Raw genomic sequence first — 57671 nt, 5'->3', positions numbered from 1 at the left:
GACCACGCCGAGGACGCCGGACCTGCCGGTGGCCAGCACCCGCGCCGCCGAGTTCGGCCGGTAGTCCAGGGCCCGCACCGCCGCCATCACCCGGGCGCGGGTCTGCGGCCGCACCTTCTCGGGCGAGTTCAGCACCCGCGACACGGTCATCGCCGAGACGCCGGCCATCGCGGCCACGTCCTCCATCACCGCCAGCCGCCGGCCGTCGGCCGTCTCCGGTGATTCGGCGGCCACATCGCCTCCCCGCGCCTTTTGTACCGCTACACGCGAATGTTTGCGCTAACTAACCCGGATGTCAACACCGCCGCGCAGCAACCGCTCCCCGCTCACCAGTAACCTTCGGCTTACCGACGAGCGGAGGAGAGCTTCTATGGGCGAGTTGAGTGCGGCGGAGACCACGCGGGCCGTCGACCAGATCATCCATGACATCGGGGCGAAGTGGATGCTCGACAAGGCGACGTGGGCGCACGGGAAGAAGAACGGGTTCGACAACCCCTTCGCGCACTACTTCGCCGGGCGCTGCGGGGTGCTGGGCGACGTCGACGCCGACGTCGTGACCGCCGCGCTGGGCTGGTTCGCGCCGGGACTCGTCCGGCCCATGTGGGAGGAGGGCGTCGCGGTCGCCGGGGCGCGCGAGGCGGCACGGCGGTACGCGCTCGCGTGCGCGGACTGGGGCCGGGAGCACGTCCCGGACGACCCGCGCCTCTGCGAACTGGCCGAACAGGTGGTGCGGGCGGCCGAGGGGTCGGGACTGCCGCTGTTCTGCGGGTGGCGGGCCGAACCCCTCCCCGAGGACGGGCCGGCGCGCCTGACGCACGTGCTCCACCTCCTGCGGGAATGGCGCGGCGCGCTGCACCTCGTCGCGACGACCGCGGCCGGGCTCGCCCCTCTTGAGGCCGTCCTCGCCGCGAACCCGCCCGAGCGGGCCCAGTTCCTCGGCTGGCAGGGCGACTTCCCGGACTGCGACGCCCTCAAGCCGCAGCGCGCGGAGGCCGAGGAGATGACCGACAGGCTCACCGCCGCCGTGTACGAGCGCGCCCTGTCGCCGTCCGAACGCGCCGAGTTCGCGGAACTGGTCGGCAAAGCGGGGACGGCCGTCCTCGGCTGAGCCGTTCCCCGAGGTACGGCGGCGAGGCCGTGTTTCACGGGCGAGGCGGCGGGTAGGTGGAGGCCGCGCCGAGGTGAGAAGGGCGGTGTGACGTGGGCGTTCACAGATGGATCGGGTCATGGCCCGTCTACCGCCAGTTCGCCGGCGACGATCCGCTGGGCCGGGGGGCGGCCGCCAAGAGCGCGGGCACCGAACGGCTCGAAGCGAGGGTGAGCACCGCCGACAAGGTCGTGAAATCCGTCTGCCCGTACTGCGCGGTCGGCTGCGGGCAGGACGTGTACGTCCAGGACGGCAAGGTCACCCAGATCGAGGGCGACCCGGATTCACCGGTCAGCCGGGGGCGGCTGTGCCCGAAGGGCGCGGCGAGCCTCCAGCTGACCACCGGGTCGGCCCGCGAACACCAGGTCCTCTACCGGCGCCCGCACGGCACGGACTGGGAGCGGCTCGACCTCGGCACGGCGATGGACATGATCGCCGACCGGGTGATCGAGGCGCGCCGGCACGGCTGGCAGTGGGAGAGCGACGACGGGCTGCGGGTGCGGCGGACGCTGGGCATCGCGAGCCTCGGCGGCGCCACGCTCGACAACGAGGAGAACTACCTGATCAAGAAGCTGTTCACCGCGCTCGGCGCGGTACAGATCGAGAATCAGGCGCGTGTTTGACACTCCTCCACCGTTCCCGGTCTGGGAACCTCGTTCGGACGCGGCGGCGCGACCAGCTTCCAGCAGGATCTGCAGAACGCGGACTGCATCGTCATCCAGGGCTCGAACATGGCCGAGTGCCATCCGGTCGGGTTCCAGTGGGTGATGGAGGCGAAGGCGCGCGGCGCCAAGCTGATCCACGTCGACCCGCGGTACACGCGGACGAGCGCTCTCGCGGACGCGCACGTCCCGCTGCGCGCGGGCAGTGACATCGCGTTCCTCGGCGGGATCGTCAACTACGTCCTGCAGAACGAGAAGTACTTCCGCGACTACGTCGTCTCCTACACCAACGCGTCGACGATCCTGACAGAGGACTTCCGCGACACCGAGGACCTGGACGGGGTCTTCTCCGGCCTGGACCGGGAGGGGCGCAGCTACGACCACACGACGTGGCAGTACGAGGGCATGCAGGTCCAGTCGGCCGCCGGGCAGCGCGACCTGCAGTACGAGGACCGCATCCGGGCCGTCGCGGAGGCGGGACGCGGTGAGGCGCACGGGTCCGGCGGCGCGGCGATCGGCGAGGGCCACCCCGAGCGGGACCCGTCGCTGGAGCACCCGAGGTGCGTGTTCCAGGTGCTCAGGCGGCACTACGAGCGGTACACGCCGGAGATGGTCGAGCGGATCTGCGGCGTCCCGCGGGACCAGTTCCTCAAGGTGTGCGAGATGGTCGCCGACAACTCCGGCCGTGACCGGACGACCGCGTTCGCCTACGCGGTCGGGTGGACGCAGCACACGGTCGGCGTCCAGTACATCCGGACGGCGGCCATCCTGCAGAGCCTGCTCGGCAACATCGGGCGTCCGGGCGGCGGCATCATGGCGCTGCGCGGGCACGCGTCCATCCAGGGCTCGACGGACATCCCGACGCTGTTCAACCTGCTTCCCGGGTACATCCCGATGCCGCACGCGCACACGAACCTGGATCTGGAGTCGTTCGTCCAGGGCGAGTCGGCGCGCAAGGGCTTCTGGGGCAACATGCGCGCCTACATGGTCAGCCTGCTGAAGTCGTACTGGGGCAACGCGGCGACGGAGGACAACGAGTACTGCTTCGACTATCTGCCGCGCCTGACCGGGTCGCACAGCACGTACGAGACGGCGATGGCGCAGATCGACGGGGTGTGCAAGGGCTACTTCCTGATGGGCGAGAACCCGGCCGTCGGGTCGGCGAACGCCAAGGTCCAGCGGCTCGGGATGGCGAACCTGGACTGGCTCGTCGTCCGCGACTTCTCGCAGATCGAGTCGGCGACCTGGTGGAAGGACGGCCCGGAGATCGAGACCGGCGAGATGCGCACCGAGGACATCGGCACCGAGGTGTTCTTCCTGCCCGCCGCGACGCACACCGAGAAGGACGGCAGCTTCACCAACACGCAGCGGATGCTGCAGTGGCACCACCAGGCCGTGGAGCCGGCCGGGGACGCGCGCAGCGACCTGTGGTTCATGTACCACCTGGGCCGGATCATCCGGGAGAAGCTCGCCGGCTCGTCCGACGAGATGGACCGCCCGGTTCTCGACCTGACGTGGGACTACCCGACGCATGGCGACCTAGACGAGCCGGACGCCGAGGCGGTTCTCGCGGAGATCAACGGCTACGACGGTGACGGGAACCCGCTGTCGTCCTACACGCAGCTCAAGGGCGACGGGTCCACCTCGTGCGGCTGCTGGATCTACTGCGGCTGCTACGCGGACGGCGTCAACCAGACGGCGCGCCGCAAGCCGGGCCGGGACCAGAGCTGGGTGGCGCCCGAGTGGGGGTGGGCGTGGCCGATGAACCGCCGCATCATCTACAACCGGGCGTCCGCCGACCCGGAGGGCAACCCGTGGAGCGAACGCAAGGCGCTCGTGTGGTGGGACGCCGAGCAGGGCGAGTGGACGGGCCACGACGTGCCCGACTTCGTCGCCGACCGCCCGCCGGACTACGAGCCGCCGGATGACGCGACCGGCCCGGACGCGCTCGCCGGCACCGACCCGTTCATCATGCAGGCGGACGGCAAGGCGTGGCTGTACGTCCCGGCCGGGCTGATGGACGGCCCGCTGCCGACGCACTACGAGCCGCAGGAGTCGCCGTTCACGAATCCGCTGTACAAGCAGCAGCGCAATCCCGTCCGGCATCTGCTGCCGCCGCATCCCGACAACCGGTCGGCGCCGAGCGGCGACGCGCCGGGCGCGGACGTGTACCCGTTCGTGGCGACGACGTACCGGCTCACCGAGCATCACACGGCGGGCGGGATGTCGCGGTGGCAGCCGTACCTGGCCGAGCTCCAGCCGGAGTTCTTCTGCGAGATCTCGCCTGAGCTGGCGGCGAAGCGGGGACTGGAGCACGGCGGCTGGGCGACGATCGTCAGCCCGCGCGCCGTCGTGGAGGCGCGGGTCATGGTGACCGGGCGGATGCAGCCCCTCACCGTGGACGGGCGGACCCTGCACCAGGTCGGCCTGCCCTACCACTGGGGCCCGAACGGCTACACCACGGGCGACGCGGCGAACGAGCTGCTGCATCTCGTCCTCGACCCGAACACGCACATCCAGGAGGCGAAGGCCCTGTCGTGCGACATCCGCCCGGGCCGCCGCCCTCGCGGCCCCGCGGCGGCGGCCCTGGTCCGCGAGTACCGGGACCGGGCCGGCATCACCGGCGACACCGGAACCGAGGTCTGACCGGACGACGGTCACCGCGGCATGCCGCCCCTGTCGGCGGTGCCATGGGGGCGGCACGCCTCAGGTCAGCGGACGATCAGCGGGTGGGCGGCGGCGGGGATCAGTTCGCCGATGACGGGGGCGCCGGGGATCTCGCCGGCGATGAGGAGGCCGCCGGACGTCTGGGCGTCGGCGAGGAGGAGGCGTTCCTCCTCGCCCGCATCGCCGAAGTCGGTGTGCGGGGCGACCCAGTCGAGGTTGCGGCGGGTGCCGCCGCTGACGTATCCGGCGCGGGCGGACTCGCGGGCGCCGTCCAGGTAGGGGACGGCGGCGGCGTCGACCACGGCGGTGACGCCGGACGCGCGGGCCATCTTGTAAAGGTGGCCGAGGAGCCCGAAGCCGGTCACGTCGGTGGCGCAGACGGCCCCGGCGTCCAGTGCGGCGGCGGACGCGGCCGCGTTCAGCCCGACCATGGCGGCGACGGCGTGCTCGAAGACCTCGCCGGTCGCCTTGTGCCGGTTGTTCAGGATCCCGATGCCGAGCGGCTTGGTGAGGGTGAGCGGCACGCCGGGCCTGCCGGCGTCGTTGCGCAGGAGGCGGGCCGGGTCGGCGACTCCGGTGACGGCCATGCCGTACTTGGGTTCCGGGTCGTCCACGCTGTGGCCGCCGCCGACGTGGCAGCCCGCCCGGGACGCGACGTCGAGGCCGCCGCGCAGCACCTCCCGTGCCAGTTCGAACGGCAGGACGGCGCGGGGCCAGGCGAGCAGGTTCACCGCGACGAGGGGACGGCCGCCGACCGCGTACACGTCCGACAGCGCGTTCGCGGCGGCGATCCTGCCCCAGTCGTACGGGTCGTCGACGACGGGGGTGAAGAAGTCCGCGGTGGCGACGGCGGCCAGGCGGCCCGGGGAGCCGGGGACGCGGACGACCGCCGCGTCGTCGCCGGTTTCGAGGCCGACGATCAGCTCTCCGTTCGGGGACGCGGGGACTGCCCCCAGGCCCGCGAGGACGTCTTCCAGTTCACCCGGCGGGATCTTGCAGGCGCAGCCTCCGCCGTGCGCGTACCCGGTCAGCCTCTTCGTCATCTCAGGCTGGGGCGTGGCAGGCTGGTTCGTGGCAGGCTGGGTCGTCTCGGCCTGGGTCATGTCGTCCTTCCTGTGCAGCGCCGGCGGAGGTCGTCCACGCGGACCGTGTAGCCCCGCTCGTCCAGGTGCTCCAGCAGCGGGACGGCGACGCGGCGGGTGGTGCCGAGGGCGCGGCGCGCCTCGCTCAGCGTGAACGTGTCGCCGAGCTCCGCGAGCAGCGCGGCGGCGCGGGCGTCGTCGCCGGGCAGCAGGACGATCCCGTCGCCGATTCTGAGGAGCGCGCCGGCCCCGGCCGCGGCGGCGAGCATCTTCGGGGTGAGGCCCAGTTCGGCGAGGCGGTTCGCGTCGGGGGCCCGGAACGGGGTCTCGGCCAGCTCGCGGCGGACGGCGTCGACGGCCGCCCGGACGGCCGGGGGCAGCTCGGGCACGGTCGCCCGGCCGTAGATCCGCCCGTCGCGCTGCCGCAGCCCGGCCGCGAGCGCGTCCAGGAGCGCGCGGTCGGGCAGGCCGAGGGCCCTTCGGGCGGCTTCGGCGGGCATCCCGGGGTCGGCCGGGTCGGCGGCGGCGTGCTCCTCGACGACCGCGACGAGACGCTTGCGCAGTTCGTCCCAGAGGCCGGGGTCGGCGACCCAGTCACCGGCGACGGGCTCGCTGGAGACGGGGACGCCCATCGCGATCAGGTCCGTCCGCCTGATCAGGCCGCGGCGGCGCAGCTCGGCGGCGCCGTCCGGGCGCCCGGTCAGGGAGGCCAGCTCCCGTGCCCGGGCCGCCGCCGCGCCCCGCCTGGTGAACGGCTCGGGGCGGACGTCCAGCACCGTGACCCCGGCGGGGACGCGGTGGCGTCCGGGGTCGCGCAGCAGGGCGATGTCTCCGACCCGCAGCGGCAGCGGCCGCCGCAGCGAGATCCGGGCGGTGTCGTCGCCGAGCGGGCGGACGTGCACCGGCACCGCCGCCGACCCCACGTGGAGGACCAGCTCGCGCGGCAGGTCCCGGGCCGGGTCGCCGCGCAGCCGCACGTCGATGACGTCGGCGCCGAGCCAGCGTCCCGGCGCCAGCAGGGCGTCGCCCCGGCCGATGTCCCCCGTGCCGCCGTGCACGTTGACGGCGACGCGGGCGACGGCGCCGACCGTCTCCCGGTCCTCCTTGAGACTTTGCAGCCCGCGCACGCGGACGAGCCCGCCGCCGGCGGCGAGCCGGTCCCCGACGCGGATCGTCCCGGCGCCGAGCGTCCCGGTCACGACGGTGCCCCGGCCCCGGATGGTGAAGACCCGGTCGACCCAGAGCCGGACATCGGCCTCGCCGTCGGGGGGCGGCAGCGACCCGGTGAGCCGCTCCAGCGCGTCCCGCAGCCCGTCGACGCCCTCGCCCGTGGCGCCGCTGACCGTGACCGCCTCGACCTTGCCGAGCGAGGTGGCCGCGATGCGGGCGAGCGCGTCGTCCCGCACCCGGTTCGCCGCCGCCTCGCCGGTGAGGTCGCGGCGCGTCACGACGAGGAGGCCGTGCCGGACGCCGAGCGCGTCCAGGACCGCCAGGTGCTCCTCCGACTGCCGCTGCCAGCCCTGATCGGCCGCGACCACGAACATGACGCCGGGGACGGGCCCGACCCCCGCCAGCATCGTCGCGACGAGGCGCTCATGCCCGGGGACGTCCACGAACGCGATCCGCCCGCCGCCGGGGAGCGTCGTCCAGGCGAAGCCGAGGTCGATCGTCAGGCCCCGCCGCCGCTCCTCCTCCAGCCGGTCGGGCTCCATCCCGGTGAGGGCGCGGACGAGCGTGGACTTGCCGTGATCCACGTGGCCCGCGGTGGCGATGACGTGCGTCATCGCGCCGCCGCCCGCACCGCCCCGGCGATCTCGTCGTCCTGACCCGGCGGCACCGAGCGCAGGTCGAGCAGGCAGCGCCCATCCTCGACGCGTCCCATCACCGCCGGTGCCGCCCGCCGCAGCCGCGCCGCGTACCCGCCGGGCAGCGACACCGCCGCGCTCGGCAGGACGACGCCGGGCGCGCCGCCGCCCCCGACCGCCGCCTCGCTCTCGACGTCCATCGCGTCCACGCCCTCGTCCCGCAGTCGTGCGGCGAGCCGCCCGGCCCGCTCCCGCAGCGCCGCCGCGTCCGCGTGCAGGGCCGCGTCCGTCGGGGTGCGCGGGCCGCGGACGGTGGCCTCCAGCGCGGCGAGCGTCAGCTTGCCCACCCGCAGCGCCCGCGCCAGCGAATGGCGGGCCAGCCGCCGCACCAGGTCGTCCCGTCCGAGGACGAGCCCGCACTGCGGCCCGCCGAGCAGCTTGTCGCCGCTGGCCGTGACCAGGTGCGCGCCCGCCTTGAGCATCGAGGCCGCGTCGGGTTCGTCCGGAAGGAGCGGCTCGTGCGCGAGCAGCCCGGAGCCGATGTCGGCGACGACCGGCACACCGAGCCCGGTCAGTTCGGCGACGTCGGCGCCCTGCGTGAAACCCGTCATGCGGAAGTTCGACGGATGCACCTTGAGGATGAAGCCGGTCTCGTCCCCGACCGCCGCCGCGTAGTCGTCCGGCGTGGTCCGGTTGGTCGTGCCGACCTCCCGCAGCCGCGCGCCCGTGGCCGCGAGCAGTTCGGGGATGCGGAACCCGTCCCCGATCTCCACCATCTCGCCGCGGCTGATCACGATCTCCCCGTCCCCCGCGAGGGCGGTCGCGGCGAGCACGAGCGCCGCCGCCCCGTTGTTGACGACGTGCGCCGCCTCCGCCTGCGGCACCCGCTCCAGCAGCGCGGCCAGCACCGACCGTCCCCGCCTCGCCCGCTTGCCGGTCCTTAGGTCCAGCTCGACGTCGGTGGCCCGCGACGCCACGGCCACCGCGTCCCGCGCGGCGTCCGACAGCGGCGCCCGCCCCAGGTTGGTGTGCAGCAGGACGCCGGTCGCGTTGATCACGGGACGCAGCCCGGACGCGGTCGCCGGCAACGCCTCCACCGCCGCATCGGCCACCGCGTCCGGCGGGATCTCCCCCGCCCTCGCCCGCCTCTGGGCCGCGACGAGGGCCGCCTTCACGACCCCGCGGCCGAGCCGTTCCTCCGCCCGCGCGAGCCGCGGATCGCAGAGCAGCACATCCGTCCGCGCGATCCGCCGCCGCCCGTCCCCGGCGGGCACCGCTTCATGATCCATCGCCCGACCTCCGCTGCGCCGGTACCCGTCAGCCCGCACCCGAAACGACCAGCGGACTGAACGCGTCCCTCGGGCCGTGGCCGTTCCGGGGGTGCCGGGTGGGTTTATCACCGAAGTGAGTGTCGCGGGGGGCGGGATGTGCCTAGCCTGGCGGCCCAGGCGTCCACTCCGGAGGTGACTCTTGACCGAGGTGCATGTGAAATCCTCCGGGGACGAGCTGTCGGCCCAGCCGTGGAGGGACGTCCCCCGCGAAGAGGCGGAGTGGATGCGGCCGCACCTTGCGGCATTGGCCGACATCATGGTCGAGGGGGTGCTGCGGCACGTTCCCGAGTACGCCCGGCCCGACGATCCCGTCTACATCGATGCGATGCGGATCGCGGCGGAGCGGGGCATGGGGCACTTCGTCCAGATGATCGCCGATCCGGACGCGTCCTGGCAGGAAGTGCACCAGGTCTTCTTCGACATCGGGTACGGGGAGGCGGTCGAGGGACGCTCGCTGGAGCATCTGCAGAACGCGCTTCGGATCGCGTCCCGGACGGCCTGGCGGTACCTGTCGCGGGAGGCCGATCGGCTGAGGAAGCCGCGCGAGCTGGCGATCTCGCTGACCGAGGTGAACTTCGCGTACCTGGATCTGCTGGCGTCCGCCGCCGCGCAGGGCTACGCGCGTGCCCGGGAGAAGGCGGCGGGCGAGCGGGAGCAGCGCCGCGGCCGGCTGCTGAGCCTGCTGCTGTCCGACCCGCCCGCACCGAAGGACATCGTCGCCGAGCAGGCGAACCTGGCCGGCTGGGCGCTGCCGGAGCGGCTGGCGGTGATCGTGCTGACCCCGCGTCCCGGCAGTGGCGGGGAGGGCCCGGCGGGGCTGCCGCCGGGACTGCTCAGCGGCCTCGACCGGGGGCGGCCGTGCCTGGTGATGCCGGACCCGGACCGCCCGGGCGGGTCCGACCGGCTCACCGCGACCCTCGGCGGGTGGACGGGCGCGGTCGGGCCGTCGGTGCCGGCGGACCAGGCGGGCATCTCCCTGCACTGGGCGCACCGGACGCTCGACCTGATGGCCGCCGGGCGGCTCGGGCACGCACCGGCCCCGGGTCCCCGGGTGAACGGGAGCGCGCGGCGGACCGGCGTCCTCGTCCACGCGGACCGGCACATGCCGGACCTGCTGCTGCAGGAGGGCTGGACGCTCGCCGAGGCGGCGGCGCGGCGCAGGCTGACGCCGCTCACCGCGCTCGGCCCGCACCGCGGCGGCCGGCTGGCGGTCACGATGCTGGAGTGCCTCAAGCACGGCTTCAACGCGACCGACGCCGCGGAGGCGCTGAGCGTGCACCCGCAGACGGTCCGGTACCGGCTCGCGCAGCTCCACGAGATCTTCGACTACGACATCGAGGACCCGGCGCTGCGGCTGGAGCTGATGCTGCTGCTTCCCGTCTGGCTGCGGGACGCCGGCGAGGAGGCGTGAGCCCGGGTCACTCGGTCCTGGCGGGCACCTCCGTGGTCGGCAGCGTCTCGTCGAGGTAGGCGAGACGGCAGGCGGACCGCGCGATCTTCCCGCTGCTGGTGCGGAGCAGGCCGCCGGGCTCGATCAGCACGAAGTCGTGGACGCGCAGGTCATGCTGCTGTTTCACGGCCGTCCGCACCGACTGCGCGACCTCGTCCGGGTCGAGCAGCGCGATCGGCACCCGCCGGTTCCGCTCGGCGATGACGACGAGGCCCTCGGTCTCGCCGGTGTCGGTGGGCACGTCGACGGACACGGCGCAGGTGTACTCGGGGCGGATGGCCTTGTGGGCGCCCGAGACGGTGAACTCGATGTCCTGCGGGTAGTGGTTGCGGCCGTCGATGATGACCAGGTCCTTGATCCGGCCGGTGACGAACAGCTCGCCCCGGTGCAGGACGCCGAGGTCGCCGGTGCGCAGCCACGGCCCGGCGGGCAGGTCGCCCGGGTCGTTGAGCCGTGCCTGGAAGGTCTCCCTGGTGGCCTCCGGGCGCCCCCAGTAGCCGGCGGCGACGTTCGGGCCGTGCACCCAGATCTCGCCGACCTCCCCGTCCGGGAGCCGGTTGCCGGTCTCGGAGTCGACGATGACGGCGTGCTGGCCGTAGGACGTCCCGCAGGCGATCAGCTGGATCGCGCCGGGCGCGTCGGCGGCGCACGGCTCGGCGGCGCCGCGGCGGAGCCGCTCGTGGTCGAACGCCTGGCGCGTCGGTTCCCGGAAACGCGACGACGCCGACACGTAGACGGTCGCCTCGGCCAGGCCGTAGGCGCACACCTGCGCCTCGGGCTTCAGCCCGCAGTCCTTGAACGCCTCGTAGAACCCGCTGAGCGTGCTCTCCCGGATCGGCTCGGCGCCGTTCATGAAGACCTGCACGCCGCTGAGGTCGAGGCCCTTCTTCTCCTCCTCGGTGACCTGCGCGGTGAGGTACTCGTAGGCGAAGTTCGGGCCGCCGGTGAACGCGTGGCTCTGCGCGCTGAGCAGCTCCAGCCAGCGGACGGGACGCATGATGAACGCGACCGGGTCCATGATCACGCCGGGGTTGCCGTACACGAGCGGCAGCGCGACGGTGGTGACCAGGCCCATGTCGTGGAACACCGGCAGCCAGTTCACGCCTGACGACTCGCGCGGGATGCCCTCGAACGTCCGCCACAGCTGCTCGGCGTTCGTCGCGAAGTTGCCGTGCGTGATGATCACCCCGGCGGGGGTGCGGGTCGAACCGGAGGTGTACTGCAGGTAGGCGACGTCGTCCGGGTCGATCGGCTCGGGCGTCCAGTCGAGCGTCCCGTCCACCTGGTCCGCGACGATGATCTCGGCGGGTTCGCCGACGCTGTTGTCCGCCAGGAACGCCCTGACGTGCGGCAGCGACGCGCTCGTGGTGATCACGACGTCGGGTTCGGCGTCCTGGTAGACGGCCAGGAGCCGGTCGCCGTGGCCGGGCAGGTCCGGCGAGAACAGCGGGACGCCGATGACGCGGGCGTACATCGCGCCGAGGAACCCGGTGACGTAGTGGAGGTCCTGCGGGGCGAGCAGCGCCACCCGCCGCCCCGGCTCGGTGGCGCGGCGGATCGCGGCGGCGATGGAGCGGGCGCGCCTGTCCAGTTCGCCCCAGGTGACGTGGAGGGCGACGCCGTCCGGGTCCTTCATGTAGTCCATGAACGTGTAGGCGCGGTCGTCGGGGAAGTCCTTGGCGAACCGGGACAGCCGCTCGATGAGGGGCGTCCGGTCGAGGGCGGGCAGTTCGGTCATGCTTCGTGGCTCCTGTACGGGGAGGCGGGTCAGGAGGAGACGGGGTCCGCGGCGGCGTCCGGGGCGGTCCCGTCGCGGAGGCCGCGCCCGCGGGGGACGCGGCGGGAGGCGAGGCGCTCGTGGTCGGGCCAGCGCACGTCCCAGACCCAGCCGAGCCTCTCGAAGATCCAGATGACGCGGGCGCTGATGTCGATCTGCCCCTTGAGGACGCCGTGCCGGGCGCACGTCGGGTCCGCGTGGTGCAGGTTGTGCCAGGACTCGCCGAACGACGGGATCGCCAGCCACCACACGTTGCGGGCCTTGTCGCGGGTCTTGAAGTCCTCCCTGCCGAACACGTGGCAGATCGAGTTGATCGAGAACGTGACGTGCTCGCCGGCGAACACCCGCATCAGGCCGCCCCAGAACAGCGCGGTGAGGGCGCCGTGCCAGGAGAGGGTGAGCAGCGCGCCGAGCCCCATCGGGACGAGGAACGTGGAGAGGACGATCACGGCGTAGACCGGGTCGAGGGACAGGAACCGGATGTCCTTGTCCCTGAGCAGGTCCGGTGCGTACTTGCTGCGGGACGTCCTGTCCTTGCTGAACAGCCAGCCCATGTGCGCGTGGTACAGCCCCTTGGTGAGACCCCACACGCCCGGCCCGTACGCCCACGGCGAGTGCGGATCGCCCTCCTGGTCGGAGTACTTGTGGTGGCGGCGGTGGTCGGCGACCCACCGGACGACCGATCCCTGCATCGCCTGCCCGCCCAGGATGGCGAACGCGATCCGCAGCCACCGCTTGGCCTTGAAGCCGCCGTGGGTGAAGTGCCGGTGGTAGCCGACCGTGATCCCGATCGCGTTGAGCGGATAGAGGAAGGCGAAGATGGCCACGTCCGTCCAGCCGAGCCCCCAGCCCCAGAGGAAGGGGACGGCCGCCAGTACCCCGATGATCGGCGCGACCACGAACACCACGACCGCGATGCGCTCTGGCAGCGGGACGGTACCGGAGATGTCCGGCTGCGGGGTTCGGCTGCCGGCGTCGGCGACACCCGCTGTCATGTACGGCTCCTTAGATGTTCGGTTGCGGGGAGGCCCCGGCACGGGGTCCGGGCCACCGGTCGTCCCGGCGGCCCGGCCCGCGGGCGGGGGTATCGGTCAGCAGTTGCCCTCGGCGGGCTTGCCTGCGAACCGGTCACCGAGGAAGTTCGTCACGTCCCCGGCCGCACCCCAGTCGGTGCTCAGGTGCTCGGTCGGGTAGTTGTTCTTCCACGTCGTGTTGATGCCGGCGTCGCAGTAGCGCTGCCGCGTGGCGTCCTCGGTCTCGTGCGGGATGATCTCCTCCAGCCAGCCCCGGTACTGGAACACCGGGAAGCCGATCTTGTACTTGGCGTCCGAGGAGGGGGTGCCGATGCCGACGCCGAGGCGCTGCCGGTCGACGAGCTCGCCCCACGTCACGCCGCCGGGGCCCTTCAGCGCGTAGATCTGCTCCAGCGTCAGCCCGTCGTCGGAGAAGTTCTCGACCTTCGCGCCGAGGAACACCGCGAGCGTCCCGAACAGGCAGTGGGATTTCACGTCCCGGATGGCCTTCTCGCCCGTGTCGTTCATCAGCTCGGTGAACGGCATCTCCGGGTAGGCGGCGTTCAGCCCGACGAGCGCGTCGGCGAGGAAGCCCGCGAACAGGCTGCCGTTCAGCTGCTTCGCCGTCACCTTCAGGTCGCCGGGCACGCCGCCCGCCGCCGCGCCGACCACGTTCAGCTCCGGGGCGTAGGACGCGGCGAGCTGCGCGCCCCACAGCGCGGCGGCGCCGCCCTCGGAGTAGCCGGAGATGCCGACGTCGCCGTCCGCCTTGAGCGTCCCGCCCGGGATCCCGCGGGACGCCCGGACGGCGTCCAGCAGCGCGTGCCCGGCGTTGGCGCCCACCATGTACGTGTGGACCTGCCCGTTCAGGTACCCGACGCCGTCGGTCGCGGCGACCGCGTAGCCGGCGTGCAGGAACAGCTGCAGGTTCCCGCCCTCGTACATGTCGACGTACTGTCCGGCGAGCTGCCTGGAGAACGCGCACTGGAGGCCGGAGCCGAGCGTTCCGGGGTTGAACGCGACGGTCGGGCGGGATCCGTCTCCCGTCCAGGGGGCGTCGGGGATCGCGACCGTCCCCGTCACCACGTTCTTTGCGCCCTTGGCGTCCGTCGAGACGTACCGGACCTTCCACGCCTGCATCGGGACGTCGCCCGGGATGTTCGTCAGCTTCACCGGCCGGCAGGCGAGCAGGTCACCCGGGTTTCCCGGCACCGCGGCGGGCGGCGCCGCGTAGATCTCGGCGTCGGTGGCGTCACAGCCCGGCGGTGCCGCGTCCCGGGGTGCGGCGATCGCCTGCGGCGCGGCGACCGCGGGCACGGCGAGCGCCGCGCTCACGACCGCGGTGGTGAACAGGCTACGAAGACGCATTCTCGCTCCGGGGTGGGCCGGGGATCCGAATGCTGACGACTGTGTCCCACCGGCCTGACGCGCGGAATGAAGTCTCCTCACATGCTCGGGCGCCGTTATTAGCAACGAACTCAATAACCGGGCGGTGCGGCCGGTCTCCTAACGTCGTCGGCATGAGCGAGTCATCTCAGCGCGCGAGGGACGCCCGCGGCGCCCGTCCGCCCCTGGTCGGACGGCACCTGGCACTGGTGTTCGCGGCGACCTTCACGAGCCTGGCCGGAGTCTTCCTGCTGCTGTCGGTCGTCCCGATGTACGCGGTGGACGGCGGGGCGGGCCGCGCCGGCGCGGGCGTCGCGACGGGCTCGCTGATGCTGACGACGGTGCTCGCCGAACTGGCCCTCCCCCGCCTGCTCATCCGGTTCGGGTACGTGCCGGTTCTCGCGGCCGGCCTGCTGCTTCTCGGCCTTCCGCCGCTCGCGCTGCTCGCCTCGTCGGACATGGCGACGATCATCGTGGTGAGCCTGGTGCGCGGCGTCGGCTTCGGAGTCGCCGTGGTGGTACCGAACGCGCTGGTGGCCGCGCTCGCCCCCGCGGCGCGCCGGGGCGAGGCACTCGGCGTCTTCGGGCTCACCACCGGGCTGCCGGCGGTGCTCGCGCTCCCGCTCGGGGTGTGGCTCGCCGGACAGGTCGGCTACCCGGCCGTGTTCATCGCGGCCTCGGTGGTCTCGCTCGCCGCCCTGGCCGCGCTGCCCGGCCTGCCGCGCCACCTCGCGTCCACGTCCGGGCGGCGGAGCTTCGGGATCGTGGCGGGGCTGCGGTCGCCGGGGCTGGTGCGTCCGGCGGTCGCGTTCGCCGCGACCGCGATGGCGGCGGGCGTGCTGATCACGTTCCTGCCGGAGGCGGTACCGGCCGGGGGCGTCGCGGCGGCGGCGCTGTTCGTCCAGCCGGCCGCCACGACGTTCACCCGCTGGCGGGCGGGACGCGCCGGGGACCGGCACGGCGCCGCGCGCCTGCTGGCGCCCGCCGTCATCCTCTCGGCGGCCGGGATCGCGCTGCTGGTCCTCGTACCGGCCCCGGCCGCCGTGTTCGCCTCGATGATCCTGTTCGGCGCCGGGTTCGGGGTGACGCAGAACGCGAGCCTGGCGTTGATGTACGAACGGGCGCCCGCCTCCGGTTACGGGACGGTCAGCGCGCTCTGGAACATCGGCTACGACGGCGGCATGGGCATCGGCGGCGTCGCGTTCGGCGTCGCCGCCGCCCACACCGGCTACCCGGCCGCCTTCGCCGTGACCGCCGCCGTGATCTTCCTCACCGTGCCGCTGGCCGTCCGGCGCCGCACCCGCCGGCCACGGCGTCGCGGCCCGGCGCCCTAGCCGTGGGCGGGACGCGGGGGTTCGCCCGACCGGGCCGGGCGGGTCGGGCGGCTGGTGTCCGTGTGGCGCGGGACGGTGTCCGGTGAGCGCGAGATGGTCTCGGCCGCGCGGGCGGGCTCGGCGCGCCGGCCGGGGCCGTCGTCGGCGTCCGCCCCGGCGTCCGCGGGCAGGAGGCCGGACGTCTCCAGGTAGTTGCGGCCCCGGGGCGTGAGGTCCCACGCGTTCTGCCGCCACTCCTTGCGGCGCCACACGACGCCCGCCGACAGCAGCTTGCGGCCCACGCGGCTGATCTCGGTCTCGTCGGTGCCGAGTTCGGCGGCGAGCTGCCGGTTGGACATCCCCTGGCGGCGGGACACGGCGAGCATGAAACGAGCGGCGTGGCCGTCGGGCTGCAGCGCGAGCTGGAGGCCGGACGGGAGCCGCTTCAGCGCCCAGTGGACGACGTCGATCAGACCGAGGATGCGGCCGCGCTGCTCGCGCTGCGGGCCGTCCAGGGCGCCGACGTCCAGGTAGTGGCGGTGCAGCCACTGCAGCCCGTCCTGGCATTCGACCAGGGCGGGCTCGTCCGCGCTCAGCGACGCGTCGGTGATGAGCATGCCGAGCGCGCTGAAGTGGCCGTCGCTGATGATCTTGGCGTGTTCCATCGCGTCGATGAGGCGCCGGACCTCCGTCCGGCGGTCACGGACGGAGTCGGTCGTTGCGCTCATGGTCACACTCCCGGGTCGACGGGCACCGCCGGACAGATCCAGAGTGCGGCTTTGCCAAGTGAATGTCAAGTGATGCGGATCCAGGTTCTGTAGCGGAGGACACTGAATGCGGAGTGCGGGGGAGTTAGCATCGATCCACCACCCGTAACCGTGCGTGTCAATCCCCCGGGGGCGCTTATGACGGATCAGTTGGCTGCAGCCGTGTATCCGGCCGAACCAGCTGATCTCTTCGTCCAGCTCTACGACTCGATGCCGGACGACGCCTTCCGGAGCTGGACGGCCACGCGCTGGTACGCCGAGGAGCGGGTGCGGCGCAAGGCCGGGGAGATCGCCGACGGCGTGCTGGAGCGCGGTGTCCTCGATCCCGCCGAGACCGCGCGGATCGTCGCCATGCGCGGCGACCTCGGGCGGTTCACGATCCTGCTCGGACTCGACATCGCGCTGGCCCACGCGAGCCCGTACGCGCCGTACCACGACGCTCCCGCGCTGGCCGGGGTCCTGGTCAACTACCTGACCGAGGGGAGGCTGAACGGCCCGGCGACGACGGGCGCGCTGCTGCCCAGGTGCGCGTTCCCCGGCCGGCCGCGCGGGATGCGGTCCAAGGAGGAGTTCTTCGGCGTCCACCGCGTCTCCCAGGCGGAGTGGGAGCGGATCGACCACACCGTCCTGCCCGCGGTGAACGACCCGCACTTCAGCCGGGACGAACCTGTCACGGTCGGCTGTGCGCCGGTCCTGGAGACGTTCGACGACCTGGACATCGAGTTCGAGGAACAGAACGGGATGACCGTCTACCGGCTGTGCCCGATGGACTCGTCCGGGATCCGCAGCCGCATCAAGGCGATCGTCCGGCGGCTGGACGAGTCCGGCGCGCAGCTCGCCGTGATGCCGGAGGCGTCGCTGTCGGACGCGCTGCTGGAGCACTGGAAGGAGGTCGCGTTCGACACCGCCGGACGCGACCGGGACCACCGTCCGCTGCGGTTCCTGCTGCTCGGCAGCGGCCCGCTCGGCGGCGAGGACCCGCCGCCGAACCGCGCCGTCCTCCTGGACCGCTGGACGGGCCAGGAGCTCCTCGTCCAGGACAAGCTGGCGGGCTTCACGCTCGACCCGGGGCAGATGAAGCTGTGGCGGCTGCCGGACGCGCCGCCCGGCGGCACGGCCGTGGAGTACGCCCGGCCCGGCACGCGGATCGGCGTGCTCGACTCCTCGCTCGGCCGGCTCGCGGTGCTGATCTGCGAGGACCTCGGCCGGTCGACCGGCTGGGAACGCGAGCTGCAGGCGTGCGGGGTGTCGCATCTGCTCGTCCCGATCTTCTCCAAGCCGATCCTGGAGCACCGCTGGGAGGACCAGGGCGCCGAGCGGCAGGTCGTGGGCCTCGGGAGCTGGGTGGCGGTGTCCAACAGCCTCGCGATCGGCGCCGCCATCCCCGACGAGGACCTGCCCGGCCCCCGCTACACGTGCCTGGTCGCCGGCCCGAAGAGCCTGGACCGCACCGCCTACGTGACCGAGCGGCAGTTCGGCGTCGCGCGCACGGGCGCCGAACTCGGCCGGCTGCCGACGTCCGAGCTGCCCCGCGTGTTCCCCGGCGCCGCCTATGACGCCTGGCATCCCCACTGGCAGGACGCGAAGTAGATCAGAGGCAGGCCGGTGGCGGGGTCATTCGACGGTGAAGGGCTCCGGGGCGGCGACGGGACCGGCCGGGGTGATCACCACCGGCGGGCCCGTGGTGGCGCCCGGCGGGACGGCCGTCCGGATGAGGGTGTCCGCCGCGTCGGAGATGCGCGACTCGGCGGCGCCGAAGCGGACGGCGGTCACGGAGCCGAGGCCGGTGCCGTGGACGGCGACGGTGGTGCCGACCGGGCCGCTCGCGGGCTCGACCACGGTGATCCGGGCCGCGAGCACCTGGTCGCGGCCGGGCGGCGCGTAGGCGAGCAGGGTGGAGAAGACGCTGCGGAGCTTCTCCGACGTCTCGCGGGAGAACAGCCCGACGAGCGCCGCGATGGCGGTGACGCCGTACGGGTTGATGTCGGACGCGCCGCCCGCCGGCGAGGTCAGGCCGCCGCGCAGCACGAGGTAGACGATCAGCCCGAGCAGCGCCCCGACGAACGGCAGCAGCAGGTACATCACCAGCCAGCTCCGGCGCAGCGCGCGGTTGCCGACGTACCAGTAGAACGACCGCAGGACGTGCACGACCGAGCCGAGTGCGCCGGCCGCCATGACGATCACGAACAGGCTCGTCTCGCGGGACAGCGTGGGCGACCACCCGAGCAGCTCGACGGTCGTGGTCCGCGCGGGGATCTCGGTGCGGCCGTCGGGGGAGACCTTCGGGGCGGGCGGCCACACCTGGATGAGGACGATCACCAGCACGGCGGTGAGGACGAGGAGGACGACGGCGGCGGCGACGATGTCGCGGGTGCGGGCGTACTCGGATCCGACCGGCGACTCGGTCACGGCTCTCCTTCTGCGCGATGCCTTCTGCGGAGACTATCGAGGGCGGGCCGGACGGTGTTTCGTCATGGCCCGGCCATGGGACACCCTCGATTCCGACAATCCATTGCAAATTGATGGAGTCTTCATTAACGGTTCGGGGATCGGGAAAGCCGCGGCTCTAGTCTCCGGCCATGCGCCGAACAGCAGCAGCACTCGCGACCGTCCTGACCGCCGGGCTCGCCGGCGGCGTCCAGACGGCCGCGGCGGCGGAGCCGTCCACCTGCGGCACCCCCGCCGACCACCAGATCGCCGAGGTCCAGGGCAGCGGCGGCACCAGCCCCGTCAGCGGGCGGACCGTCCGCGTCGAGGGCGTCGTCACCGCGGACTTCCAGCGGTCCGACCAGCTCAAAGGCTTCTTCATCCAGGACCCCACCCCCGACACGGACCCGAGGACCTCCGACGGTCTGTTCGTCTACTCGGCCGCGGAGGTCGCGGAGGGCGACCGCGTCCTCGTGACCGGCAAGGCCGTCGAGTACAACGGGCTCACCGAACTGTCGCCGGTGTCGGCCGTGGACGTGTGCGGGAAGGGCCGCGTCGCCCCGTCCCGCGTCCGGCTCCCGCTGGCGGACGGAGCGGAACCGGAGCGGTACGAGGGAATGCTGCTGCGGTTCGGGCAGCGGCTCACCGCGACCGAGACCTACACGCTCGGGCGGTACGGCGAGGTGACCGTGGCGGCCGGCGGCCGCCTCTTCCAGCCGACCGACGGGCACGGCTCCACCCAGGCGGAGACCGACGCGCGGAAACTCCTCGTCGATGACGGGTCGAACGTCCAGAACCCGGACACGATCCCGTACACCGACCCGCGCGTCCTGCGGATCGGCGACTCGGCGCACGGGCTGACCGGCGTCCTCGGCTACGGATTCGGCGAATACCGCCTGCAGCCGACCAGGAAGGCACATTTCGCGAACACCAACCGGCGGCCGGGCAGGCCCCGGCACGTCGGCGGCAACGTGCGCGTCGCCGCCTTCAACGCCCTCAACTGGTTCACGACGCTGGGCGAGCGCGGCGCGGACACGGCGGAGGAGCAGGAGCGGCAGCTCACCAAGCTGATCGCCGCGCTCAGGGGGCTGGACGCCGACGCCGTCGGGCTCATGGAGGTCGAGAACAACGGCGACACCGCCGTGAAGGCCCTGGTCGACCGGCTCAACCAGGCCGCCGGCGCCGGGACGTACACGTGGGTGAAGCACCCCCACCCCGGGACGGACGCGATCCAGGTCGCGCTCATCTACAAGCCGGCGAAGGTCGCGCCGGTCGGTGCGCCGCGGTCGTCGCAGGACCCCGTCTTCGACCGCCCGCCGCTCGTGCAGACCTTCAGGCCCGCCTCGGGCAGGACGCCGTTCACGATGATCGTGAACCACTTCAAGTCGAAGGGCTGCAGCGGCGCCGACGGCCCCGACGAGGACCAGGGCGACGGCCAGGGCTGCTACAACGCCCGCCGCGTCGCCCAGGCCGAGGCGATCGGCGAGATCGCGGACGGGTCGCAGAACCCGCTCGTCATCGGCGACCTCAACTCCTACGCGGCCGAGGACCCGGTCGAGGTGCTGACCGGCGGCGGTCTCGTCAGCCAGACCAAGCGGTTCGTCCGCCCCGACCGGCGGTACAGCTACGTGTTCGACGGGCAGTCGGGCGAACTCGACCACGCCCTCGCCGGGAAGTCCCTGTCGCAGCAGGTGACCGGTACGACGATCTGGCACGTCAACAGCGACGAGCCGGTGTTCCTGGACTACAACACCGAATTCAACCCGCCCGGGTTCTACCGGCCGGACGCGTTCCGCTCGTCCGACCACGACCCCATCCTGCTGGGGCTGCGGCTGCGCTGACCCTGGTATTGGGCCGGCCGTCCAAAAAGTGGCGGCCGGCCCCTCGCGCGCACCGATCACGAATCGTATGATCCGTGTCACACCTCTAGTGATCGGTGCGCTCCATGACCGAAGCAGTCTCCGCCGCCTCCGTCCCCGCCACCGCCTCCCGTCCCGCGTTCGGCATCGGCCCGGACGGGACCTACACCAGAACCGGGCAGGCCGCCGCGTTCGTCCTCGGCGTCCTCACGATGTTCGCGTTCCTGCCGCTCATGGTGGTGGCCGCCCTCCTGTACACCAAGGCCGAAACCGTGTTCCCCGAAGATCCCGCGCGGGCCCGCACACTGGTGAACTGGTCGTGGATCAGCATCACCGTCCCCGTCGCGATCGCCGTCGTCGCCGTCCCCGTCCTCATGACCCTGGCGGGCTGAGCGGGAAGAGGACGGATGCCCGGCGGGTTAGGGCACGTTATGAGCGTGCCCTTCTCCGTCCTCGACCTCGCGCCCGTCGTCAGCGGCTCCACGTCCGGCCAGGCGCTGCGCAACACCCTCGACCTGGCCCGGCACACCGAGCGGCTCGGCTTCCACCGGTACTGGCTGGCCGAGCATCATGCGATGCCCGGGATCGCCAGCTCCGCGACCGCCGTGCTGATCGGGCAGGTCGCGGCGGCGACGTCGGCGATGCGGGTCGGGTCCGGCGGGGTCATGCTGCCGAACCACGCGCCGATGGTGGTCGCCGAGCAGTTCGGGACGCTGGAGGCGCTGTACCCGGGGCGCATCGACCTCGGCCTCGGCCGCGCCCCCGGCACCGACCAGGCCACCGCGCGGGCGCTGCGGCGCTCCCCGGACGCCCTGTCGGTGGACGACTTCCCCGAGCAGGTCATCGAGCTGCGCTCCTACTTCGGCGCGGACAGCAAGGTGACGCCCGCCGCCGGGAACGAGCCGCCGGTCTGGCTGCTCGGGTCCAGCGGCTACAGCGCCCGGCTCGCCGGGCTGCTGGGGCTGCCGTTCGCGTTCGCGCACCACTTCAGCGCCGAGAACACCGTCCCCGCGCTGAAGCTGTACCGCGACTCGTTCCGTCCCGGCGCGCTGGACGAGCCGTACTCGATGATCGGCGTCTCGGTCACCGCCGCGGAGTCCGACGAGCGGGCCCACGAGCTGGCGCAGCCTCAGGCGCTGGGGTTCCTGCGGCTGCGGCAGGGCCGTCCGGGGCCGCTGCCGACCCCCGAGGAGACCGCGTCCCACCCGTACACGCCGCTGGAACGTCAGATGATCGACTCGCGGCTGGCGGACCAGGTGGTGGGCGGCCCGGAGACCGTCCAGAAGGAGATGGACGCGCTGATCGAGCGGACGGCCGCGGACGAGGTCATGGTCGTCACACAGGTCTTCGACCACGGCGACCGGCTGCGCTCCTACGACATCCTCGCCGGCCTGTACGGCGCGTCCCTCCAACCGCGCTGACCCGCCCCCGGCGGGGCGGATGATGACGGGCCGGCCTCCCCGGCGGGAGGCCGGCCCGTTCCGGTGGCGGGCGGCCCGGCCCGGCCGTCAACCCGCGAAAGCCTCGTCGAGGACGTCGAGTCCCTCGGTGAGGAGGTCCTCGGAGATCACGAGCGGTGGCAGGAAGCGCAGCACGTTCCCGTACGTCCCGGTGGTCAGGACGAGCAGGCCCCGCTCGTGGCAGCGGCGTGCCACCTGCGCGGTCGCGTCGGGGTCGGGGTCCTTGGTACCCGGCCGCACCAGCTCCACCGCGATCATCGCGCCGCGTCCGCGCACGTCCCCGATCGCCGGGTGCCGCTCCGCGAGCGCCCTGAGCCGAGGCAGCATGATCTCGCCGATGCGGCGGGCGCGCTGGGTGAGCTTGCCGTCCTCGATCTCCTCCAGGACGGCGAGCGCCGCCTCGCAGGCGAGGGGGTTGCCGCCGTAGGTGCCGCCGAGGCCGCCGGCGTGCACCTTGTCCATGATGTCGGCGCGTCCGGTGACGGCGGCGAGCGGCAGCCCCCCGGCGATGCCCTTCGCGGTGGCGACGAGGTCGGGGACGATCCCCTCGTGCTCGCAGGCGAACATGTCGCCCGTCCGGGCGAAGCCCGTCTGCACCTCGTCGGCGATGAACAGGATGCCGTTGGCGCGGCAGAACTCGGCGATCGCGGGCAGGAACCCCGGCGCGGGCTCGATGAACCCGCCCTCGCCCTGGATCGGCTCGATCAGCACCGCCGCGACGTTCGTCGCGCCGATCTGCTTGGTGATCTGGTCGACGGCCTGCGCGGCGGCCTCGGGCCCGCAGTCGTCCGGGCCGGTCGGCCAGCGGTACGGGTAGGCGGCCGGCGCCCGGTACACCTCGGGCGCGTACGGGCCGAACCCGTGCTTGTACGGCATGTTCTTCGCGGTCAGCGTCATCGTCAGCAGCGTCCGGCCGTGGTAGCCGTGGTCGAACACCACGACCGCCTGCCGGCCCGTCGCGTACCGGGCGATCTTGACCGCGTTCTCCACGGCCTCGGCGCCGCTGTTGACCAGGAACGACCGCTTCTCGTGGTCGCCGGGCGTGATCCGGTTGAGGTTCTCGCACACCTCGACGTACGACTCGTACGGCGCGACCATGAAGCAGGTGTGGGTGAACCGGTCCGCCTGCGCCTTCACCCGGGCGGCGACCCGCGGGTTGGCGTTGCCGACGCCGGTGACCGCGATGCCCGAGCCGAAGTCGATCAGCGAGTTGCCGTCCGCGTCGACGACCACCCCGCCGTCCGCGTCGGTCACGTACACCGGGAGCACGCTGCCGACACCCGGCGGCACCGCCGCGACGCGGCGCTTCTGCAGCTCCCGGGAGCGCGGGCCGGGGATCTCGGTCACGACGCGGCGTTCCTGCGGCAGGCGGCTCGAACCGCCGAAATCCTCGCTGGTCATGGCCTGAACATAAGCCGGGCGCCGCCTACCATGAACCGTACGGGGCGGCGAAATGCGCCCCGCGAGATGGACACTTTGCACAAGGATTGCGATGCCGCCCACTCTGGCCTCCGTGGCCGCGCTCCCCCAGCTCGGCCTGCGGCCGCTCACCGGCCCGCTCCCCGACATGACCGTCGTGTGGGTCGCGGTCAGCGAACTGGAGGACCCGACCCCGTTCCTCGAGGGCGGTGAACTCGTCCTCACCACCGGCATGCGGCTGACGCCGGCGAACGCCGCCGGCTATGTGTCCCGGCTGGTCGGACGCGGTGTCGCCGGGCTCGGGTTCGCGATCGGCGTCATCCACGAGACCGTCCCGGACGAGCTGCTCGCGGCGGCACGCGACCAGGGGCTCGTCCTGCTGGAGGTGCCGCGCCCCACCCCGTTCATCGCCATCGGCAAGGCGGTGTCCCGGATGCTGGCCGCCGAATGGTACGAGGACGTGACCCGCGCGTTCCAGGCCCAGCGGGAACTGAGCCGCGCCGCGCTCACCGGGCCGGGCGCGCTGGTCACCCGGCTGGGCAGGCTGCTCGGCGGCTGGGCGCTGCTGCTCGACCCGTCCGGAACCGTCCAGCACGCCGAACCCGCCACCGCCGCCGGCCGCGCCGAGGCGCTGTCGCCCGAGCTGGCCCGCCTCCGCAGGCCTCCGAGGTCGCGGAGCGCGGACGTCCCGTCCGCGAGCATGGCGCTCTCGCTGCCGGGCGAGCACATCGTCGTGCAGCGGATCGGGCTGGGCGGGCGGCCGCGCGGATTCCTCGCCGTCGGAACCGGGACGCCGCTCCCCCATGTCGCGCACACGATCGTCGGGGCGGCCGTCGCGCTGCTGACCCTGCAGTCGGAGACGCCGCGCACCGGCCGCGACCTGCGGGCCTCACTCGCGGCGCTGCTGCTGGGACGTCCGGGCGACGGCCCGGCGGTGCCGCGCGGGCCGGTCCGGGTGCTGGCCTGCGCGGGCGGCGCCGCCGTGCTGGACGTCCTGGAGTCCGATCCCGCCGGAGGACGGTGCCTGGCGCTGCCCCTGGACGGGTACATCGCCGTCATCGTCCCGGACGAGGTGGGCGGGACGATCGAGTCGTTGCTCGCGGGCACCGGCCCGATCGGCGTCAGCGACGCGGCCTCCGGCGAACTGGCGGGCGCGCTGCGGCAGGCCGGGGAGGCTCTGGCGGCGGCCGTGCGGTCGGGGCGGGACGTCCTGCACCACTCCGCGCTCCCCGGCCAGGGCGTCCTCGGGCTGATCGACCCGGAACTGGCGCATGCCTTCGCCGACACACTCCTGGCACCGCTGCGCGACGAAGATCTGGTCGGCACCGTCCGGGCCTATGTGGCGGCCAACGGGCAGGGCGAAGCGGCGGCTCGGGCGCTCGGCGTGCACCGGCACACACTGCGGTCGCGGATGCGCAAGGCCGCCGAGGTTCTGGGAGCCGACCCCGACGACCCGGCCGTCCGCGCCGAACTGTGGATCGCGCTCGCCGTCACGTCCACTCAAGACGACGGGATTGGACAGAATGGCGACTCGCATTCGGCCGCGCCGTAGGTAGCGTGAACGCATGAACGTGACCCCATTCTGGCTGGCCGGCCGGCCCGAGACCGGTGACGGTGAGCTGACCGTTACGCATCCCTACGACGGCCGCGTGGTCGGGAAGGCGGCCGTGCCGACGCCGGCGCAGGTGGAGGAGGCGATCGCGGCCGCGGACGCCCTCCGCAGGGACGCCGCCGCGCTGCCGCTGCACGTGCGGGCCGAGGCGCTCGCGCACGTGTCCGCGCGGATCGCCGAACGCGCCGAGGAGATCGCCCGCCTGATCACCGGCGAGAACGGCAAGCCGCTGCTGTGGGCGCGCGGCGAGGTGACCCGCGCGATCTCCACGTTCCGGTTCGCCGCCGAGGAGGCCCGCCGCTTCAGCGCCACCACGCAGCGGCTCGACACCGACCCCGCCGCCGAGGGCCGGATGGCCTACATCACCCGCGTCCCGAGGGGCCCGGTGCTCGGCATCTCGCCGTTCAACTTCCCGCTGAACCTCGCCGCCCACAAGATCGCCCCGGCGATCGCGGCGGGCACCCCGATCGTCCTCAAGCCCGCCCCGGCGACGCCGCTGTCGGCGCTGCTGCTGGGAGAACTCCTCGCCGAGACCGGCCTGCCCGCCGGGATGTTCTCGATCCTGCCCGTGCCGAACGACCGGGCGTCCGCGCTCGTCGACGACCCGCGGCTGCCGATCGTGTCGTTCACCGGGTCCGTCCCCGTCGGCTGGGCAATCAACGATCAGGCGCCCCGCAAGCACGTCACCCTCGAACTCGGCGGCAACGGCGCGGCCGTCGTCCTCCCGGACGCCGACCTCGACTGGGCCGCCAAGCGCATCGGGCTGTTCTCCAACTACCAGGCCGGGCAGAGCTGCATCGCCGTCCAGCGCGTCTACGTCGACCGCTCCGTGTACGACGAGTTCGTGCCGAAGCTCGTCGACACCGTCGCCTCCCTCGTCACCGGCGACCCGTGGGACGACAAGACCCAGGTCGGCCCGCTCGTCAGCCAGGACGCCGCCGAACGCGTCGAGTCCTGGGTGGACGAGGCCGTCTCGGCGGGCGCCAGGATCCTGACCGGCGGCACCCGCGAAGGCGCCGCCTACGCCCCGACCGTCCTCGCCGGCGTCCCCGCCGGCACCAAGATCTCCAGCGAGGAGGTCTTCGGGCCGGTCATGTTCGTCCAGCCGGTGGACGGCGTCGACGAGGCGTTCGACCTCGTCAACGACTCCAAGTTCGGCCTCCAGGCCGGCGTCTTCACCCGCAACCTCGACATCGCGTTCCGTGCCCACCGCGAACTCGACGTCGGCGGCGTGGTGATCGGCGACGTCCCGTCCTACCGCGCCGACCAGATGCCGTACGGCGGCGTGAAGGACTCCGGCGTCGGCCGCGAGGGCCTCCAGTCGGCGATGGCCGACTACACCGAGGAAAAAGTCATGGTCTTCACGGGCCTGCCCCTCTGACCTGGTCTGCACACGGGCCCGGCCTCACCAGGGGCCGGGCCCGTGTGCTCACTGCGGCGGGTCAGGGCTTGGCGTTCAGGGCCAGGGCGGTGCGCAGCGCGCCCGCCGCCTCCGACATCGCCTCCTGGAACCGTCCGCCCAGCGGCCACATGTTCGCGAACCCGTGGATGAGGTCCTCCTGCCGTCGCAGAGCGACCCGCACCCCGGCCTTCTCGAGCCGCTTCGCGAACTCCTCCCCCTCGTCGCGCAGCGGGTCGAACCCGGCGGTCACGAGGTAGGTCGGCGGGAACCCGGCCAGATCGTCGGCCAGCAGCGGCGACGCGGCGGGCTCCTTCCGGCGCTCCTCAGGGCAGTAGTGGTCGCTGAACCACGTCATGTCGGCGTCGGTGAGGTAGAACCCGTCCGCGAACAGCTCCCGCGAACGCCGCCGGCCCGTCAGGTCGGTCGCCGGGTAGAACAGCAGCGCGAAGTCCGGCTTGCGTTCCGCGAGGAGCCCCACGACCGCCGCGAGATTGCCGCCCGCGCTGTCCCCGCCGACCGCGACGGCCCCGGCGTCGGCGCCCAGCTCCGCGGCGTTCTTCACCGCGTACTCGTAGGCGGTCATGGCATCGTCCGCCGCCGCCGGATACCGGTGCTCGGGGGCGAGCCGGTACCCCACCGACAGGACCCGGACCTCGGCGTGCACGGCGAGATACCGGCACACCGTGTCGTGCGTCTCGATGTCGCCGATGACCCAGCCGCCGCCGTGGTAGAAGACGAGCAGTGGCGACCCGTCCGCGAGCCCCTTGGGGGTGTAGAGCCGCCCCGCGATGGCGTCCGGGATCGTCACCTCGCGGGTCTTCACCGGACGCGCGGGCACCCGGCCCATGAGCACCTTCGCCCGCGCGAGCCCGTCGCGCGACTTCTCCACCGTGTCCGCCGTCAGGTTCCTGCCTTCCAGCCGCGACATCAGGATCAGCAGCTGCGCGTCCAGCGCCAGCTCCTGCCCGTCCCGCCTCACCGGTGCTCCCACGATCAGCCGCTTGACCGGCGCCGGCAACGCGAACACGCCACGGAGTACGGCGCCCGCCGCCGCGGGGGGAACCATCTCGGTCAACTGCGCCATGCGATCCTCCAAGCCCAGGGGGTTGCGCCAACCGTACTCTCCGGTAGCCCCTGTGTCCGGCCGGCGGCCGTTGCGCCGTCCCCACCATTCACCTTGCCGGACCATTCACCACCAGGTCGGACGGCGTTGAGCCGGCCCATTGCACACAACCGCGGCGGCCGGGGTTTGCGCGGACGGACCAGATCATGAGATAGTCTGAATGGACCGCCTGGTCCACTGTCACAATGAATGGCATTATATCTTGATCGACACTTCCAAGAATGTAGAAAAATATGGCGTTTCTGCGTAGTCGGCAACTCGCTCAGCGTCCATTGTTCATACGATTTTCGGGGGTCATCCAATGACGGTGCGAGACGTCCGGACTGTGGCTAAGGTCATGGGACGGCGAACGACGCTGCGCTATTTGATGATAGGCGTCGGAGCAAGTGTCCTCGCAGCCTGTAACGGCGATGGGGCCGGCGGCGAAGCCCACGGTGGCGGCGATACCGGCCGGGGCGGCAGGACCGGGGACGATCGTACCGGTCCGAGCGGAAGCGGCGCGAGATCGAACGGTCCCGCAGCGAAAGCGGTGGCCGCGTTCGTCCGGGGTGAATGGAAGATCCAGGTGACCATGGCAGGCGGCGATCAGATCAGCGGGACGGCACGGGTCGACGAGTCGACGTGGAGACTCCGTGTCGAGCAACGCGACGAAACCCCGATGGGAGGGTGGGCGCTGATAGACGGGAAACTGCACATCCACGTTGGCGAGTTCTTCGGAGGAGGGCAGGCAGTGGTGCACGGCGTACCGGCGAAGGTGCCCTCAGAAACGGCTCGCGTGTTCTCGTGGCAGCCGCCCACCGGACCCTCTGGGTCCTCCGGGGAGAGCCTGAAGGTCACCCGCTCCAATGGCACCGTCCGCATCGTGCACACCGAAGGCGGCAGCCGCACGACGATCGTCTGCACCCGCGCCTAGACCGTCAATGGGGAAGCCGTGCGGCTCAGTGGTCGCCGGTCGTCCGGGAACGTTCGCCGGGTACGCGACAAGCGACGCCCGTGTCCCCTGCCGGGGACGTCTCCGGAGTCAGGTGGCGGCTCGAACCAAGCGCGTGCGGCGCCGGTAGTAGGCGACGGTGACGGCGGCGAGCAGCGGCCCCCACAGCACCAGCGGCGCGTAGGCGACGACGCCGAGCACACCCTTCCAGTCATGGAAACCGATGGGGGCGTCGTTCTCCAGCGGGCGCCCCTGGATCGTCTCCTGGAAGACCACGCAGTTCACGACGGTGACCGTCCACAGCACCGTGAGGATCGCGGCGCCGACGGCGGCGGGGATCACGGCGGCCATGGTCGGGACGCGGCGGCCGCGCAGGCCCGGTATCCAGCGGGGGAACACCTCGCCCCAGCGGGCTATCAACCCGATCGCGGTGAAGGCCACCAGCTCCGACACGATCGAGAGCAGCACCACGTACACCTCAAGGGGCACCCAGGACGGAAGGTCGCCGTTCGTGTCCCCCTGCCTCAGGCGACCGCTGACGATCGGAAGATGGAAGGTGAAGGCCGCGATCCGCCACAGCCCGGAAGGCAGCACGGTGAACGGGACGGCCAGCGCGGCGATCCGCGCCCAGCGGGGAACACCCGCAACAGGTTCGTGTGCGGCGGCCCACATGGCTCGCAGCCACCCGGCCGGAGCCGCCGGCGTACTCAGAACGGTCATCGCTGCCTCTCTCGGAAAGTCTGACGATTCCAAGGTCACAGCCGTGACCGGCCATCCGGATCACCCGTCGGCACCATCCGCCTCCCCCGCACGGGGGACCGGTGCCGCGCACGGGTACCAGTGCCCCGCCGGACGACGACCGGGGCTATGCAGGTTTGCGGAACAGGAGGTGGCCTGCCGGGAAGCGTTCCAGGTCGGTCGGTTCCCGGACGAGGCGGGCGGCTTCGTTCAGGCCGGCGTCGCGGAGCAGGGCGGCGAGCCGGTCGGGCGGCCAGCGGTAGGCGAGGGTGACCTTGTGATCGAAGGACCGCGGTACGTCGCCGTCGCATGCCTGGAAGGCGAGCAGGAGGTGCCCGCCCGGGGCCAGGACGCGGTGATCAGCGCGCGGCCCAGCGGAAGGGCGTCGAGAACGTCGCGGAAGGTGTCGGCGTAGAGGGCGGCGACGGCGTCGTAGGCCGTCCGGGTGACGGGGTCGGTCATGTGGGCGGACGATAGCGGGCCTGGCGGGCGGCGGGTCCGCCGGGGACCAGGCCGGAGAGTCCTCGTTCCACGGCGGCCGCGGCGCGGCGGCAGAACGGTTCGGGCTCGTCCGCCGCGTCCGGGTGCTCGGGGACGAGTTCGTCCGCCAGGCCGTCGCGCAGGAGGTCCGCCGAGCGGACGCCCTGCGCCGCCGCCATCTCGTGCGCCCGTGCGACGGTCCGGTGGACGATCAGCGACGCGCCCTCGGGCGGGAGCGGGGAGAGCCAGGCATGGGCGGCGGCGAGCACCCGGTCGGTGGGCAGCAGCGCCAGCGCCGCCCCGCCCGTGCCCTCGCCCAGCAGCAGGCACAGCGTCGGCGCGGGAAGGGTGATCAGGTCGGCCAGGCAGCGGGCGATCTCGCCGGCGAGGCCGCCCTCCTCCGCCTCGGCGGACAGGACGGCGCCGGGCGTGTCGACCACGGTGACCAGCGGCAGGGCCAGCTCGGCGGCCAGGCTCATCCCGCGCCGGGCAACGCGGAGGCCGGCCGGGCCAAGGGGGTGGCCGGTGCGCTGGCTGCTCCGATCCTGGCCCACGACGACGCAAGGGGCCGCGCCGAATCGGGCCAGGGCGAGCAGCAGGCCCGGGTCGGCCTCTCCCTGGCCGGTGCCCGACAGAGGGGTCACGTCCGTCGCGCCGTACCGGAGTAGTTCGCGGACGCCTGGACGGTCGGGGCGGCGGGACCGTTCGATCGACTCCCATGCCGTCACCTCTCGGACGACCCCCACGGGAGCCTGGGCCGAGGCAGACACGGGCGGGCTTCCGCATAGGACGTTCAACGCCTGGGACGCCACCTCGCCCAGGTCGTCGATGTCCATCACGGCGTCCAGGAGTCCCTTGGCGGCAAGGTTCTCCGCGATTTGAACGCCGCTGGGGAACGGCTCCCCGTACAGCCCCTCGTAAACGCGCGGCCCCAGGAAACCGATCAGCGCGCCGGGTTCGGCGGCCGTCATATGACCGAGCGACCCCCACGAGGCGAACACCCCGCCCGTCGTGGGGTGCCGCAGATAGACGAGGTAGGGCAGCCCGGCGGCACGGTGGGCCATGACGGCGGCGGTGATGCGGGCCATCTGGACGAACGCGGCCGTCCCCTCCTGCATGCGGGTGCCGCCGGACGACGGCGCGGCGAGCAGCGGAAGGCCCTCGGCGGTGGCGCGTTCGACGGCGGCGACGATCCGGTCGGCGGTCGCGAGGCCGATCGAACCGGCGAGGAAGCGGAACTCGGACACGACGAACGCGACGCGGCGGCCGCGCAGCCGGCCCTCCCCGGTGACGACGGCCTCGTCGCATCCGCTGCGTTCGCGGGCGGCGGCGAGTTCCCTCCCGTAGGGGGACGCGGGGCCGGGCAGCCCGGCGGGAGGGGTGTCCCAGCACGTCCAGCCATCCTCGTCCAGCACGCGGCGCAGCAGCTCGCGCGCACCGACTCGTTCAGTCACGCGCCCATCATGACCTCGGCGGCAGGCCGGCCGGTGCGCGGGGGTGGACACTGGTGGGACCCGGCAGAAGGGAACCCACGTTGTCCGACGAGATCCACTTCATGTCCGCCCGTGATCTCGCCCGGCGTATCCGCGACCGCGAGTTGTCGGCGCGCGAGGTCGTCCGGGCGCATCTCGACCAGATCGAACGGACGAACCCGCAGGTCAACGCCGTGGTCACGCTGGTCGCGGAGGAGGCGATGCGGCAGGCGCACGACGCCGACGAACGACTGGCGGCCGGGGCCCGGCCCGGACCGCTGCACGGCCTGCCCGTCGCGCACAAGGACACCCACGCCACGCGGGGCATCCGCACCACGTCCGGGTCGCCGATCTTCGCCGATCATGTTCCGGACACCGACGAGCTGGTCATCGAGCGGATGCGGGCCGCCGGGGTGATCACGCTCGGCAAGACGAACGTGCCGGAGTTCGCCGCCGGGTCGCACACGTTCAACCCGGTGTTCGGCCTCACCCGCAACCCCTACGACCCGTCCCGGTCGGCGGGCGGCAGCAGCGGCGGGGCGGCGGCCGCGCTGGCGTGCGGGATGCACCCGCTGGCGGACGGCAGCGACATGGGCGGGTCGCTGCGCAACCCCGCGTCGTTCTGCAACGTCGTCGGGTTCCGCCCGTCCCCGGGGCGGGTGCCGTCATGGCCGGTGCCGGCGGGCTGGTCGACGCTGGGCGTGCAGGGCCCGATGGCCCGCGAGGTCGCGGACGTGGCGCTGCTGCTGTCGGTGCTCGCCGGGCCCGACCCGCGCAGCCCGATCGCGCTGGAGACGCCCGGTTCGGCGTTCGCCGGGCCGCTCGGCCGGGACGTCGCCGGGCTGCGCGTCGCCTGGTCCCCCGACCTCGGCGGAGCGGTGCCCGTCGACCCGGCCGTCACCGGCGTCCTCGAACCGGCCGTCAAGGTGTTCGAAGAGCTCGGCTGCGCGGTGGAGGAGGCGTGCCCCGACCTGTCCGGCGCGGACGAGGTCTTCCGGACGCTGCGCGCCTGGCACTGGGACATCGCGCTCCGCCCCCTCCTGGACGAGCGCCGCGCCGACGTCAAACCGTCCCTCGCGCAGAACATCGACGCCGGGCGCTCGCTGACCGGCGCCGACATCGGGCGGGCGGAGGTGCTGCACACGGCTCTGTTCCACCGGGTCCGGAAATTCTTCGGGCGGTTCGACGTGCTGCTCCTGCCGGTCAGCCAGGTGCCGCCGTTCGACGCCGGGATCGAGTACCCGGACGAGGTCGCCGGGGAGCCGATGCCCGACTACCTGGAGTGGATGCGGTCGTGCTTCCTCGTCTCGGCGACCGGCTGCCCCGCGCTGTCGGTGCCCGCCGGGTTCACCGGGGACGGGCTGCCGGTGGGGCTGCAGATCGTCGGCCCGCATCACGCGGACCTCGCCGTCCTCCAGGCCGGGCACGCGTTCGAGCAGGCGACCCGGCACGCGGCCCGCCGTCCGCCCGCGACGTGACCGCGGCTCGTCCGGTGACCCACGCCCCCCCGTGACTACGGCACCGGCCGGGGGATGCGCAGGACGAGGCGCCCGCCCTTGTCGCTGTCCGCGGCGATGAGCGTCCCGCCGTGCGCGCGGGCGATGTCGCGGGAGATCGTCAGCCCGAGGCCGGTGCCGCCGGGGTCGCTCGCGCGGCCCTCGGCGAGCCGGTGGAAACGCCGGAAGATGCGCTCGCGGTCCTCGGGCGCGATCCCGGCACCGTCGTCACGGACCTCCATGACGGCGTCCGGCCCGGCCGTGGTCACGGTCACCCGGATCCGTGACTCCGCGTGCCGCTCGGCGTTGTCGAGCAGGTTCGTCAGCAGCCTGGCCATGTGGTGGGGCGTGACCCGCACCATGATCCCCTCGTCCACGGCGATCTCGACGGGGACGCGCCGTGCACGCCGTGCCGTCTCCGCGCGGACCATTTCGCCGAGGTCGATCAGTTGCCGCGCGACCTGTACGCCCGCGCCTAGCTTGGCCAGGATCAGCAGGTCGCTCACGATGCCCTGGAGCCGGTCGGCGTCGGCGAGCGCCGCCCGCGCCACCGCCGGCCAGTCCTCGTCCTCGGGATGTTCCAGCGCCACCTCCAGCTCGGCCCGCAGTCCGGTGAGCGGGCTGCGCAGCTCGTGTGAGACGTCCGCGACGAAGGCGCGCTGGCGGGTGAAGAACTCCTCCAGCCTGCCCAGCGTCACGTTCACCGATTCGGCCAGCTCGGACACCTCGTCGACCGGATCGGGGACGGTCACGCGGCGGTCCAGGGCGCGCCCGGTGATGTCGGCGAGTTCGGCGCTCATCGTCCGCACCGGCCGCAGCGCCCGCCGCACCGACAGCGACACGATCCAGCCGGCCGCGGCGGTGCCGAGGACCACCACCGCTACGAGCATGCCGATGAACAGGCCCTGGTAGCGGATGAACACGGTGATCGGTGCGCCGGCGTGCACGATCCGCCGGCCGTCCGGAGTCTGAATCCGTTCGGTGACCAGGTAGACCGGGCCCTTTCCCTGGATGTCGATGGTCCGGTAGACGGGTTCGTCCACCACGCGCGGCGCCGGCACCTCCAGCGGGCCGTGCCCGCGCAGCGACTCACTGGACGCGAGGATGCCGCCCTTCTCGGTCACCACCTGGAGAACGTTGAAGTCGGTGTTCTGGACGGGAACCGTGCCCCGCGGATCGCTTGTGCGGACGAGCGTGGCGAGTTCCGCGACGGCGGCGCCGGCCCTGTCATGCAGTCCCTGGTACACCGTGGCACGGACGGTCTGGTAGAAGAGGACGACGCCGATCACGAGCAGCAGGGCGACGACCAGGGTCGCCGCGGCGGTCACGCGGGTCCGCACCGACCAGCACGACGGCGACATCAGGTCCCCGATGTTCCGCACCCCGGCGCCCTCCCCCCTTTCCGCTCGCCTGCGGCGGCCGGCGCCGCGTCGTGTCCCAGCGCCTGGGGGTGAACGCAGAACTGGTTGTTACCAGACCATTGCCCTGCGAAACATCACTACATACCGGACAGATGCCCGCGCGGCCACACCTCCCACCCCTGAGGGCGCCGGCCACGCGGGCATCTTCTCCGGTGCCGCCAGCCGCCCACCACCCGCGCGCCGAGGAGGTTCCATCGGGGGCCGGGCCTGCTGCCGAACCACCTCCACCCTGCACTTCTCCGGTGCACGGGGCGCTACATCGACGTGACGATCACGTTTCCGCACTTCCTGGAAGAACGCGCCATAATCCGCCGCCGATCGGGGATAGGCGGACAGGAGAGAAGCGAGGGAGCCGCGAACACCCCATGGACGGAGACATCAGGCCGCTGGAACCCGCCGACCCCCGCGAGGTCGGCGGGCACACACTGCTGGGCCGCCTCGGCTCGGGCGGCATGGGGATGGTCTATCTCGGCACCGACCCCGACTCCGGCGGCCGGGTCGCGGTGAAGACCATCCATCCGCACCTGGCGGGCGACCCGTCCTACCGGCGGCGTTTCAAGGACGAGGCGTACCTCGCGAGCCGCGTCGCCTCGTTCTGCACCGCGCGGGTCCTCGCGCACGGCGAGGAGGACGGCCGTCCCTACCTCGTCACCGAGTACGTGGGCGGCATCTCGCTGCACAACCGGCTCGTCGGCGACGGGCCGCTGCCGGCCGCCGACCTGCACGGCGTCGCCGTCGGCGTCGCGTCGGCGCTCGCGGCGATCCACGCGGCCGGGCTCGTGCACCGCGACGTCAAACCCGCCAACGTGATGCTCACCCTGTCCGGGTGCCGCGTCATCGACTTCGGCATCGCGCGCAGCCAGGACTCCTGCGGCGCGACCGCCGCCACCGGCCAGGTCCTCGGCACCCCCGGGTGGATGGCGCCGGAGGTGCTCATCGGCGGTCCCGCGACGCCCGCGGCCGACGTCTTCGCCTGGGGCTGCCTCATCGCCCACGCGGGGACGGGACGGATGCCGATCGGCGGCGATCCCGCGACGCTCCGCACCGCCACCGAGGATCCCGACCTGTCGGGACTGCCGGAATCGCTGGTCGCGGCCGTCCGGTCCGCACTGGCCAAGAACCCGGCCGAACGTCCGACCGCGTCCGACCTGCTGCTCACGCTCGTCGAGCAGCAGGAGCCGCATGCCGGTGAGCGGCTCGGCCCGCGCACGGCCGCGGCGCCCTCGGCGGCGGGCGCGCCGGCTCCCGCCGCGCCTCGTCCGGCCCGGCGGTACGTCCAGGAGGAGACCGACACCAAAGCGTTCACGCCGATCGGTGTGGCGGGTGCCAGGTCGTCCACGCGGACCCGGCTGCTGGCGGGCGCCGGCGCCGCCGCGGGCACCATACTGGTCGGCGCCATCATCGTCGGGCTGACACAGGGCAAGAGCGACCCGCAGCCATCGCCGACGACACCGGCCCCGTCGACACCGACGGTCTCCCCCACCACGACGAAGCGTGCGGGCTTCATCAAACCGGCACCGCCCAGACAGCCGGTGAAGTCGCACAAACCGAAGCACAAACCGAAGCACAAGGCGAAACACGAAAAGCAGAGAGGCCGGCACAGGCGCCCCTAGCGATCCTGCGCCGGGGTGTCCGCCCGGACGGTCAGGTGCGCCAGATCAGGACGAGGGCGCAGTCGTCGTCGCGGGCCGCCGCCATCGTCTCCACCAGTTCTTTCGCGCCGCTGCCGAACCCCTGCGGGACGAGCCGCTCCGCCTCGCCGAGGAGCCGGTCAATGCCGGTGTCGAGGTCACTGCCCGGCGACTCCACCAGCCCGTCGGTGTACAGCAGCAGCGCGTCGCCCGGCCGCAGCAGCCCGTGTTCGGGGATGCAGCGCAGATCGGGCACGACCCCCAGCACCACGCCCTTGGCGGGGCTGACCTGCCAGGCGCCGCTTCCCGCGTCGAACTGCACGGCCGGCGGGTGCCCCGCCGACTCGACCGTGTACTCCCCCGACTTCAGATCGACGACGACGTGCACGGCCGTGACGAATCCCTCGTCCCACCGCTGGCGATGCAGGTAATCGTTGCACGCGGGCAGGAAACGCTCTGGCTGGATCGATCCAAGAAGCCCGCCGAACGCGCCCGACAGCATCAGTGCGCGGGTTCCGGCGTCGGTGCCCTTCCCCGAGACGTCGACCAGCGCGACCTCCAGTGTGTCGCCGTCGCACGCCGACACCACGAAGTCGCCGCCGAACGACGACCCGCCGGCCTGCAGCAGCACGACCTGGGAGTCCCAGCCGTCCGGCAGCTCGGGCATCTCCCCCTGGCGTTTCAGCCGGTCGCGCAGCTCCAGCAGCATCGAGTCGCCGCGCAGGCCCTGCACGCCGAGCTGCTGGCGCGTCCGCGCGAGGGTGAGCGCGAGCACCGCGGTGATCGTCAGCGTGGCGATCATCCCGATGCCGATCGCGGGGACGTCGGCCCAGGCGTTGTAGGCCACCATCGCGACCACGACGCCGAGCAGCGCGACCAGGCTCCGCACCCTCAGCAGCAGCCCGCCGCCGAGCACGATCAGCACCAGCACCCCGGAGGGGGCCAGGCCGCGCGTGTCCTTCGCCGTCGCGATTCCGATCCCGATCGCCAGGACCGCCAGGGCCGCGAACACGTACCGCTCCCTGGTCAGCTTCCCCCGGCGCAGCCACCGGTACAGCACCACGAGCACCGGGATACGGCGCAGCACGGCGCGCACTCTCGGCGGAAGGAGGTGCACCAGTCGTTGAAGCATGACTCCGGCACTGTATCGAGCAATCACCCCGACAGGTCGGTATCCGGCCCACCGGTGACTATTTGCAACGCTCCAGCTACCGTTTCTCCGGGTAGATGGTGCGGAACGGGCAGGTGGACCAGGAGAGGCGGCGGCACGTGGGACAGCAGGGAATGCGCATCACGGTGGACGCGGCGATGCGGGCACGGGACGTCTCACGTCCGCGGACCGAAGGCGAGGAGGCGCCGGCCGCCGGCGCGGGAACGGGCCCCGGCTCCGGTAGGCCCGCCGAGCCCGCCAAGCGGACGAAGGCCGCCAAGAACGAGCGGCGCCGCCTCGGCAAACGCGGCGGTGCCCGCAAACCCCCGGCGAACGGCCTCTGACCGGCCCGCCACCGGGCCGATTCGCCGCCGGGTCAGTTCCCGCCCGGCAGCGGCGGGAGCTCACCCGTCCGCTCGTAGTCGCCGAGCATCTCGATCCGGCGGGTGTGGCGCGGCTCCTTGGAGTACGCCGTCTCGATGAACAGCTCCACGAACCGGGTCGCGGACGCCAGGTCGTGCTGCCGTGCGCCAAGGCTGATGACGTTCGCGTCGTTGTGCTCGCGGGCGAGGGCGGCGGTGTCCTCGCTCCAGACGAGCGCGGCGCGCACGCCCTTGACCTTGTTGGCCGCGATCACCTCGCCGTTGCCGGATCCGCCGATCACGACGCCCAGCGTCCCCGGCTCCGCGGCCGTCCGCTCGGCGGCCCTCAGGACGAACGGCGGGTAGTCGTCGACGGCGTCGTACTCGAACGCGCCGCAGTCGACGGCCTCATGACCGTTCGCATCCAGCCAGGAGACCAGGTGCTCCTTCAGTTCGAAGCCGGCATGGTCGGATCCAAGAAACACGCGCATGAAGCCGATTCTCGCAGGCACCGGGGGGCCGTGCGCGCGGGGGTGGCCGGTCAGTCGTCGTCGCGCCTGCGGTCGACGATCGTCCGGTCCGCCAGGTTCAGGTCGTCGTCCTCGGTGGCGTCCTCGGGCACCTGCGTCTCGGGCGCGTCCGGTTCCTCGGCGTCGTCCGCGGGGCGCTCGGGCTCAGGTTCGGCCGGCTCAGGCTCAGGCTCGGCCGGCTCCGGCTCCGGCTCGACGGGCGGCTGCGGCGGGACGGGCGGCGCGCCGAACTGCTGCGGGGCGGGCGCCCCGGGCTGCTGCGGAGCGGGTGCGGCGCCCCACGGGGGCTGCTGCTGCGGCTGGCCCTGCGGCGGGATATAGGGAACCGCTGACGGGTGCGGTTGCATCGGCTGCTGCGGTACTCCCTGTTGCGGTGCTCCTTGCTGCGGCACTCCCTGCTGGGGCATCCCCTGCGGAGGCATCTGCTGTTGCGGCATTGGCTGTTGCGGCATCTGCGCGCCCGGCTGCTGTGCGGCGTAGGCCTGCGGGGCGTACGGCTGATGCGCACCATAGGGCTGCTGTGCGCCGTAGGGCTGCTGCTGAGCCCGGTCGCGCGGACGGGTGAGCAGGAAGCCGCCGAGCGCGCCGAGGCCCGCGATCCAGCCGAACATGAAGCCGAAGCTCGCGCCGTTGCCGATCATGCTCCAGATGGTGCGGCTCAGCATGGGGCCGGGAACGTCGATCGTCCAGCCCACCAGGGCGCCGCCGATGAGGCCCGCCACCCCGCCCGCGACGGTGGTGGCCCACCAGCCGGTGATGACCGCGCCGAGCACACCCTGGCGCGGTTCGATCGTCCTGGCCCCGGCGAAGACCATCAGCGCGAGCAGGGCGAGGAACAGCAGGAAGGAGAAGTCGACGGCGAGCAGGTAGCTCCAGTCGCCCACCCCCGGCGTAAGCCGCCACTGGGGGAACTGGAACGCACCCACCAGCGGCCCAATGCCCGTGTGGAAATCGAAGTCGCTCTTCCGAGTCGCGTCGACGATCCATTGGTTGTTGAACAGCAACGCGAGAAGGGCGATGGGCGCTATCGCGCCCCCCGCCATGACCACCATCCGCCGCATCGTCATGGCGCGCAAGGGTAGTGGCGATCGGTGCCCGCCGGTAGGCCCCGCGCTACACCCGGTAGGCGGCCGGGAAGCGGAATCCGGGGTCGACCTGTTCCTCCAGGTTCTCTCCCGCCGCCCTGCTCGCCCAGCTCCGTGCGTTCTTGACGTGGAACTCGACGGCGAGCCGCTGGAACTCGTCCCAGTCCTTGACGCGCGCGTCCACTTCGGCGCGCATCCGGTCGAGGGCGGCGACGTTGCCGTCCTCCAGGACGACGCCGTCCCGGCCCTGCTCCAGCGCCCGGACGGCGGCGGACTGCCCGATCCAGGTCAGCAGGTCGCCGCCGACGTGCTCGCGCAGGTAGGCGACGTCGGCGTCGGACTGCACCTTGTTGCCGACGACGCGGATGGCGACGTCGTAGTCGCGGGCGTACTCGGTGTACTGCCGGTACACGCCGACGCCCTTGCGGGTGGGTTCGGCGACCAGGAACATCAGGTCGAAGCGCGTGAACAGTCCGGACGCGAAGGTGTCCGCGCCGGCGGTCATGTCGACGACGACGTACTCGCCCGGCGCGTCCACCAGATGGTTGAGGTAGAGCTCGACCGCGCCGGTCTTGGAGTGGTAGCAGGCCACGCCGAGGTCGTCGTCGTTGAACGGGCCGGTGGCGAGGAGCGTGATACCGGCCCCACCCGTTTCGCCGCCCGCCCCCACCTCCTGCCCGGCGTTGTGGACGGGGTCGTCGCCGCGGAACCGCAGCAGCCGCGAACCCGTCCCGGCCGGGGTGGTCTTGACCATCGCGGACGCGGAGGAGATGCGGGGGTTGTCGCCGCGCAGATGCTCCTTGATCTCGGGGATCCGGTCGCCCAGTGCGGGGATCTTCGCCGCGCGGTCCTCGTCCAGGCCGAGCGCGACCCCGAGGTGCTGGTTGATGTCGGCGTCGATGGCCACCACCGGCAGCCCGCGCGCGGCCAGGTGCCGGACGAACAGCGACGAGAGGGTGGTCTTGCCGCTGCCGCCCTTGCCGACGAACGCAACCTTCACGATTACCCCATTTCGGATATGAAAACCGTTACCAGTGTCGGGCAATCGAGTCTGGTGGAGGGGACGGGCGGGAGGCAAGCTGAACGGCCGAAGACCACCGAATCGGCCGGACCGGCGGACGGCCCGGCGGACGGCTCAGCGGACGGCGGCCGCCGGGTCGAACCCGAAGGGCAGTTCCAGGCGGTGCGCGGCCAGCAGATCGGCGTCCATGAGCAGGTCCCGGGTGGGGCGGTCGGCCGTGATGACTCCGCCGGACAGGATCACCGACCGCGGGCACAACTCGGCCGCGTACGGGAGGTCGTGGGTCACCATCAGGACCGTCACGTCCAGGCTCAGCAGGATCTCCGCCAGTTCGCGGCGGCTCGCCGGGTCCAGGTTCGACGACGGCTCGTCCAGCACGAGGATCTCCGGCTCCATCGCCAGGACCGTCGCGACGGCGACGCGGCGGCGCTGCCCGAAACTGAGGTGCTGCGGCGGCCGGTCGGCGACGTCCAGCATGCCGACGCGGGCCAGCGCGTCCCGCACCCTGCGGTCCAGTTCGGCGCCGCGCATCCCGAGGTTGGCCGGGCCGAACGCGACGTCCTCGCGGACGGTCGGCATGAACAACTGGTCGTCGGGGTCCTGGAAGACGATGCCGACACGGCGGCGGATCTCCCTCAGCGTCTTCTTGTCGCCCGGTTCGACCGCGAGCCCGCCGACCCCGACCTCGCCGAGGCCGCCGTGCAGGATGCCGTTCAGGTGCAGCACGAGCGTCGTCTTCCCGGCGCCGTTCGGCCCGAGCAGCGCGACCCTCTCACCACGCGCGATCGTGAGGTCGACGCCGTAGAGGGCCTGCGTGCCGTCGGGGTAGGCGTAGGCGAGGCCCTTCACTTCCAGCGATGGCGTCATGACGCGATCCAAGCAGCCAGCGCGACCAGGGCCGCGGCCGAGGGCAGCGCGGCGGCGGCCGTCCACTGCGCGGCCGTCGCGCCCACGTCGTGCACGACGGGCATGCGGCCGTCGTAGCCGCGGCTCATCATCGCCAGATGGACGCGTTCGCCCCTCTCGTAGGAGCGCAGGAACAGCGCGCCGACCGATTTGGCGAGCACGCCCGTGGCGCGGACGCCGCGCGCCTCGAAGCCCCGGGAGGCCCGCGCCACCTTCATCCGTCCCAGCTCGGCCGTGACGACGTCGACGTACCGGAGCATGAACGTGGCGATCTGCGTGAGGAGCGACGGCATCCGCAGCCGCTCGATGCCGAGGAGCAGCAGCCGCGGCTCCGTCGTCGCGGCGAGCAGGATGGACGCGACCACGCCGAGGGTTCCCTTGGCGAGGATGTTCCAGGCGTCCCACATCCCGCCCTCGCTCACCCGCAGGCCCAGCAGGGCGATCCTCTCGCCCTCGGCGACGAACGGCAGGAGGATCGCGAACGCGACGAACGGGACCTCGATCACGGTCCGCCGCGCGACCGTCCGGAACGGGACGCGGGCGATGAGCGCGACGGCCGCGAGGAGCAGCGCGTACGCGCCGAACGCCCACATCCGTTCCCGGGGCGTGGCGACGACCAGCAGCACGAACGCCAGCACGGCGACGATCTTGGTCTGCGGCGGCAGCCGGTGCACCGGCGACGCGCCCGGCACGTACAGCCGGTGCGCGTGTCCGGCGCCCACTACCCCTGCCCGGACGTTCCGGCCGGCGCCTTCTCGTCCGGCCCCTCCCGGTCCGGTGCCTTCCGGCCGGGCGCCGGGCCGGGGCCGCGCCGCCGGACGGCCCAGAACAGCCCGCCGCCGACGAGAAGGACGGCCCCGACGCCGATCACGCCGGACAGCCCGGCCGAGACCCACTCGTTGCCGACGCCCTTCACCCCGTAGTCGCCGAGCGGGGAGTCCTTGAGCGCGTGGTCCTTCTCCTCGGCGCTGATGCCCTCCTGTTCGGCGACCTTCTCCAGCCCGTCCGGGCTGCCGCTGGCGTAGTAGCTGACGAGCCCCGCGAGGACGAGGGAGACCAGCAGGAACCCGACGAAGAAACGCTTGGCGGCCATCTGCCTCCTCCTCAGGCCTGGGACGGGGTGGGCTGGGCGGTGCGCAGCTCGACCGGCTTCATCAGGCCGCGCGCCCCGTACACGAGGTCGGGCCGGACGGCGAGCACGCTCGACACGGTCACGGCGGTGATCAGCGCCTCGCCGATGCCGATCAGCACGTGCACGCCGAGCATCGCGGCGGCGACCTTGCCGATCGACACGTCCGCCGTCCCGCCGACCGCGTAGATCAGCGTGAACGCGAAGGCGGACGCGGGCACCGACACGAGCGCCGCCGCGAACGACGCCCCGCCCGCCGACGCCCGCGTCTTGGGCAGCACGCGCAAGAGCAGCCGGAAGACGGCGTAGCCCACCACGACGGTGACCAGCGCCATCAGGATGATGTTGACGCCGAGCGCGCTGAGGCCTCCGTCCGCGAACAGCAGCGCCTGCAGGAACAAGACGACCGAGACGGCCAGCACTCCGGTGTAGGGCCCGACGAGTACGGCCGCGAGCGCCCCGCCCAGCAGGTGGCCGCTCGTCCCGGCGGCGACCGGGAAGTTGAGCATCTGCGCGGCGAACACGAACGCCGCCGTCAGTCCCGCGAGGGGTGCGGTCCGGTCGTCGAGCTCGCGCCGCGCGCCGCGCAGCGCGATCCCGACGCCCGCCACCGCGACCGCACCCGCCGCGATCGACACCGGCGCGTCGATGAAACCATCCGGTACGTGCACTCCGAACTCACCGTCCAACCTGTTCTAGCGATGGGACCAGTGTGACGGCACATCAGCAGTAGTTGCAACATGGTCGCAATAGCAAGCGATGTGTGGCTCGGGGGTGACGGACGGGTCAGTCGAAGATCGGGTCGCGGGTGCGGCTGCGCTTCAGCTCGAAGAAACCGTCCGTGGCCGCGACGGCCAGCACGCCGTCGAAGAGCTTGACGGCCGCCTCGCCCCGCGGGGCCGGCGACACCACCGGGCCGAAGAACGCGTTGCCCTCGACCTCGATCACCGGGGTGCCGACCTCCTGGCCGACGCGGTCGATGCCGTCCTTGTGCGAGGCCCGCAACGCCTCGTCGTAGTCGGTGGACTCGGCGGCGTCGGCGAGCGCCGGGTCGAGACCCGCCGCGGTCAGCGCCTCCTCGAAGAAGGGACGGCCGAACTCCTGCTTGCCGTGGTGGCGGCGCGTGCCCAACTCGGTATAGAGCCTTCCGAGCACCTCCGGCCCGTACTTCTGCTCGGCGGCGATGCACACGCGCACTGGGCCCCAGGCGTCCTTGAGGCCCTGCCGGTACTCCTCCGGTACGTCCTTGTCCTCATTGAGGACGGACAGGCTCATCACGTGCCAGCGCACCTCGATCGGGCGCAGCTTCTCCACTTCAAGAATCCATCGGGAGGTCATCCAGGCCCAAGGGCACAGGGGGTCGAACCAGAAGTCCACGGGGGTGAGATCGTCCTTGGCCAACGTCGTCTCCTACAGCGCGATACGGGATGCCTTAAGGCGACAACCGGGGCGCGCCCGTCCCGATTCCCGCCCGCGTGAAGGTTTCCAATGACCGTGGCGTACGGGCCGGATCGCCCTGTGATTGGTAGACATGAGGGCACCAAGCGATTGAGCCGACCAAGGAGTTCATGTGGCAGGCAACCTCACGCGCGACGAGGCGCGGGAACGGGCCCGGCTGCTCACCGTCGAGTCGTACGCGGTCGAGCTGGATCTGACGACGGGTGAGGAACGTTTCGCGTCCACCACGGTGACCCGGTTCGGCAGTGCCGAGACGGGCGCCTCCACCTTCGTCGACCTGCACGGCGCCGTCGTGCGGGAGGCGACGCTGAACGGGAAGGCCCTGGACCCCTCGTCCTATGACCCCGAGAAGGGACGGCTGCCGCTGCCGGACCTGGCCGCGGAGAACGAACTCCGTGTCGTGGCCGACTGCGCGTACTCGCGTTCGGGTGAGGGCCTGCACCGGTTCGTGGACCCCGTCGACGACAGCGTCTACCTGTACTCGCAGTTCGAGACCGCCGACGCGCACCGCATGTACACCTGCTTCGACCAGCCCGACCTGAAGGCGACCTTCGAGCTGACCGTGCACGCGCCGGAGGACTGGGAGGTCGTCACCAACGAGTCGGCCGACTCCGCGTCCGGCGGGGTGTGGCACTTCCCGCCGACACCGCAGATCTCCACCTACATCACCGCGCTCATCGCCGGGCCGTACCACGTCGTCCGGGACGAGTACCGCCGCGACGACGGCACCGTCATCCCCCTCGGCGTGTACTGCCGGGCGTCGCTGGCAGAGCACCTCGACGCCCCCGCGATCGTGGACGTCACCCGGCAGGGCTTCGGCTACTTCGAGAAGGTCTTCGGCCGCGAGTACCCGTTCGGCAAGTACGACCAGCTGTTCGTGCCCGAGTTCAACGCGGGCGCGATGGAGAACGCGGGCGCCGTCACGTTCCTGGAGGACTACGTCTTCCGGTCGCGGGTCACCGACGCCGCCTACGAGCGGCGCGCCGAGACGATCCTGCACGAGATGGCGCACATGTGGTTCGGCGACCTGGTCACCATGCGCTGGTGGGACGACCTGTGGCTGAACGAGTCGTTCGCCACGTACATGAGCGTCCTGTGCATGTCCGAGGCCACCAAGTGGAAGGGCGCGTGGACGACGTTCGCGAACCTGGAGAAGGCGTGGGCGTACCGGCAGGACCAGCTGCCGTCCACCCACCCGATCTCCGCCGACATCCCCGACATCCGCGCCGTCGAGGTCAACTTCGACGGGATCACCTACGCCAAGGGCGCGTCCGTCCTCAAGCAGCTCGTCGCCTACGTCGGTCTCGACAACTTCCTGGAGGGCGTGCGGCGCTACTTCGACCGGCACGCGTGGGGCAACACCGTCCTGACCGACCTGCTGGGCGCGCTGGAGGAGACGTCCGGGCGCGACCTGGCGTCGTGGTCGAAGGAGTGGCTGGAGACCGCGGGCGTCAACACGATGCGGCCCGAGTACGAGGTGGACGCCGGCGGCGACTTCGCGTCGTTCGCCGTCCTGCAGGAGGCCAAGGCCGACTACCCGACGCTGCGCTCGCATCGTCTCGCCATCGGGCTGTACGACAGGACCGCCGGCGGCCTCGTCCGGCGGGAGCGCGTCGAGCTGGACGTGGTCGGCGCCCGGACGGAGGTTCCGCAGCTCGTCGGAAAGAAGCGGCCCGACCTGGTCCTGGTCAACGACGACGACCTCGCCTTCGCCAAGATCCGGCTGGACGAGCACTCGCAGCGAACGCTGATCGAGAGCATCGGCGACATCAAGGAGAGCCTGCCGCGCGCGCTGTGCTGGTCGGCGGCGTGGGACATGACCCGCGACGCCGAGATGGCCACCCGCGACTATGTCCGTCTCGTCGCGAAGGGCATCCGCGGCGTCACCGACATCTCGGTCACGCAGACGCTGCTGCGGCAGGCCCGCCTCGCCGTCCAGCAGTACGCCGACCCGGCGTGGCGCACGGACGGCCAGGCGCTCTTGGCCGACACGCTGTCGGACCTGGCCCGCGAGGCCGAGCCGGGCTCCGACCTCCAGCTCGCCTACACGCAGGCGTTCGCCGCGTCCGCCGTCTCCGGCGACCACCTGGCGTTCGTCCAGGCCCTGCTGGACGGCTCCGAGGTCCTCGACGGCCTCACCGTCGACACCGACCTGCGCTGGTCCCTGCTCCGCCGCCTCGTCGTCACCGGCAAGGCGGGCGAGGCCGAGATCGACGCCGAGCACGAGCGGGACCGCACCGCCGCCGGCGAACGGCACGCGGCCGGCTGCAAGGCCGCGATCCCGTCCGCGGACGCCAAGTCCGCCGCGTGGGAGCGGGTCGTGTCGGGGGACCTCCCCAACGCCGTCTACCGGGCGACGCTCGGCGGGTTCGTGGAGCCCGACCAGGCCGACCTGCTGGTGCCCTACGTCGACCGGTACTTCGCCGAGGTCGGGCGCATCTGGAAGGAGTGGAGCAGCGACATGTCCCAGACGTTCGCGGAGGTCGCCTACCCCTTCCTGGTGATCGAGCAGTCGACGCTCGACCGCACCGAGGCGTACCTGTCCGACGAGAAGCCCCCGCCGGCGCTCGCCCGGCTCCTGTCGGAGGGACGCGACGGCGTCGCCCGCGCCCTGCGCGCCCGCGCGAAGGACGCCGCGGCCACCTGACCCCGGCCGTGTGCACCTGCCCGCCGGGCCGGGCCACGTGCGCCGCGTCCACCTGACCCCGGCACCTGGGCGCGGCCACGTGAACGGGTCTGATTGAGCCTGTCCCCGACCCCCGTGACCATGGGATCGTTACATGGTCACGGGGAGGGGATCGCGTGGAGACGGTGCGGGACGTCCTGACGGCGCTTGCCCGGCGGTACGCGTTCGGGGACCTGGCCGCGCTCGTCGCGCGGGACCGTCTCGTCCCGGACGGCCGCGCGGGCGCCGTCGCCGCCCTCTGCGCGTTCGGGCAGCGCGTCCTGGACCTGGACGCCGAGGACTTCGGCATGCCCGAGGACGCCGGCGAGGTCCCCCACGACCTGCTCGACCGCGCCCGCGCGAGCCGGATGCCGCAGGCGCCCCGGGAACGTCCCCGCGGCGCCCTCGCCAGCCTCCGCCCCGCCTACTCCCTCCTGCTCGAGGTCATCGCGATCCGCTGGCACCGCCGCGACATGGCCGCACTCGTCGCCGCCGTCCACATCGCGAGCGAGTACCTCCCGATGCTCGCGTGGGAGCCGGTCCTCGGACACGCCGGAGACCCCGCCCGCATCGGCGCGTCCGTGGAGGGCGAGGGCAGCCGCTTCGGCGTCCCCGTCGAACCCGGGTCGGCCCGCATGTGCGACCACACCCGGCCGGAACGCTCCGCGTGCGAACGCACCCTGCGCGTCTCCAAGGAGCCGCCGCCCGGCTGGCGCGCCTATCTCGACCGCCAGCACAGCCAGGTCGCCTCCGCCCTGGGCGACTGCGCCGCCCGCTGCCGGACCCCCTGCACGGTCATGACCCGCCTGGACGACCTCGTCCGCACCGACCTCACCGACCGCTGCAGACTCGCCTCCGACTTCACCGACGGCGCGCTCGTGAAACTCCGCCACGCCGCGCCGGTCGGTCACGGCTTCGGGGTCCCGTCCCCGGAGGAGGTCCAGGCGGCCTGGACCCGGGCCCGCAGGTCCCTGTCCAGACACCCCCTCGGCAAGACGGCCTTCGCCAACGCCGAGGACGACCGCTACCCTCTCCCGGGCCTCCCCGGCCTGTTCTCCGCCATCGCCGCGACCCCCCTGAGCCCCGACACCCTCCTCCACGACGTGACGACGAGGATCACGACGACGCTCTCCTGAAGAGCTTCAGGGCGTCGTGGGCCCGGAGGTCGTCCAGGAAGACGGGGCGGCCTTCGGGGCCGGACAGGGGGACTCGCCAGTTCGGGTACTCGTTCGTGGTGCCCGGCTGGTTCTGGGTGCGGCGTTCGCCGACGGCGTCGGCGAGGGAGATGCCCGTGAGGCGGGCGGGGGTGCGGGCCAGGAAGGCGTGCAGGGCCGTCACGATCTCGTCGTCGTGGTCCGCCGAGTCCGCGTCCAGAGCCCTCATGATCTCGGCCGGCGGGGTGGGCAGCAGGTTTTCGGCGTGCAGGACGGCCAGCCAGTCCGCGAGCCGGCGGCGATGGTCGTCCTCCTCGCCGGCGCGGGGCCGGGTGAGGAGGCCGAGGCGGTCGCGGAGGGCTATGTGGTCGCCGTGGACGAAGCCGGTGATCGGCGGCATGTCGTGCGTGCCGACGGTGGCGAGGGAGAGTTCGCGCCACCGGTCGGGGGGCTTGGGACGTCCCGCCGCGTCACGCTCGAACCACAGGAGGGACGTGCCGAGGACGCCGCGGTCGGCCAGGTCGTCGCGGAACCCGGGTTCCACGGTGCCGAGGTCCTCGCCGACGACCACGGCGCCCGCGCGTTCGGCCTCCCATGTCAGGCAGCCGAGGAGGGCGTCGCGGTCATAGCGGACGTAGGTGCCGTCCGCCGGTGAGCCGCCCTCGGGCACCCACCACAGGCGCGACACCTGCATGGCGTGGTCGAGGCGCAGCCCGCCGCCGCGCCGGAACGCCGTGGCCAGCATCTCGCGGAACGGGACGTAGGCGGCTTCGGCGAGACGGTGCGGATGCCAGGGCGGCTGGCCCCAGTCCTGGCCGCGCTGGTTGAACTCGTCGGGGGGCGCGCCGACGCTCATGCCGGGAGCGAACAGGTCGCGGTGGATCCAGGCGTCCGCGCTGCCGTGCGCGACGCCGACCGCCAGGTCGTGGACGATCCCGACCGGCATCCCGGCGTCGCGGGCCGTCCGCTGCGCCGCCGTGAGCTGGCCGTCCAGCCGCCACTGCAGCCAGGCGTGGAAGTCGACGCGGCCGGCGAGGCGGGCGGCCTCGTCCGCGACGGCCGGGCCCCCCGCGTCCTGGAGACCGGCGGGCCAGCGGCGCCAGTCCGGGCCGTGCTTCTCCGTCAGCGCGCACCAGGTGGCGAACGAGGTGAGGGCCGCCCCCTCGCGGTCGCGGAACCCGTCGTAGTCGCGCTGCGCCTCCGTGCCGCGCGGGAGCCGGTGGAGGGCTTCGAGGGCCTGCAGTTTGGCCGTCCACACCGCGTCGCGGTCCAGGGCGGCGTCGTCCGCGCGGAGCGGCGCCGCGAGGGCGGACAGGCGTTCACGGTCCTCGGACGGAAGGGCCGCGAATTCGGGGAGATCCTCGACGCGCAGGTAGATCGGCGCGGCGAACCGGCGGCTCATCGGCGAGTACGGGGACGGGTTCACCGGCGGGACGGGCTCGGTGGCGTGCAGCGGATTGATCAGCGTGAAGCCGGCGCCCAGCTCGCGGGCGCTCCAGGACGCGAGGTCCGCCAGGTCGCGCAGGTCGCCGAGACCCCAGGACGCGCGGGAGCGCACGGAGTACAGCTGGGCGGTGAACCCCCACAGTCGGCCGGGCGGGTTCAGCCGGCGGGGCGCGACCAGCAGCGGCGCGGTCTCCGGCCCGGCGCGGAGGCGGTGCCAGCCGGGCGGAAGATCCGCCGTCGCGGGCACGGTCTCGCCGGACGCGAGTTCGACGGCCACGTCGCGCAGGTCCGCCGGCAGGCCGTCCCCGCGGCGCACGACGACGACCGGCGGCAGCCTGCGTCCCGGCTTCCCGGCGCGTTCCAGCTCCGCCCGGACGGCGGCGGGGGACGACGCGTCCACCCCCAGCGCCGCCAGGACGGACACCAGGGTGCCGGGCGAGACCGCCGCCTCCCGTCCACGCCAGTCGGTGTAGCCGGCCGCGACACCGTGCCGTCCGGCCAGCGTGATCAGCTCATCGTCACCCACGCCTGCACCATGCCCGGTGCGGGCGTGCTCACGCCGTCCAGATCGCGGGCTTGCGGCCGATCCACGGGCGGGCCTCTTCGAGCTGCGCGGACAGCGAGATCAGCGTGCCCTCGGCGCCGAGACGCCCCGCGAGCATGATCCCGATCGGCAGGCCGGACGTCTCCTCCCGCGGGGACGAGCCTCCGGCGGCCGCATCCGATGTCCAGTGCAGCGGGATGCTCACCGCCGGCTGCCCGGAGATGTTGTACGGCGCGGTGAAGGGGGTGAACTTCTTCTGCCGCGCGAAGTTCTCGGCGGGCTCCTGGTCGTGGAAGTACCCGACCGGGGCGGGCGGCTGCGCCAGCGTCGGATGCAGGATCGCGTCGAACTCGTCCATCACCGGGAACGCCGCGCGCAGCGCCCCCTGCAGCGCCGCGTGCGCCTGGAAGATCTGCGGCGCCGTCGTGGCCTCGCCGCGCGCCCGCAGCCAGCGCGTCAGAGGCTGGAGGAGGTGCTCGCTCTCGTCCGCGACGGGCGTGATCGTCGCCATGACGCCCCACAGCATCTCGAAGTGCGGGACGAGTTCGGGGCCGAGCACCCGCGGCAGTTCGACGACCTCGTGCCCCAGTTCCTCCAGCAGTTCGGACGCCGCCTCGTATGCGGCGACGCAGTCGGGATGCACCTCGGCGCCCGGCACGGCCGGCTCCATGCTCCGCGCGATCCGCAGCCTGCCCGGCGGGCGTTCGGCGTACGAGGCGAACGTGCCCCCGGCGGGCGGCGCCGCGTACAGGTCGCCGGGCATGTGGCCCGCCATCACGTCCAGCAGAAGGGCCGCGTCGCGGACGGTCCGGGCGATGGGCCCGTTCGTGGACAGCCCGAACAGGTCCGGGATGACCGGCCCCTGCGAGACCCGTCCCCGGGTCGGTTTGATCCCGAAGAGCCCGCACGCGCTGCTGGGGATCCGGATCGAGCCGCCGCCGTCGCTGCCCTGCGCGATCGGCGCGAGGCCGGACGCGACCGCGGCTGCGGCGCCGCCGCTGGACCCGCCCGCCGACCGGGAAAGGTCCCACGGTGTGCGCGCCGGCGGCGCGACGGCGCCCTCGGTGTAGCACGGCAGGCCGAACTCGGGCGTCGTCGTCTTGCCGAGGAGCACCGATCCCGCCTGCCGCAGCAGCGTCACGACGTTGTCGTCCGCGAACCCGGTCAGGTCGGAGTAGACGCCCGACCCGAGGGTCGCACGGACGCCGTCGACCATGTTCAGGTCCTTGACGGGGACCGGGACGCCGAGCAGCGGCGGCAGGTCCGCCGGGTCCGCGGCGTCCAGCACGGCCTTCTCCGCCTGCCGCGCCTCCTCGCGGGCGCGTTCGGCGGTGACCGTCACGTAGGCCCCGACCTGCTCGTTCAGTCGTTCGATGCGGGCCAGATAGTGGTCGGCGAGTTCGACCGGAGATACTTCCCTGGTGCGGACGGCCGCAGCCATCCGGGTGGCGCTGAGGTCATGGGTTTGTGTCACAAAACGGAACGCTAGACGCCGTGTGCGCGGGCATCAAAGAGGGCAGGGACGACTGCAGCGGCAGAAGGAGAAGAATATCCACGTACCCACCCGTCACGGCAGTGAATCACCTACGGATGGCGACAAAACTATTAACCCTGCATGACTAGTCGCCAACCGTCCGGATGATTACTCTGCGCACGGAGGATCATGCCCCCAATGGGAAAGGAATACGGAGCGTCACTCATGGCGATCATGGAGCGGGGCAACACGCAGGGGGCCAGGGGCCATCCCCGGGCCCAGTCGGACGCAACGGGGTCGGAGGAAACGCGTGAGCACCACCACCAGGCTCCGGTGAAGGAGCGTCCCGAGGAGAGCACCGCCGCCGCGATGCTCGCCGATCCCAAGATCCGCCGCTGGCTGTGGCCGGCCGGCGTCGCCGCCGCCGCCGGCGCCGCCGCCTGGGTCCTGACCTCCTGGCGGCTCGGCGTCACCGTCGCGGTCCTGGTGATCGTCGGGGACGTCGTCCAGCGGTCGCGCAAGAGCTCCACCGTCGCCGCCTGGCAGAAGTCCTCGGCCGCCGAACGGCGCACCGAGAAGCAGCTGAAGTCCCTCCAGCGCAACGGGTACCTCGTGCTCCACGCACGCGCCGTGCCCCGCGACGACGAGGGCGTCAGCGACGGGCGCATCGACCACCTGGTGATCGGGCCGAGCGGCGTCTACGCCATCGACTCCGAGAAATGGGACAAGCGCCTCCCCGTGCGCACCATGTCCCACCTCAAGCTCTTCCACGGCCCCTTCAACAAGAAGGATCGCCTGGACGAGGCGCGCTGGGAGGCCCAGATGGCGAGCAGCATCCTCGCCGAGCGCGTCGGCTTCGAGGTGCCGGTGCAGCCCTCGGTGGCGATCTACGGGCCGTCCATCCCGTGGAAGGTCATGCGGGTCCGCGACGTCGACGTCTACGCGGGCAACCGGGCGCGCGCGTACCTGCGCCGCCGTCCGAAGATCCTGACCGACGGCGACGTCCAGCGCATCTTCCAGGCGGCGGAGAAGGCCCTGCCGCCGAAGTACCCCGACTAGCACGTGGGGGCGGCCCTCTTCACCGGGCCGCCCTGGCTCAACGACGAGCCCGAGCCGGGACGCACGCGTCCCGGCTTTCTTCATGCCCCCGCACCGGTTGGTAGCATCGGGGGCACACAGGCCGGCCCGCGCGCGACCTCCGCTGAGCCGGCGGCAGCGCCGCGATCCGCCGCTGCGAGCACGTACATCGCTCCCACACCGCGGGATCGCCCACGTCACGTCAACCGTTGGAGAGGTCACACATGCCACCGCTCAGGTCACGCACGGTCACCCATGGCAGGAACATGGCGGGCGCCCGCGCGCTCATGCGGGCCAGCGGCGTGGAACGCGAGGACTTCGGCAAGCCCATCGTCGCGGTGGCCAACAGCTACACCCAGTTCGTGCCCGGCCACGTCCACCTGAACGAGGTCGGCACGGTCGTCGCCGGCGCCGTCCGCGAGGCCGGCGGCGTCCCCCGCGAGTTCAACACCATCGCCGTGGACGACGGCATCGCCATGGGCCACGACGGCATGCTGTACTCGCTGCCGTCCCGCGAAGTGATCGCCGACGCGATCGAGTACATGGTCAACGCGCACTGCGCCGACGCCCTCATCTGCGTCTCCAACTGCGACAAGATCACCCCGGGGATGCTGCTGGCCGCGCTGCGCCTCAACATCCCGGCCGTGTTCGTCTCCGGCGGCCCGATGGAGGCCGGCAAGCCCGTCGAGGGCGTCATGGGCGGCAACAAGCTCGACCTCATCGACCCCATCATCGCGTCCGCCGACGGCTCGGTCGCCGAGGACACGCTCCTCGAAATGGAGGAGAGCGCCTGCCCGACCTGCGGGTCCTGCTCCGGTATGTTCACCGCCAACTCGATGAACTGCCTCACCGAGGCGATCGGGCTGGCGCTGCCCGGCAACGGCACCGTCCTCGCCACCCACACCGCCCGCCGCCGCCTCTACGAGGACGCCGGCCGCACGGTCGTGGACGTCGCCCGCCGCTACTACGAGAACGACGACGACAGCGTCCTGCCGCTGAACATCGCCACCCGCGAGGCGTTCGCGAACGCCATGGTCCTGGACGTCGCCATGGGCGGCTCCACCAACACGATCCTGCATCTGCTCGCCGCCGCGACCGAGGCCGGCGTGGACTTCGGCCTGTCCGACATCGACGAGCTGTCCCGCCGCGTCCCCTGCATCTGCAAGCTGGCCCCGGCCACCGGCAAGTACCACGTCGAGGACTGCCACCGCGCCGGCGGCGTCCCCGCCCTCCTCGGCGAACTGAACCGCGGCGGCCTCCTGCACCGCTCCGCCCACTCGGTCCACTCCGCGTCCATGGACGAGTTCGTCGCCAAATGGGACGTCGGCTCCCCCGACGTCCTGCCCGAGGCCGTCGAGATGTACCACGCGGCGCCGGGCGGCGTGCGCAGCACCTCCGCGTTCTCGCAAAGCGCGCGCTGGGAGTCCCTCGACCTCGACCGCGAGGACGGCTGCATCCGCTCCGTCGAGCACGCCTACACCGCCGACGGTGGCCTCGCCGTCCTGCGCGGCAACATCGCCCCCGACGGCGCGATCGTCAAGACCGCCGGCGTCGAAGAGGACCTGTGGACGTTCACCGGCCCCGCGGTCGTCTTCGAGTCGCAGGACGACGCCGTCGAGGGCATCCTCGGCGACAAGGTCAAGGCCGGTGACGTCGTCGTGATCCGCTACGAGGGCCCGAAGGGCGGCCCCGGCATGCAGGAGATGCTGTACCCGACGAGCTTCCTCAAGGGCCGCGGGCTCGGCAAGGCGTGCGCGCTGATCACCGACGGCCGCTTCTCCGGCGGCACGTCCGGCCTGTCGATCGGGCACGCCTCCCCTGAGGCGGCGGGCGGCGGCATCATCGCCCTCGTCGAGGACGGCGACCGCATCGTGATCGACATCCCGAACCGGGTCCTCGAACTCGACGTCCCGTCCGACGAGCTGGACATCCGGCGCGAGAAGCTCCTCGCCGACCTCGGCGGGTACCGTCCCCGCGACCGGCACCGCCCGGTCAGCGCCGCCCTGCGCGCCTACGCCGCCATGGCCACCTCCGCCTCCACGGGCGCGGCCCGCGACGTCGGCCAGCTCGACCGCCCGAACGGCTGAGCATTACCCGCCAGGTAATCGCTTTCGTTCCGCATCGCGGGCCAGAGTGGACTCACCGGCCGGGGCCTACCGGCTCCGGCCGCGCCATTCTCGAAGGAGACCGTGATGACCGCCTACGCCCTCGCCCACCTGCGCCCCCCGGCACCGCTCCACGACGACGTCTTCATCTACATGGAGCGCATCCAGGCGAGCCTGGACCCGTTCGGCGGCCGCTTCCTCGTCCACGGCAGCGACCCCGAGGTGATGGAAGGGCCCGTGGACGGAAGCTACGTCCTGGTCGAGTTCCCCGACATCGACAAGGCCCGCGCCTGGTACGAGTCGGACGCCTACCAGGCGATCCTGCCCATGCGCACCGACAACATGGAGGGCACCGCCGTCCTCCTGCACGGCGTCGCCGACGACTACGACGCCGCCGCGACCGCGAAGTTCGTCCGCGCGGCCCAGACCGCCTGACGCGGCGGCACCGTCACGAAGGAAACTAGGAGCAGCAGCCTCCGCCGCAGCAACCGCCGCCCCCGGCGCTCGGCGGGGGCGAGGGGGCGCCGCCTCCGGAGGTGCCGGTGACGGCGACCGTGGACAGGAGCTTGACCGTGTCGTCGTGGCCGTCCGGGCACGAAGCCGGATCGGACGCGTTGATCATCGGACGGGTGACCTCGAAGGTCGACCCACAGGCGCGGCAGCGGTAGTCATAGCGAGGCACGCCCCAAGGATACGCGTCTCACGCGGCGGGTTCGGTGACGTACGGGGCCCATTGGGGGTCGCCGTCGTGGACCAGCCCGATGAGGCGCCAGTGGGCGCCCCGGGGGACGGCGGGGGTGATGGTGAGCGTCCAGCCGAGTTCGGAGAGCAGGCGGTCTGCTTTGCGGTGGTTGCAGGTCATGCAGGACGCGACGCAGTTCTCCCACACGTGCTTGCCACCGCGGCTGCGGGGGTGGACGTGGTCGATGGTCTCGGCGCGCCGGCCGCAGTAGACGCAGCGGAAGTTGTCGCGGCGCATGAGGGCGGCGCGGGTGAGGGGGACGCGGGTGCGGAAGGGGATGCGCACGTAGCGGCGGAGCCGGATGACGGACGGGACGTCGATCGACATCGTGGCCGAGTGCAGGGCCGCGCCCGAGGTGTCGTGGTGGACGATCTCCGCCTTCTCGCGAAGCACGAGGCAGACCGCCCGCCGGAGCGGGAGCGTGGTGAGTGGTTCGTACGTCGCGTTCAGGAGGAGGACCTGTCGCATCAGACGCCCTCCGCCGGGCCGTGCCGGTGATTCGCCTCGGCGGGCGCGGCGGAACGCGCCTCGAACCGAGGCCCGATTATGTTCTCCGGTTCCTGCGCTCTCGCCATGAGGACCTCCCCAGGGGCGAACCGACCAGAATCAGTGTGGCGTCTCAGGGAGGCCGTCCGCTACCCCAATAATCCCCCTTCGAGCGGCCGATCGAACACGAACACGCGTTCGCGGCGGGTCGCGGTATGCGGGACGGGCAGTCCGGAACGGCCAATACAGTGCAACTCATGACGCCGTATCCGTCCGCGAAGCGCCAGGACATCGTCGACGACATCCACGGTCACCGGGTCGCCGACCCGTACCGCTGGCTTGAGGACGCCGGAAGCGACGAGACCCGGGAGTGGCTCGCCGCGCAGGACAAGCTGTTCCACAAGGTCGCGGACGCCCTGCCGGGGCGGGAGACGCTGCGGCGGCGGCTCGGGGAGCTGCTCGGCGCGGGCAGTGTCGGCGCCCCCGTCTGGCGGGGCGAGCGGTGCTTCTTCACCCGGCGCGCCGCCGACCAGGAGCATCCGGTGCTCTACACGGTCGATCCCGGCGGTTCCGAGCGCGTCCTCGTCGACCCGATGGCCCTCGACCAGGACGGGACGACGACGCTGGACGGGTGGCAGCCCGACAAGGAGGGACGCCGGCTGGCCTACAAGATCTCGACCGGCGGGGACGAGGAGTCGCTGCTGTACGTCATGGACGTCGCGACGGGCGAGCGGGTGGAGGGGCCGATCGACCGGGCGCGGTACTCGTCGGTGGCGTGGCTGCCGGGCGGCGAGGCGTACTACTACGCGCGGCGGCTGCACGCGCGGGACGTCCCGGCGGGCGAGGAGCAGTACCACCGGCGCGTCTACCTGCACCGGGTCGGCACCGAACCCGACACCGACGATGTGCTGATCTTCGGCGCCGGGATGGACAAGACCAACTACTACGGGGCCGGCGTCAGCCGCGACGGGCGCTGGCTGACGATCTCGTCGTCGCAGGGCACGGCGCCGCGCAACGACCTGTGGATCGCCGACCTGTCCGCGTCGCCGCCCGGCGCCCCCGAGCTGCGCGTCGTGCAGGAGGGTGTGGACGCCGGCACCGGCCTGCACGTGGGACGCGACGGCCGCGCCTACATCTTCACCGACCGTGACGCACCGCGGTCCCGTCTCTGCGTGACCGACCCCGCCGACCCGTCGCCTGAGACGTGGCGGGACCTCGTCCCGCAGGACCCCGAGGCCGTCCTCACCGACTTCGCGATCCTGGACGACCTGGACAGGCCCGTCCTGCTCGCCGGCTGGACGCGGCACGCGATCAGCGAGATCACCGTCCACGACCTGGAGACCGGGGAGCGGCTCGGGTCCGTCCCGACGCCGGGACTGGGGTCGATCGGCGGGATCGTCGAGCGGCCGGAGGGCGGGCACGAGGCATGGTTCGGGTACACCGACAACGTCACTCCGTCGTCGGTCATGCGCTACGACGCGCGGACGGGCGAGACCACGCTGTGGGCGTCCGCCCCGGGGACGGTCGACGTTCCCGATGTCGAGACACGCCAGGTCACCTACACCTCCCGGGACGGGACCGAGGTACGGATGCTGGTGGCGTCCCGTCCGGGCCTCTCCGGGCCGCGCCCGGCGATCCTGTACGGGTACGGCGGCTTCAACATCTCGCTGACGCCGTCGTACTCGGCGAGCATCCTCGCCTGGGTGGAGGCGGGCGGCGTCTACGCGGTCGCGAACCTGCGCGGCGGCTCCGAGGAGGGCGAGGAGTGGCACCGCGCCGGGATGCGCGAGCGCAAGCAGAACGTCTTCGACGACTTCCACGCCGCCGCCGGGAAACTCGTCGACGACGGATTGACCACGCCGTCGCAGCTCGCGATCTCCGGCGGCTCGAACGGGGGGCTGCTCGTGGGCGCCGCGCTCACCCAGCGTCCCGACCTGTACCGGGCTGTGGTGTGCTCGGCGCCGCTGCTGGACATGGTCCGGTACGAGAGCTTCGGACTGGGGCAGACGTGGAACGACGAGTACGGAACGGCCGATGACCCCGAGGAGTTCGGCTGGCTCATCGGCTACTCCCCGTACCATCACGTCCACGCCGGCACCGCGTACCCGGCCGTGCTGTTCACGACGTTCGGCAGCGACACCCGCGTGGATCCGCTGCACGCCCGCAAGCTCTGCGCCGCGTTGCAGCACGCGACCGCATCGGACGCACCGGTCCTGCTCCGCAACGAGGCGGAGGTCGGGCACGCCGCCCGCTCGGTGAGCCGCTCCGTCGACCTGATGGCCGACACGCTCGCCTTCATGGCCGCGCAGACCGGCCTCGGCCTTCCCGCCGCGGGCACGGGGCCGGGGCGCGGCGATGAATTGACGAGTGGTCTAATACGAGGGTGAGCAAGTCGACCGTGCGCGGCGCGTCAGCCGTGGAACGCGTGCTCGGGCTGCTGAGGGATCCGCCCGCGGAGCCGGACAC

Annotated in this window: 49 protein-coding genes (2 of these 49 running past the window's edge); 21 read left to right on the top strand and 28 right to left on the bottom strand. The window is 72.5% G+C overall.

Translation table 11 applies throughout. The features are described 5' to 3' along the window. On the bottom strand, positions 1–186 hold the start of the coding sequence (locus ACGFIS_RS30190; protein ID WP_392906512.1) for a LacI family DNA-binding transcriptional regulator. Its footprint begins 804 nt before the window's first position; 186 of the gene's 990 nt are visible here — the first part of the coding sequence; it begins with the start codon at positions 184–186; the stop codon falls past the left edge of the window. A gap of 184 nt (positions 187–370) precedes the next feature. On the opposite strand from ACGFIS_RS30190, the gene ACGFIS_RS30185 reads away from it, so the two are divergent. Together ACGFIS_RS30185 and fdh are read left to right on the top strand one after the other, a co-directional pair. Next, positions 371–1108: a hypothetical protein gene (locus tag ACGFIS_RS30185; RefSeq protein WP_392906127.1), complete on the top strand. Its 738-nt coding sequence runs from the start codon at positions 371–373 to the stop codon at positions 1106–1108. 92 nt (positions 1109–1200) lie between these two features. Beyond that, complete coding sequence (fdh, locus tag ACGFIS_RS30180) at positions 1201–4455, top strand: formate dehydrogenase (protein ID WP_392973330.1); 3255 nt, start codon at positions 1201–1203, stop codon at positions 4453–4455. 65 nt (positions 4456–4520) lie between these two features. Here fdh and selD read toward each other — a convergent pair whose 3' ends face one another. Genes selD through selA form a run of 3 tightly spaced genes read right to left on the bottom strand, consistent with a single transcriptional unit; the run spans position 4521 to position 8652 of the window. Then, positions 4521–5579, bottom strand: a complete 1059-nt coding sequence (selD, locus tag ACGFIS_RS30175) for a selenide, water dikinase SelD (RefSeq protein WP_392973328.1) — start codon at positions 5577–5579, stop codon at positions 4521–4523. Next, positions 5576–7342: a SelB C-terminal domain-containing protein gene (locus ACGFIS_RS30170; RefSeq protein WP_392973326.1), complete on the bottom strand. Its 1767-nt coding sequence runs from the start codon at positions 7340–7342 to the stop codon at positions 5576–5578. Before ACGFIS_RS30170 ends, selD begins: the two co-directional genes overlap by 4 nt. Continuing rightward, entirely contained in the window at positions 7339–8652 is a 1314-nt protein-coding gene (gene selA / locus ACGFIS_RS30165; protein ID WP_392973324.1) for an L-seryl-tRNA(Sec) selenium transferase, read from the bottom strand. Before selA ends, ACGFIS_RS30170 begins: the two co-directional genes overlap by 4 nt. Before the next feature lie 190 nt (positions 8653–8842). Between selA and ACGFIS_RS30160 the strand changes: the two genes are divergently transcribed. After that, positions 8843–10105 carry a PucR family transcriptional regulator gene (locus tag ACGFIS_RS30160; protein WP_392906514.1) on the top strand — a complete coding sequence of 421 codons (1263 nt, stop codon included), beginning with the start codon at positions 8843–8845 and terminating at the stop codon, positions 10103–10105. A 7-nt stretch (positions 10106–10112) separates the two neighbouring features. Here ACGFIS_RS30160 and ACGFIS_RS30155 read toward each other — a convergent pair whose 3' ends face one another. From ACGFIS_RS30155 to ACGFIS_RS30145, 3 genes are all read right to left on the bottom strand, one after another. After that, complete coding sequence (locus ACGFIS_RS30155; protein WP_392906135.1) at positions 10113–11882, bottom strand: fatty acyl-AMP ligase; 1770 nt, start codon at positions 11880–11882, stop codon at positions 10113–10115. Positions 11883–11911: 29 nt separating this feature from the next. After that, entirely contained in the window at positions 11912–12916 is a 1005-nt protein-coding gene (locus ACGFIS_RS30150) for an acyl-CoA desaturase (protein ID WP_392906136.1), read from the bottom strand. Positions 12917–13012: 96 nt separating this feature from the next. Further along, positions 13013–14302 (bottom strand): lipase family protein, encoded by a 1290-nt coding sequence (locus ACGFIS_RS30145; RefSeq protein WP_392973322.1) that lies wholly within the window; start codon positions 14300–14302, stop codon positions 13013–13015. 152 nt (positions 14303–14454) lie between these two features. Between ACGFIS_RS30145 and ACGFIS_RS30140 the strand changes: the two genes are divergently transcribed. Then, complete coding sequence (locus ACGFIS_RS30140; RefSeq protein ID WP_392906138.1) at positions 14455–15654, top strand: MFS transporter; 1200 nt, start codon at positions 14455–14457, stop codon at positions 15652–15654. Here the strand turns inward: ACGFIS_RS30140 and ACGFIS_RS30135 are convergent. Beyond that, entirely contained in the window at positions 15651–16361 is a 711-nt protein-coding gene (locus ACGFIS_RS30135; protein WP_392906139.1) for a hypothetical protein, read from the bottom strand. The two genes, ACGFIS_RS30140 and ACGFIS_RS30135, sit on opposite strands and share 4 nt — an antisense overlap. A 189-nt stretch (positions 16362–16550) precedes the next feature. Between ACGFIS_RS30135 and ACGFIS_RS30130 the strand changes: the two genes are divergently transcribed. Further along, positions 16551–17990 (top strand): hypothetical protein, encoded by a 1440-nt coding sequence (locus ACGFIS_RS30130; protein ID WP_392906140.1) that lies wholly within the window; start codon positions 16551–16553, stop codon positions 17988–17990. 24 nt (positions 17991–18014) lie between these two features. Here ACGFIS_RS30130 and ACGFIS_RS30125 read toward each other — a convergent pair whose 3' ends face one another. Further along, the gene (locus ACGFIS_RS30125; RefSeq protein ID WP_392906141.1) at positions 18015–18809 is read right to left on the bottom strand and encodes an IPT/TIG domain-containing protein; all 795 of its coding nucleotides are present in this window, start codon (positions 18807–18809) and stop codon (positions 18015–18017) included. 170 nt (positions 18810–18979) lie between these two features. Here ACGFIS_RS30125 and ACGFIS_RS30120 point away from each other — a divergent pair, with 170 nt between their 5' ends. The 3 genes from ACGFIS_RS30120 (at position 18980) to ACGFIS_RS30110 (ending at position 22107) form a co-directional block, all read left to right on the top strand. Then, entirely contained in the window at positions 18980–20668 is a 1689-nt protein-coding gene (locus ACGFIS_RS30120; protein WP_392973320.1) for an ExeM/NucH family extracellular endonuclease, read from the top strand. A 104-nt stretch (positions 20669–20772) separates the two neighbouring features. After that, positions 20773–21078 carry a hypothetical protein gene (locus ACGFIS_RS30115; RefSeq protein ID WP_392906143.1) on the top strand — a complete coding sequence of 102 codons (306 nt, stop codon included), beginning with the start codon at positions 20773–20775 and terminating at the stop codon, positions 21076–21078. A 39-nt stretch (positions 21079–21117) separates the two neighbouring features. Then, positions 21118–22107 (top strand): LLM class flavin-dependent oxidoreductase, encoded by a 990-nt coding sequence (locus ACGFIS_RS30110; RefSeq protein WP_392906144.1) that lies wholly within the window; start codon positions 21118–21120, stop codon positions 22105–22107. 87 nt (positions 22108–22194) lie between these two features. On the opposite strand, the gene gabT is transcribed toward ACGFIS_RS30110, so the two are convergent. Next, complete coding sequence (gene gabT / locus ACGFIS_RS30105; protein ID WP_392906145.1) at positions 22195–23547, bottom strand: 4-aminobutyrate--2-oxoglutarate transaminase; 1353 nt, start codon at positions 23545–23547, stop codon at positions 22195–22197. 91 nt (positions 23548–23638) lie between these two features. Between gabT and ACGFIS_RS30100 the strand changes: the two genes are divergently transcribed. Both ACGFIS_RS30100 and ACGFIS_RS30095 read left to right on the top strand, forming a co-directional pair. Next, on the top strand, positions 23639–25117 hold the full coding sequence (locus ACGFIS_RS30100) for a PucR family transcriptional regulator (RefSeq protein ID WP_392906146.1): 1479 nt from the start codon (positions 23639–23641) through the stop codon (positions 25115–25117). A gap of 13 nt (positions 25118–25130) precedes the next feature. Beyond that, complete coding sequence (locus ACGFIS_RS30095) at positions 25131–26558, top strand: aldehyde dehydrogenase family protein (protein ID WP_392906148.1); 1428 nt, start codon at positions 25131–25133, stop codon at positions 26556–26558. A gap of 61 nt (positions 26559–26619) precedes the next feature. On the opposite strand, the gene ACGFIS_RS30090 is transcribed toward ACGFIS_RS30095, so the two are convergent. Beyond that, on the bottom strand, positions 26620–27663 hold the full coding sequence (locus ACGFIS_RS30090) for an alpha/beta hydrolase (protein WP_392906150.1): 1044 nt from the start codon (positions 27661–27663) through the stop codon (positions 26620–26622). Positions 27664–28231: 568 nt separating this feature from the next. Between ACGFIS_RS30090 and ACGFIS_RS30085 the strand changes: the two genes are divergently transcribed. Next, positions 28232–28615: a hypothetical protein gene (locus ACGFIS_RS30085; RefSeq protein WP_392906152.1), complete on the top strand. Its 384-nt coding sequence runs from the start codon at positions 28232–28234 to the stop codon at positions 28613–28615. A 108-nt stretch (positions 28616–28723) separates the two neighbouring features. Here the strand turns inward: ACGFIS_RS30085 and ACGFIS_RS30080 are convergent, their stop codons facing one another. The 3 genes from ACGFIS_RS30080 to ACGFIS_RS30070 all read right to left on the bottom strand — a co-directional run bounded on the left by ACGFIS_RS30080 (position 28724) and on the right by ACGFIS_RS30070 (position 31305). After that, entirely contained in the window at positions 28724–29353 is a 630-nt protein-coding gene (locus ACGFIS_RS30080; RefSeq protein ID WP_392906154.1) for a hypothetical protein, read from the bottom strand. Between the two features lie 228 nt (positions 29354–29581). Then, complete coding sequence (locus tag ACGFIS_RS30075) at positions 29582–29833, bottom strand: hypothetical protein (protein ID WP_392906156.1); 252 nt, start codon at positions 29831–29833, stop codon at positions 29582–29584. Continuing rightward, positions 29830–31305 (bottom strand): carboxyl transferase domain-containing protein, encoded by a 1476-nt coding sequence (locus ACGFIS_RS30070; protein ID WP_392906157.1) that lies wholly within the window; start codon positions 31303–31305, stop codon positions 29830–29832. Before ACGFIS_RS30070 ends, ACGFIS_RS30075 begins: the two co-directional genes overlap by 4 nt. 80 nt (positions 31306–31385) lie before the next feature. Here ACGFIS_RS30070 and ACGFIS_RS30065 point away from each other — a divergent pair, with 80 nt between their 5' ends. Next, a complete protein-coding gene (locus ACGFIS_RS30065) occupies positions 31386–32801 on the top strand; it encodes an amidase (protein ID WP_392906159.1) in 1416 nt (471 codons plus the stop codon). A gap of 35 nt (positions 32802–32836) precedes the next feature. Here the strand turns inward: ACGFIS_RS30065 and ACGFIS_RS30060 are convergent, their stop codons facing one another. Beyond that, positions 32837–34201, bottom strand: coding sequence for an ATP-binding protein (locus ACGFIS_RS30060; protein WP_392906160.1), 1365 nt, complete (start codon positions 34199–34201; stop codon positions 32837–32839). A 404-nt stretch (positions 34202–34605) separates the two neighbouring features. On the opposite strand from ACGFIS_RS30060, the gene ACGFIS_RS30055 reads away from it, so the two are divergent. Further along, entirely contained in the window at positions 34606–35853 is a 1248-nt protein-coding gene (locus ACGFIS_RS30055; protein WP_392906162.1) for a serine/threonine-protein kinase, read from the top strand. A 31-nt stretch (positions 35854–35884) separates the two neighbouring features. Here ACGFIS_RS30055 and ACGFIS_RS30050 read toward each other — a convergent pair whose 3' ends face one another. Further along, complete coding sequence (locus tag ACGFIS_RS30050; RefSeq protein WP_392906163.1) at positions 35885–37003, bottom strand: PP2C family protein-serine/threonine phosphatase; 1119 nt, start codon at positions 37001–37003, stop codon at positions 35885–35887. A 137-nt stretch (positions 37004–37140) separates the two neighbouring features. Between ACGFIS_RS30050 and ACGFIS_RS30045 the strand changes: the two genes are divergently transcribed. After that, complete coding sequence (locus ACGFIS_RS30045) at positions 37141–37365, top strand: hypothetical protein (protein WP_392973318.1); 225 nt, start codon at positions 37141–37143, stop codon at positions 37363–37365. 32 nt (positions 37366–37397) lie between these two features. Here ACGFIS_RS30045 and ACGFIS_RS30040 read toward each other — a convergent pair whose 3' ends face one another. The 8 genes from ACGFIS_RS30040 to ACGFIS_RS30005 form a co-directional block, all read right to left on the bottom strand. Beyond that, entirely contained in the window at positions 37398–37874 is a 477-nt protein-coding gene (locus ACGFIS_RS30040) for a ribose-5-phosphate isomerase (protein ID WP_392906165.1), read from the bottom strand. Between the two features lie 50 nt (positions 37875–37924). Further along, positions 37925–38980, bottom strand: a complete 1056-nt coding sequence (locus tag ACGFIS_RS30035; protein WP_392906166.1) for a hypothetical protein — start codon at positions 38978–38980, stop codon at positions 37925–37927. Positions 38981–39026: 46 nt separating this feature from the next. Then, entirely contained in the window at positions 39027–39998 is a 972-nt protein-coding gene (locus ACGFIS_RS30030) for an ATP-binding protein (RefSeq protein WP_392906168.1), read from the bottom strand. A 135-nt stretch (positions 39999–40133) separates the two neighbouring features. Beyond that, positions 40134–40886 carry an energy-coupling factor ABC transporter ATP-binding protein gene (locus tag ACGFIS_RS30025; RefSeq protein WP_392906170.1) on the bottom strand — a complete coding sequence of 251 codons (753 nt, stop codon included), beginning with the start codon at positions 40884–40886 and terminating at the stop codon, positions 40134–40136. After that, positions 40883–41647 (bottom strand): cobalt ECF transporter T component CbiQ, encoded by a 765-nt coding sequence (cbiQ, locus tag ACGFIS_RS30020; RefSeq protein ID WP_392906171.1) that lies wholly within the window; start codon positions 41645–41647, stop codon positions 40883–40885. The genes ACGFIS_RS30025 and cbiQ overlap by 4 nt, the downstream gene beginning before the upstream one ends. Next, on the bottom strand, positions 41647–42018 hold the full coding sequence (locus ACGFIS_RS30015) for a PDGLE domain-containing protein (RefSeq protein ID WP_392906172.1): 372 nt from the start codon (positions 42016–42018) through the stop codon (positions 41647–41649). The genes cbiQ and ACGFIS_RS30015 overlap by 1 nt, the downstream gene beginning before the upstream one ends. Positions 42019–42029: 11 nt before the next feature. Further along, on the bottom strand, positions 42030–42725 hold the full coding sequence (locus ACGFIS_RS30010) for an energy-coupling factor ABC transporter permease (RefSeq protein ID WP_392906173.1): 696 nt from the start codon (positions 42723–42725) through the stop codon (positions 42030–42032). Between the two features lie 115 nt (positions 42726–42840). Continuing rightward, positions 42841–43392 carry a disulfide bond formation protein DsbA gene (locus tag ACGFIS_RS30005; RefSeq protein WP_392906515.1) on the bottom strand — a complete coding sequence of 184 codons (552 nt, stop codon included), beginning with the start codon at positions 43390–43392 and terminating at the stop codon, positions 42841–42843. Between the two features lie 232 nt (positions 43393–43624). Between ACGFIS_RS30005 and pepN the strand changes: the two genes are divergently transcribed. Then, entirely contained in the window at positions 43625–46159 is a 2535-nt protein-coding gene (gene pepN / locus ACGFIS_RS30000) for an aminopeptidase N (protein ID WP_392973316.1), read from the top strand. Between the two features lie 155 nt (positions 46160–46314). Beyond that, positions 46315–47313, top strand: a complete 999-nt coding sequence (locus tag ACGFIS_RS29995) for a hypothetical protein (protein WP_392973314.1) — start codon at positions 46315–46317, stop codon at positions 47311–47313. On the opposite strand, the gene malQ is transcribed toward ACGFIS_RS29995, so the two are convergent. Together malQ and ACGFIS_RS29985 are read right to left on the bottom strand one after the other, a co-directional pair. Then, positions 47294–49303, bottom strand: coding sequence for a 4-alpha-glucanotransferase (gene malQ, locus ACGFIS_RS29990; RefSeq protein ID WP_392906176.1), 2010 nt, complete (start codon positions 49301–49303; stop codon positions 47294–47296). The two genes, ACGFIS_RS29995 and malQ, sit on opposite strands and share 20 nt — an antisense overlap. 28 nt (positions 49304–49331) lie before the next feature. Further along, positions 49332–50795 (bottom strand): amidase, encoded by a 1464-nt coding sequence (locus tag ACGFIS_RS29985; protein WP_392973312.1) that lies wholly within the window; start codon positions 50793–50795, stop codon positions 49332–49334. A gap of 198 nt (positions 50796–50993) precedes the next feature. On the opposite strand from ACGFIS_RS29985, the gene ACGFIS_RS29980 reads away from it, so the two are divergent. The 3 genes from ACGFIS_RS29980 (at position 50994) to ACGFIS_RS29970 (ending at position 54412) form a co-directional block, all read left to right on the top strand. Continuing rightward, positions 50994–51854, top strand: a complete 861-nt coding sequence (locus ACGFIS_RS29980; protein ID WP_392973310.1) for a nuclease-related domain-containing protein — start codon at positions 50994–50996, stop codon at positions 51852–51854. A 242-nt stretch (positions 51855–52096) separates the two neighbouring features. Next, the gene (ilvD, locus tag ACGFIS_RS29975; protein ID WP_392906182.1) at positions 52097–53959 is read left to right on the top strand and encodes a dihydroxy-acid dehydratase; all 1863 of its coding nucleotides are present in this window, start codon (positions 52097–52099) and stop codon (positions 53957–53959) included. A 105-nt stretch (positions 53960–54064) separates the two neighbouring features. Further along, complete coding sequence (locus tag ACGFIS_RS29970; protein ID WP_392906184.1) at positions 54065–54412, top strand: DUF1330 domain-containing protein; 348 nt, start codon at positions 54065–54067, stop codon at positions 54410–54412. A gap of 25 nt (positions 54413–54437) precedes the next feature. On the opposite strand, the gene ACGFIS_RS29965 is transcribed toward ACGFIS_RS29970, so the two are convergent. Then, positions 54438–54659: a zinc ribbon domain-containing protein gene (locus tag ACGFIS_RS29965; protein ID WP_392906185.1), complete on the bottom strand. Its 222-nt coding sequence runs from the start codon at positions 54657–54659 to the stop codon at positions 54438–54440. An 18-nt stretch (positions 54660–54677) separates the two neighbouring features. Continuing rightward, positions 54678–55187: an HNH endonuclease gene (locus ACGFIS_RS29960; RefSeq protein WP_392973308.1), complete on the bottom strand. Its 510-nt coding sequence runs from the start codon at positions 55185–55187 to the stop codon at positions 54678–54680. Between the two features lie 275 nt (positions 55188–55462). On the opposite strand from ACGFIS_RS29960, the gene ACGFIS_RS29955 reads away from it, so the two are divergent. Both ACGFIS_RS29955 and ACGFIS_RS29950 read left to right on the top strand, forming a co-directional pair. Then, complete coding sequence (locus ACGFIS_RS29955) at positions 55463–57592, top strand: prolyl oligopeptidase family protein (protein ID WP_392906189.1); 2130 nt, start codon at positions 55463–55465, stop codon at positions 57590–57592. After that, positions 57589–57671, top strand: the start of a protein-coding gene (locus tag ACGFIS_RS29950; RefSeq protein WP_392973306.1) for a class I SAM-dependent methyltransferase. The gene runs 727 nt beyond the window's last position; the window shows 83 of its 810 coding nt (coding positions 1–83); the start codon lies at positions 57589–57591; the stop codon falls past the right edge of the window. Before ACGFIS_RS29955 ends, ACGFIS_RS29950 begins: the two co-directional genes overlap by 4 nt.

The sequence above is a fragment of the Spirillospora sp. NPDC048824 genome (genome assembly GCF_043198455.1).
Classification (GTDB): domain Bacteria; phylum Actinomycetota; class Actinomycetes; order Streptosporangiales; family Streptosporangiaceae; genus Spirillospora.
The sequence above is the reverse complement of the archived record's forward strand: the minus strand, read 5'-3'. Positions and strand labels throughout refer to the sequence as shown.

Coding starts and splice junctions, on each gene's coding strand:
- ACGFIS_RS29960 (WP_392973308.1), bottom strand. CDS start 55,187: ATGCGACAGGTCCTCCTCCTGAACGCGACGTACGAACCACTCACCACG.
- ACGFIS_RS30155 (WP_392906135.1), bottom strand. CDS start 11,882: ATGACCGAACTGCCCGCCCTCGACCGGACGCCCCTCATCGAGCGGCTG.
- ACGFIS_RS29955 (WP_392906189.1), top strand. CDS start 55,463: ATGACGCCGTATCCGTCCGCGAAGCGCCAGGACATCGTCGACGACATC.
- ACGFIS_RS30100 (WP_392906146.1), top strand. CDS start 23,639: ATGCCGCCCACTCTGGCCTCCGTGGCCGCGCTCCCCCAGCTCGGCCTG.
- selD (WP_392973328.1), bottom strand. CDS start 5,579: ATGACCCAGGCCGAGACGACCCAGCCTGCCACGAACCAGCCTGCCACG.
- ACGFIS_RS30110 (WP_392906144.1), top strand. CDS start 21,118: ATGAGCGTGCCCTTCTCCGTCCTCGACCTCGCGCCCGTCGTCAGCGGC.
- ACGFIS_RS30090 (WP_392906150.1), bottom strand. CDS start 27,663: ATGGCGCAGTTGACCGAGATGGTTCCCCCCGCGGCGGCGGGCGCCGTA.
- ACGFIS_RS30035 (WP_392906166.1), bottom strand. CDS start 38,980: ATGACGATGCGGCGGATGGTGGTCATGGCGGGGGGCGCGATAGCGCCC.
- ACGFIS_RS30075 (WP_392906156.1), bottom strand. CDS start 29,833: ATGACCGACCCCGTCACCCGGACGGCCTACGACGCCGTCGCCGCCCTC.
- selA (WP_392973324.1), bottom strand. CDS start 8,652: ATGGATCATGAAGCGGTGCCCGCCGGGGACGGGCGGCGGCGGATCGCG.
- gabT (WP_392906145.1), bottom strand. CDS start 23,547: ATGACCAGCGAGGATTTCGGCGGTTCGAGCCGCCTGCCGCAGGAACGC.
- ACGFIS_RS30115 (WP_392906143.1), top strand. CDS start 20,773: ATGACCGAAGCAGTCTCCGCCGCCTCCGTCCCCGCCACCGCCTCCCGT.
- ACGFIS_RS30015 (WP_392906172.1), bottom strand. CDS start 42,018: ATGGCCGCCAAGCGTTTCTTCGTCGGGTTCCTGCTGGTCTCCCTCGTC.
- ACGFIS_RS30080 (WP_392906154.1), bottom strand. CDS start 29,353: ATGACCGTTCTGAGTACGCCGGCGGCTCCGGCCGGGTGGCTGCGAGCC.
- ACGFIS_RS30055 (WP_392906162.1), top strand. CDS start 34,606: ATGGACGGAGACATCAGGCCGCTGGAACCCGCCGACCCCCGCGAGGTC.
- ACGFIS_RS29970 (WP_392906184.1), top strand. CDS start 54,065: ATGACCGCCTACGCCCTCGCCCACCTGCGCCCCCCGGCACCGCTCCAC.
- ACGFIS_RS30040 (WP_392906165.1), bottom strand. CDS start 37,874: ATGCGCGTGTTTCTTGGATCCGACCATGCCGGCTTCGAACTGAAGGAG.
- ACGFIS_RS30185 (WP_392906127.1), top strand. CDS start 371: ATGGGCGAGTTGAGTGCGGCGGAGACCACGCGGGCCGTCGACCAGATC.
- ACGFIS_RS29980 (WP_392973310.1), top strand. CDS start 50,994: ATGGGAAAGGAATACGGAGCGTCACTCATGGCGATCATGGAGCGGGGC.
- ACGFIS_RS30050 (WP_392906163.1), bottom strand. CDS start 37,003: ATGCTTCAACGACTGGTGCACCTCCTTCCGCCGAGAGTGCGCGCCGTG.
- ACGFIS_RS30170 (WP_392973326.1), bottom strand. CDS start 7,342: ATGACGCACGTCATCGCCACCGCGGGCCACGTGGATCACGGCAAGTCC.
- ilvD (WP_392906182.1), top strand. CDS start 52,097: ATGCCACCGCTCAGGTCACGCACGGTCACCCATGGCAGGAACATGGCG.
- ACGFIS_RS30120 (WP_392973320.1), top strand. CDS start 18,980: ATGCGCCGAACAGCAGCAGCACTCGCGACCGTCCTGACCGCCGGGCTC.
- ACGFIS_RS30140 (WP_392906138.1), top strand. CDS start 14,455: ATGAGCGAGTCATCTCAGCGCGCGAGGGACGCCCGCGGCGCCCGTCCG.
- ACGFIS_RS30095 (WP_392906148.1), top strand. CDS start 25,131: ATGAACGTGACCCCATTCTGGCTGGCCGGCCGGCCCGAGACCGGTGAC.
- ACGFIS_RS30150 (WP_392906136.1), bottom strand. CDS start 12,916: ATGACAGCGGGTGTCGCCGACGCCGGCAGCCGAACCCCGCAGCCGGAC.
- ACGFIS_RS30025 (WP_392906170.1), bottom strand. CDS start 40,886: ATGACGCCATCGCTGGAAGTGAAGGGCCTCGCCTACGCCTACCCCGAC.
- ACGFIS_RS30135 (WP_392906139.1), bottom strand. CDS start 16,361: ATGAGCGCAACGACCGACTCCGTCCGTGACCGCCGGACGGAGGTCCGG.
- ACGFIS_RS30145 (WP_392973322.1), bottom strand. CDS start 14,302: ATGCGTCTTCGTAGCCTGTTCACCACCGCGGTCGTGAGCGCGGCGCTC.
- ACGFIS_RS30005 (WP_392906515.1), bottom strand. CDS start 43,392: ATGACCTCCCGATGGATTCTTGAAGTGGAGAAGCTGCGCCCGATCGAG.